Genomic DNA, 45,447 nt, shown 5'->3' on the forward strand with positions numbered 1-45,447 from the left:
AGCTTTCAACGGGTAGAGCGACGGGGACTCCCGCATTAATTAATAGACAATGCTTATCCCAGTCACACTGATTTATCTCAATCACATTATTGAGATAGTGACTGAGATATACAAGTTCTCCGCATCCATATATGGGATCTCAAAAACTTAGTTTTTACTGGAACTAAGCCATTTTCACTAGGACAGTTTTCTTATTCAACGCGGAATTATTTCACTCGCTATCTCAGTCATTTTGACTGAGATAGGCATGCAAATATCAAGATTGCGCCGATAACGCCCGTTATGTCGGTTTCTGCTCCAGCGTTCTGTATTGGGCAAAATCTCATTCATCAATGCAGGCTCCTCCGAATTCACGCCATTCAGAGAGGGCATTGTGATGAGGGATTTTGATTCGTTGAAGATTGCCGTTGCTGGTACCGGTTATGTGGGTTTGAGCTTAGCTACGCTTTTGGCTCAGCATCATCAGGTTACCGCGGTGGATATTGTTCCTGCAAAGGTCGACATGATCAATGCCCGTAAGTCCCCGATTCAAGATGACTACATCGAGAAGTACTTCGCGGAGAAGAAGTTGGACCTCACTGCCACGCTCGATGGCGAGAAGGCCTACGCGGATGCCGATTTCGTGATTATCGCCGCGCCGACCAACTACGACAGCACGAAAAACTTCTTCGACACCTCCGCAGTGGAAGCCGTCATCAAGCTGGTGATGAAGGTCAACCCGGACGCGATCATGGTCATCAAGTCCACCATCCCGGTCGGCTACACCAAGTCCATCCGTAAGAAGACCGGTTCCAAGAACATCATCTTCAGCCCTGAGTTCCTGCGCGAATCCAAGGCTCTGTACGACAACCTGTACCCGAGCCGCATTGTGGTCGGCACCGACCCGCAGGACGAGCACCTCGTGGAGGCCGCCCACACCTTCGCCAAGCTGCTGCAGCAGGGTGCCATCGAGGAGAACATTCACACGCTGTTCATGGGCTTCACCGAGGCCGAAGCCGTCAAGCTGTTCGCCAACACGTATCTGGCATTGCGCGTCTCCTACTTCAACGAGCTCGACACCTACGCCGAGTCCAAGGGCCTGAATACCCGCGAGATCATCGACGGCGTGTGCCTCGACCCTCGCATCGGCACCCATTACAACAACCCGAGCTTTGGCTACGGCGGCTACTGCCTGCCGAAGGACACCAAGCAGCTGCTCGCCAACTACCAGGATGTGCCGGAAAACCTTATTCACGCCATCGTGGAATCCAACGTGACCCGCAAGGACTTCATTGCAGACAGCGTACTGAAGAAGGCCGGTTATTACGGTTACAGCGGCAACAACGAGTTTGATGCTTCCGATGAGAAGCCAGTGACCGTGGGCGTATACCGCCTCACCATGAAGTCCAACTCGGATAACTTCCGTCAGTCCGCCATCCAAGGCGTTATGAAGCGCATTAAGGCTAAGGGCGCAACCGTAATCGTCTATGAGCCCACGCTGGAGAACGGCACTACATTCTTCGGTTCCGAAGTGGTCAACGATCTTGACGAATTCAAGAAGCGTAGCGACGCGATTCTCGCCAACCGCTACAACTCCTGCCTCGACGACGTTGAAGACAAGGTATATACGCGCGATCTGTTCCGCAGGGACTAAACGAACTGAGTGGTAAGAATTATGACTAAACCATTAGTAAGCGTCATTATCCCTACCTATAAAAGGGCTGATCGTATTAATCATGCGGTGGATTCCGTTGTCGCTCAGACTTACGGAATCGAAAATATCGAAGTCATCGTGGTAAGCGATAATAAAAAGGAATTCCCGGAGTATGCGGATACCGATCGCAAACTGGAGGAGTATCAGCAGTTGCCGCATTTCCAGCTAATCCACACTGCCGGTGGCACCGGCGGTGGTGCGGCGAGAAATTACGCATGCAAATATGCGACGGGTGAATATCTAGCATTTCTGGATGACGATGACGAGTTTTTACCGGACAAGATAGAAACTCAGGTCCAGTTCATGCAATCTAATCACTTGGATATGTCGTATCAGGATGTGTCTTGGTACGACTTCAATTCCAAGAAGCTGGTGGAACATCGCCGTCTTAACCATGTAACAGATTTCAGCAAAAAAGGTCTGCTGCAAGCTCATATGGTTACGCCCATTGCTCCGACTGCGATTTATATGCTTACCAAGCAGTTGTTTGATCAGACTGATGGCTTTGGAGAAGTACCCGTTGGGCAGGACTGGTTCTTGATGCTTCGTTGCATCGAGGCAGGAGCCAAGATTGGCTATATGCCAGAGGTGCATGTGCATCAGTATTTATATGATGGCGAGAGACTTTCTCTAGGCACCAACAAGATTAATGGTGAGAACAACCTGTATAAGGTTCGCCAATCGTATTTCCCTATACTGACTCCAGCCCAACGGAAATATGTGAAATTCCGCCATTATGCAGTACTTGCGTTTGCCTGCAAACGAAGTAAACGATGGGCAGAGGCTATTAAATACGCGTTGTGCGCGGTTGTTTCCTCTCCTATGTACTGCCTGAAAGAAGCTCCTAAGTATTTCGGTAAGGCAAAGAAGGCGTAGTATGTCTACTTTGCTGTTGCTTACTAAGCATTTCCCCTACAATCAAGGGGAAACTGCTGCGGAATCTTATCTGGAAACAGAAATAACATATCTGGCAAAATCCTTCGATAAGGTTTTTGTGGCAGCTACTGAAGCTCCTGTAGACCGGGATTTGACATGCGCGCTACCAGCCAATGTGGAGTCTGTCTCATTGGGATGTGTTCAAAGTAAATCTCAGAAAATTAGGGCAGCGGTACAAGGCCTGTGCATTCCTGTTGCTGGAACAACTAGTGAGAAGGAGGCTGCTCGTTCTGAACACGGATTGAGCACGTCTCGTAAATTGTTCCAGTTATATTTCATTGCAAAAGCGCAGCAAAAATATAAGCGACTGCAACGAATACTGGCTGATAGAGGAGTGAATCCCACTCATCTGTATAGCTTTTGGTTCTTTGACACCGCATTGGTTGAGGCTTGGATGCTGCAGCAGTTTCCAAATGCAATAGCAGTGAGCAGGACTCATCGCTACGAACTCTATGCAGAACGCAACAAGCTGAACTATTTACCGTTGCGTGAATATCTGCTGAATGCCATGAACGCGGTGTTGCCCTGCTCGCAAGATGGTACATCGTATCTTCAGAAGCGATATCCGAAATATTCCGAGAAATTGCATACATGCTATCTCGGTACACGTGAACTTCCTGATAAGAGCGCCGAGATAGAAGGACAGGTTTTTCAAGTAGTCAGCTGTTCTCGTGTCGTACCGGTTAAACGGGTGTCTTTACTTGCGCAGGCAATGAAAATCCTCGATCAGCAGGAAAACATTCATGTGCGGTGGACGCATTATGGTGATGGCTCAGAACTGGATGCAGTGAAGTCGATTGCTTCGTCGTATAGACATGTGCAGGCTGTTTTTCCAGGTAATCTCGCAAATTCTGCACTCTTGAATGAGTACGGGGATAAACATATTGACCTATTCGTCAATGTGTCTTCTTCTGAAGGTTTGCCAATATCCATTATGGAAGCCAGCGGCTGTGGAGTTCCAGTATTGGCTACTGATGTGGGTGGTACTCACGAAATTGTCCAAAGCGGATATAACGGAGAACTGCTCGATGAACATGTTGATGCGCGGACAGTTGCCGCAAAAATCTATGCATACATAAGCCTGCCAAGAAGCCGAAAAGAACAGTATCGAACAGCAGCCAGAGAGATGTGGAAGGAACATTTCCGGACTGCAAGCAATGTGCAGACACTGCTGCAGAAAATGCATCAGTGAACGGCTTTATAGAAGACAGCAAAGGAATTTGATACCATGGGCAATCAACTATTGCAGAAGCTCACACTCTTGAAACGTTGGAGCAAAATCCTATCTGGGAAAACAGCAGTGGCTGTTGAACAAGGAATCGGCAAAGCGTTTTCAACTGAGAAAATAGCAGGTTATTATAACGATTTAACTGGTAAAGTTTCCGATACAACGTTACTCGATGATCAAGGTGTTCCTGTAACGGTTATTGCAGGTGGCGATCACCGGCATTTCCCTATTGCTATTTTTCAATACGCATTAGGTAGCTATGACAAATTCTTGTTGACAAAAGATCAGAAATATTTGACTTCATTTAAGTCTTGTATTGACTGGGCGATAGCACATCAACGTGAGGATGGATCTTGGGATGCGTTTTCGCCAATCGGTAGTGTGAAATATACCGTTTCTTCGATGGCACAAGGTGAAGGCGCATCGGTTTTGCTACGAGGATATGTGCAATATGGAGATGCAAAGTATTTGGACAGTGCTCGCAAAGCTATTGATTACATGCTGGTTCCTCTTGACAAAGGCGGAGTATCCATCCACGAGAACGGACGTCTCTATCTGGAAGAATACCCACAAAGTCCACGACGTAGTGTTTTAAATGGATGGATATTCTCGTTATTTGGTCTTTTTGATTTATCTCTCATTGATAAAAGTTATACCAACTATTTCCAGCAATCAGTAAAAACTCTTGCTGAAGAGTTGGATCAATATGATACCGGTTATTGGAGCTACTACGATCTTGAACATCGTATTGCATCTCCTGCGTATCATAAGCTGCATATTGCCTTGCTGTCGGTAATGGCTCAACTCAGCGATTTACGCATATATGCTGAATACGCGGCGAAGTTTGAAAAATATCAGAATAGCTCTGTTAATAAATATCATGCTATTGCAAGAAAAGTAATTCAAAAACTGTCTGAAAAGTCAGATGCGGTGATTGTACAATGAAAATTGTTGAGGTAATGCCTGAATTTGGCCTAGCTGGTGCTCAGCGAATGGCAGAAAGTTTGATACTTGGATTGTCTGAGGCTGGACATCAAGTGTATGCGATCAGCTTGTTTTCGGAAGAAACAAGTATTACGGAGAATTTGCATAAGCATTCCGTTCCTGTATATTTTCTCGGGAAGAAAGCAGGATTGGATTTAAGTATTTTTATCAAAGTATTTAAAGTACTGAAAACAATACAACCTGATGTAGTGCATACTCATAGATATTGTATGCAATATGTAATTCCTGCTGCACAATTATTGCATATTAAAGTTAAAGTGCATACAGTTCATAATATTGCTGAAAAAGAGGTACCCGAAAAACAGCAAAAGTTGAATAATTGGTTCTATCATCATTGCGATGTTGTGCCTGTGGCAATCAGCCCAGTTGTTCAAAAGAGCATTGTAAATAGGTATCATTTGCAAAACAATGATGTTCCGTTGATCTATAACGGTGTGACTAGAAATTATGTACATGTTGCCAATGATTGTGACATCTTTAATTTCTTAAATATAGCTAGATTTGAACCACAGAAGAATCATCGAATGTTGATTGAATCCTTTAAAAAGGTTCATGATGTTCATCCTAAGACGCGATTAACATTAGTTGGTGATTATTCGCTTGGTGGATCTAATGCAGAATATAATGCTGTTATAGCGCTTATCAAGCAATATAAGCTTGAAGATAGCGTCGAATTAGTGGGCGCAGTTGATGATGTCGCTCCATATGTGGAGCGAGCTGATGCATTCGTTCTTCCTTCGCGGTATGAAGGTTTCCCTATTACGCTTATTGAAGCGTTCTGTGCCGGTTTGCCTGTGGTGTGCACTGCGGTAGGCGGAGTACCAGATATTGTGTCGAATGAGGAGAACGGTCTACTGACCAGTGTTGATGCTGGTGAATTTGCTCATGCAATGATTAGGTTGGTCGAAGATGATAATTTGCGCATGACACTATCTGAGCATGCTCAGCGTGATAGTCGTAAATATTCGCAAGACTCAATGACCGATGCTTATCAGGTTTTGTTCGAAAAGCTTATTGCCCGATAACGAGTGGTGCCATGACTGTTGCAAATCAAGTTCGTGATACGCAAATTCCGATTGCTGTTAGAAAGTCTGTATTTTTAGATAATTTCACCACTATAGTATTAATTATTAGTGTAATCTGTATTTTTACTTTTAATAATGATACGACTGGTATCGGTAAAACAGCAACAAATTTGCTGATGATCGCGTTTATGGGTTGTGAGCTGCTTTGTGTTGCTGTTCGTAGGTGTGTTGTTGTTCATCCCGTAAATCTTCTATTTGCTCTATTCCTCTTCATATGTATGATGTCGCTGTTGTGGACGGCAGATGTTGATCTTACGATGACTCGTACAACGAGCTTGGCAATCATGGCATTGTTCATGCTATGTATTTTCAACTACATTTTTTTAGATGTTCGAAAGATTGATTTTCGCATTAATGTATTGATACGCACCATTGTCATAGCCTCGGCTTTTGCTTCGATTTATCTCCTATTGAATTCTGATTGGAGTGCAGGCGGTAGAACGAATGATGTAATTGGTGATGCGAATCAGGCGAGTGCTTATCTTTCGTATGCGTTGCCGCTGTCAATGTACGCAATGTCAAAGAAGCTACTGCCTAAATTGGTCTGTGTCCTTCAGATGGTTGTAGTGTTCGCATCTGTTATTGTTAGTGCATCTCGAACCGGGTTGATGGTTTGCATTGCAGGTGTAGCTCTTTATGTTTTTATCCGTTCATACCAGCGAGGGCTTCTTTCGCCGCGAAGTATTGCGCTCATAGTAGGTGTAGCCGTAGGTTGTGTAGCTCTGTTCCAATATGTGATGACCAATCCACAGGCCTATGAAGTGATTGGACGTAGGCTTCAGTCAATTGTAGACATTATGAATGGTCGCGATTCGCAAATGAATGAGGGATCATATTTCGAAAGAAAACGTCTCCTTGAGTTGGCTATCGCTTTGTGGCAAAGCCATCCGATGTTTGGTGTGGGTGCCGATGCATACGCGCATTTTGCAGCTGTTGGAATTCGAAATACATTCAGTCATAACGACTATATGCAAATATTGTCTGGTGTGGGAATTGTTGGATTTATTCCTTACTATGCGCAGCATGTGTATATATTGAAAAACGGGGTTCGTCTGCGTGGCTCATTGCAAGTAATGGTACTTGTCATGATGGCGCAATTATTATTCTTTCATTTCTTTGTAGTTTTCTACTACCAAAAACTAGAGATTATTTATATCGTTTTGCTTATTGCTATGTCTACTAATATGAAATCAAAAAATAGCTGGTATTTGAATTTTAGTTGATTAATGAGGCTTCCGTGAATAAGTATTTAAATCTATTAACGAATATTGGTGTTTTTGCTCTCAATGCTTTTGCAACACGACTAATTACCTTTTTATTGGTCCCTTTATATACATATTATCTTACGACAGCTGAATATGGTATAACTGATTTATCGATTGTAGTATTGAGCGCTTTTTTCCCAATCGCTACACTATGTTCAGCTGATGCGGTATTGCGTTTTGTTGTAGATAAAACCGATTCAACTGAAAAAACCATTTCATTTGGTTTATTCATGATTGTATTGAGTACGCTGGTCGTTGCTTGCTGTTTACCGCTTCTTGATTTAAGTTTTTTTGGTGGGCTTGGAAACTATAAATTATATTTCTTGTTGTATTATTTCTTTAATTCGTTGCAATGGCTGGGTGGATCAGTCGCTCGAGGCCTGAATCAAATAAAACTTACCACAGTTTCCGCTGTCGTATCATCGTTGACTACAGCTATTGGTGTTGTAATTCTTATAATGTTCCAAGGCCTAGGCGTCGATGGTTATTTCATTTCAGTGATACTTGCAAATCTATTTGGATCACTGATTTTTATTATTGGTGGTAGGCATTATCAGTACTATGCTCCTATTCATTGGAGCAAGGATAGAGCACTCATAAAACGTATGCTTGCATACTCGATTCCACTAGTCCCTAACTCTCTGTTTTGGTGGGCTAACACTAGTCTCAATCGATTCTTTATAACAGGCATGATTGGCATTGGTGCTTCTGGTCTTTTTGCGGCTGCTAGCAAAATTCCAAATTTTTTGAATCTATTTAGTAACATATTCCAACAAGCATGGCAGCTGTCTGCATTTCAGGAGTTTAAGAAACAAGGAGTTGAACGTTTCTACTCGTTGATTCTGCGTGTGTTTCATTCAGGTATGAGTATTATTGCAGCTATATTGATTCTTTTGGCGCAACCTCTTGCTCTAATACTTTTACAAAAAGACTTTTATTCTGCTTGGGTTTATGTACCATTCCTGCTTGTTTCGTTTTTCTTCTCGGCATTAAACTCATTCATGAGTGCATTTTATAGTGCGAGTATGAAAACGAAATCGCTATTTGTTGATACTGTTATTGGTTTGGTTATTTGTGTGGTACTTACCTGGTTGCTTATTCCTCCCTTAGGTTTGTATGGCGCTTCTATCGCGATGATTGCAAGTAATCTGTTTGTATATTGCGCTCGTGTCTTTGGTGTGCGCAAGTTTATTGATATCAAAGTCAATTGGCTTTTGATTTTTGCAATTGACTGTTTGCTGCTTACGCAGTCTATTGTTGCCACATTTAATTTCTCTAATTACTTGATTATTGAAATCATAATTTTTGTGTTGCTCGGTGTTTGTGTTCTTTTGGATCTGGCACCTGTTGCTAGTCGTGTCTTCCTGAAATCTTCAGGGAAGTATTCTTCTTCAAAATAGAGGAGGGAAATTGATTCCTAAGAATATCTTTTTGGTTTTAAACAAGTTGCATGTTTCGTCTCTTATTTATCAATTGTCGAATCTGTTTTCCTTAAAGTCCCGTAAGGATGAGCTACCTTTGCGCCCTAAGCAGGTACTAGCTGATCTTGATTCTCCAGTTATCTCCTCGCCTAACGGCAATATGTGTGATGAGTTACATCCCGGTCTTTCTGTTGTTGTTCCTGCGTATAATGTTGAGAATTATATAATTGATTGTCTTCAATCTATTACTTCTCAATCCATTGATGTTCCTATTGAAATAATTGTCGTTGATGATGGTTCTACAGATAAGACTGGTGAACTCATTGATGATTTTGCTGTAAAGCATTCATGCATTTCAGTTATTCATCAGAAGAATCGAGGTTTATCTGGAGCTCGAAACGCTGGATTAGCTGTTGCGCAGCGTGAATACGTGGCATTCGTTGATTCTGACGATGTTCTTCCACGTAATGCGCTGCAGTCATTGCTCGATGCTTTTGATCCGGATCAATATGACTATATTTCAGGGTTGTGGTCGTCCATGTCGGGGAATGGGGCGAATATAAAACTCGCCGAAACGACGCGTACCCACGGTGCTCCTTGGGGGCGTATCTACAAGCGCCAGATTTGGGATGATATTTCTTTCCCTGAAGGGCTTTGGTTCGAGGATTCTGTTCAAGAGTACTGTGTTGCTACTCGCTATCGTGAGCAATTACTTGCTCGATCCGTTTACAACAGGCGTCAACGTAGTACTTCCATAACGCATATCGCAACGAAAAACTATAAATCTCTGGATTCATATTGGATCGTAGAAGAGATGTTGCAATGGTGTAAGCAGCTTCATATACCGTTTAATCAACACTTATATGAACTCACGGTTCGTCAATTTGGACCGTTGCTATATTGGAGGACGCTCCTTCTGAATGATGATCAACGTAGAGCTTTATTCGCCTGCTGTTGTGATTTGCTGGCTTCGTATAAAGAGTTTGATGAATATGCGGTCCAAGGGAGTGATGCGTTTATGGCGCTTGAACATTCTCTGCGATCAAGAAACTATCAACTTTGGGAACGTGTTTGCTTGCTGCGTAAGAATGCAGACTACTCATTATCGATATAGTAAAACAGTGCATATAAGAAAAGGATAATAATGCGTACCCCCCCCCCTATCGCGCCATGAAAAAAATAGGAACTCAAGTATAGAGTTATTAAGAATCATAGCAATGTTTATGATTCTTGAGAGTCATTTCGTAATTCATAATGATTATGATTTCTCGCAAATTCCTATAGGCTTCGAGAGGTTTTTCCTTGTTGTATTTATGGCTGATGCTGGCAAGATAGGGGTAGTTGTTTTCTTTACAATCTCTGCTTGGTTTCTTATTGATAAAGAAGTTGCACTTTATTCTTCATTAAAGAGACTTTGGATTTTAGAAAGAGAAGTTCTATTTTATAGTATAATTTTAGGGGTAGTTTATTATTGTACTGATTTAATTGGAACAAAGGTACTTGCAAAGAGCTTTCTGCCCCTATTGACTAATACTTGGTGGTATGTGTCCGCATATGCACTGTTCCTTGTTTTTCTCCCATTTGTTTTATCTGGTCTTCGTCTTCTGGGTAAAGAAAAGCATTTGTCGTTAGCTGTTATTTCGCTAATTCTATTGGGAGTATTGCGGTATATTCCAGGTTTTCCTGCTGCGGATGACTCGTATGCCACATTTATATTGTTGTTTATAGTTATTTCAGCTTATAAATGGTATTTTAAACCCTTGAATATTGTTAAGTCCGTTTTATGTATAATAATCGGTATTTGTTTTATGATTCTAAGGTTTAGCGTTTTCGATGCCGCTTATATGTTTTCTGGTTTTAACAAGCCCGATGCCTTTGGCCAGGTTTACGTGTTTCCTGTATTAATGGTCGGCTTTGGCTTATTCAGCTTGTTTAATCAAATGACTTTCCATAGCAAAGTCGTTAATCGGATTGCTAAATCTGCTTTTGCTGTCTATCTTATTACCGACTATCCGGCATCAGAACAACTTCTCTGGGGACGTCTATTTGATTTAGAGCATTTATATCAGTATTCTTTTGCAATTATAAAGATGTTGATAATATTGTTTTGTATTTATTTAATATGCACTGTTGTGGATTTCATGAGGCAATTTATTTTCGCTTTTTCAATTGACAGAAATCCTGGGCATTTATTTGATATATTCACTAATTCTATAGTGTCTTGTCGGCCTTATATGAGATTGCGTAGATTCATACTTTCTGCTATGCGAGATAGTATGGAACGGACGAACCGGAGTCTTTAAAACTCAGCCTGAATAAAGCATTCCGTATGGGTTATCGAGTATCTGTTATTAAAGAAGAGCTGCCGATTAAGGCAGCTCTTCATGCTCTGTTGCGTTAGACAGTGTGATTTCAGGCGGTCTTCTTACGGCCGCGGCGCTTCATTGTGCCAGCGGTAGCGGCAGCGGCATCGAAGATGACGGTCTTGTTCTCCGGATATGCGGCTCCATTTACAGAAGCATAGGATACCTCGCCTTCTGGAGCTTCAGGCAACGTGAAGAAGGCTTTCACGGCTTCCACCAGAGTGGCTTCCTTGATGCTTACGGATCCTGCCTTACCGTCCACCTTGCTGAACTTCACAGCATTATCAGCCTTTGCGGTGGTTGGAGTTACGGCAACCTGCTTGGTCTTCTCGTTGATGAGTACCTTCACATAGGCAGGGGTGCCTATCACTTCGGCAGTAGCCTTGTTGAAACGAATGGCGGAATCGGTGACGGTAAGCACGGTCTTACCTACCGGCTTAACCAGTTGAACCTCTTCAAAACCCTGGAGCAGAGAAGCCATAATTAATCCTCCTGAATTTACAGTTACTATTCAAGAAATAATTGTAATGGCATAATCAGAAAAATAGTTTCAGAGGTTTGTTTTTACTGCCTCTCAGTCAGTTTTGCTGATTGTCCGTCCGCAATTAAGGTCGGACTTCGTCCGTATTTTATCGGCTCGACTATCGTCTCGCACATTGCCTACAAACAGCTCTGCTGTTTGCTTAGCTGCAATGTCCTGGTGAGGGACGCCAGAGAATTTGCCGAGTCAGGGCCCAAACCATTAATGGGATAGCGGCGAACGCATAACCCTCAAATTGAATGTACAAATATGCCAACAGAATCAGCCAGCACATAGTCAGTTTATTCCATGTATGGAATCGGCTGATAAATCTCAACGTAATAATAAGAAACGCAACAAACCCAATAATACCGAATTCGGTAATGAAATTCACATACGAGCACATGGTCCAAACGGTGTCTGGCGTAATGGAGTCATACCAATGAGTGGCGTTGGTCGCATCGGTATGCATCATGCTAAGAACATGTGCTGCCATATTTGCGCCTTCATGAGTAGCTGAAGCGATATTTCCAGCGCCAAAGCCGGTAAGTAATGTCCACGGGTGGATAATCATTCCGCACAGTGGAGCCAGTGGCTGCCAAATACGCATGAAGAATGAGCCATCGCCTTCCATTCCGTTATGCATGATGGAATCTAGACGAGAATTAATCATGAAACTTGCGATGGCAATAACGCCGAAGCAGATAAATTGTGTGATTCCTCTGCGCCTTTGCTGTTGATTGTGCCAATGTGTTTCGATTACGATGACAGCAATTAACGCCACCAAGGAATCTAGCACAATACGGGTGCCTGAACCCATCAGCACGCTGCCTGCGGCAAATACCGCAATAAGATGCTTTAATCGTTGCGCAAAAATACGATCGCGAATGCACATAAACCAAAATAGTGGAAGCAAAATGCCAAACAGGTGCATGCCGATATAGCTAGGCTCCGCAAATAAAAATTGTGGTCTACCGCCTACTCCGCCCCATCGTGCGTTCATATATGAGCGGTACATCAGATGAGTAAAGAACCCTTGCACGCTGCCCAATTGCAATCGAATTGCCAGCCACTGCACTACACCCACAGCAAATGCAAACCAATAAGTGGCCAGCACAATGCGTACCGATTCCTGCCAGTTCAACTGCTTATGCACAAAAGCAATATCCAGCGCAGCAAGCGTGGCTGGTACAGCAATCACGCCGGTCAACGACATAACAACCGCATTATTATGCAATCCAAAAACAACCCAGCTTGGCATAGAAAGCAAAACAAGCACTACCGGCAGCAGCATGAATGGCGCATAGCGATGCGCTGCCAAGCGAAGCAGACGAGGATTCGCCGCACAGTAGGCAACAAGCAGCCACGGACTTATCGGAGTCCAGAACGGCTGGAAGAAACCAAGCACCGTGCCATCAATGGGCAAGGTCACCAATGCTAGGAAAAACAGGTAATCAGAATAGTCGCGTGGAGTAAAGAATCGGGGGAGCTGCATCGGGGGAGTAAGCGCTGCCATACCACGCGAAATTGATGCCGTATTATGCGTGGACGAATTCGCGAACATCGTGGAAGATGCAACAGGCTCTGGTGTCTGAACAGCTTGCTGAACGGGATATTTAGCAGTGTTTACGCTGTTTTTAGGCATGCTTGAATCGTTCACTCATTCCCCTCCTTGTGTGCTCTTGCGTACTCTAGCAACACAATGTGCCGGCAATGTGCAAAAACCGTGGTGATATCGGCTGAGATGTGTCATAACCACGTTTTTCCTTAAAAGGGGGTACACGATGACTGCTAGGATTCATGGTGTTTGCAACCCATCAGGATGTGTAGAGGGAGAAGCGGTTGGTTTCCGCAGAGAATAACGAACAACAAAATCAAAGCGTTGCGGACTCCGCCGCGGCGCAGGCCGAAAATGGCATCACCATCATGGATTTGCTGCGAATCATTCGCAAGCATGTTATTTCCGTTATTGTAACGTTCGTAGTGGTGTTCGCCGCAGTGTGCGCATACACGCTGCTCACTCCGCCGAAGTACACGGCCACCTCGCAGGTGTTTGCTACGTTCAGCGCGTCAGACTCCACTAGTTCGCAGGGTAACTTTAACGACATCAACAACGCTGGCTCCTATATTTCGAACCAGATTAAGTCGTACCCGACTCTGGCCACTACCGAGTCCGTGCTGCAGCCGGTAATCGATCAGCTGGGATTGAGCAGCACGGTCAGCCAGCTCGCGGGGCAGCTCACCGTCACCAACCCCACCGATACCGCTTTCGTGAACATTTCGGTGGAAGATACGAATCCTAAGGAAGCCGCGGACATTGCCAACGCGGTGGCCAAGTCCATGAAGACCGTGGTGGAGGATTCCCTATACTCCTCCGGCAACAAGTCTCCGGTCACGCTTTCCGTGGTGCAGCAGGCTCAGGAGCCGTCTGGTCCGAGCAGCCCGAAGATCACACTGAACATGGCCATTGGCATTGTGGGCGGTCTGATTCTCGGTATTATCGTGGCTCTGCTCAAGGATCTCTTCTCCACTCGTATTGAGGAAGCGTTCGAACTGCAGGAATACATTGACGCCCCGATCATGGGCCGCATTCCCGAAGACGACCTGCTCAAGGGCGAGGTTCCGGTGATTATCGCCAAGCCGAGCAGCCCGATTGCTGAAGAGTATCGTCGTGTTCGCACCAACTTGTCCTTCACCGCTCCGGTTGAGGGCATGTCTTCTCGTCTGATTGTTATGTCTTCCACCGGCCCCTCCGAAGGCAAGACCACGAGTGCGGTGAATACCGCTGTGGCTCTGGCGGAAAACGGTGCCAAGGTGCTGCTCGTAGATGCCGATCTGCGCCACCCGTCTGTGGCCAATCGTTTGGGTCTTGAAGGCAACGCGGGCCTGACCCATGTGCTCTCCGGCCAGGCTTCCGTGAAGGATGTGGTTCAGCGCTACTGGAAGCCGAACCTGCATATTATGCCGGCAGGCCCGAAGCCGCCGAACGCTTCCGCTCTGCTGAACTCTCCAGTTATGAAGGAACTGCTCAAGCAGGCGCTTGCACAGTACGATTACGTGCTCGTGGACACCTCGCCGCTGGTGGTGGCCAACGATGCCTACGTGTTCGGTGCTATGGGCAATGGCATTGTGATTGTGTCTGGTCGTGACGTGACCGATAAGCGCGATTTGCGCGATATTGCCGCTCAGTTGGATACGCTGAACATTTCGGTGAACGGTTTCATCTTCAACTATGCGAAGGATTCCAAGAAGGATTACTCGAGCAAGTACAACAACTACTATTACTACGATGATGATTCCAACTCGGGCAACAAGAATAGTAGGAATAAGAAGCGTCCGAAGCGCAGTGCACCTCGCCGTGCTGCTGTGAAACGGTAGGTTCTTCGAGCTCGATAGGAAAAGCGGCCGAAGGCCGCGGGGAAATTGGAATCGACGTAAGTCGATACAATTTATTTCCCGCGGCCTTCGGCCGCTTTTCTACTACCCCTCAGTCAGCTTCGCTGACAAGGGGAGCCGAGCGTAGGAAGGGAGCCAAGGCGTGGGAGCCAGAGTGTGAGGAACAGGGGAAGCTGGTGACTACGCAGTGGCTTTGGCGATGATGGTCAGAGCCTGGCAGATTTGATCGTAGGCCTTCTGGAACACCGAAAAATCACGATGATGCGGATCTTCGATATTCAGTGGTACAGGCAGCATTGGGCGAATCATGGAAGCGTTGTCAATAACTGATTCCAGTTTTTCCTCACGCGTGCCGCCTTCGATATAACCTTCTTTGGCGCAATAAGCGCACATGTTGGCAAAATCAGCCAATAGGAAGGTCTTGCGAGCCGCCAGCGGTGCGATGGTAGCAATCTCCTGACGCTGATGAGTTTCAAAGCACAGAATCAAATCGGATTCATTAGCCAGTTGCGGAGTGATGCGCTTGGATCGAAAGGCGCTGGAATCAATGCCGGCCTGCGTCATAAGTTTTGCGCTGGAAGGGTCGATTGGATGATCGATGAGACCGCGGGTGCCGGCGCTGTCAGCGGTGATAGTGGAATCGCTCAAGTAGTGGGGGAGCAGCAGTTCGCCCATAGGGGAGCGGCAAATATTGCCGGTGCAGACGAAAAGAATCTTCATAATCCCGATATACCTCGATTACTTTGTTAAACGGTGACTCGGAAACGTAGCTAAGCATAGAAAAGACCCTGAGGAAACCTCAGGGTCTTGTACGTTAAATCAGCTCAGCGCCGAAAGATTCAGCGAACGCTGGTCTTGCGGACGGCGAACAGAGCAACGCCAGCGGCAGCCAGCAGCACGACGGCCACAGCGTACGGAGCCACGGAAGCACCGGTGTCAGCAGTGGTAGTCTCACCGTTGCCGGTAGCCGGAACGGTAGCGGTAGCGGTGGTCAGCACCTTGCCGCTAGCGTCAGACAGCGTAGCGTTAACCTGAGTGCCAGCAGCAACACCGGCCTTCAGGATGAACTTAACCTTCAGGGTGCCGTTGGCGTCGGACTTGAAGGTGCGGGAAATGACCTGCTGAATATCCTGAACAACGGCGTCATCAGCGGAAACGGTGTAATCGGTGTTTGCAGCCAGACCGGTGAAGGTGAACACGACAGTGTTGCCCTGAACGTCGCCGGTAGCGCCGTAGTGGGTGTCAACGGCCAGAGCGGTGTTGGCAGCGAAGCCGAAGCCCAGAACAGCAGCGATGGTGGCCAGAACAGCCATAATCTTCTTCTTCATATCAATAACCTCCTTATAAGGGTGGAATACACCCTTGAAGTACATCTCGCAGTAGGCTTTGTAAGCCTTATCTCCCTGCGCTTCCCCTACAATACCCACCCCAATGACGTAAAACGGGGGTATTGAACATCGAGCAGACAAACTATGTGACATCGTTGTCACGCCGTGTGAGGGCGTTGTCTCTTGACATAATGTCATTATTTGACTTTGACGATGAGAAAACGTTGCAATACTGCGGTTTTTGAGCATTAAAGCTCGAGTTTGCCGCGAATTTACCTGTGTGAACGGCTTTCGGGCGTGTCGTCGGTCTCGTCGTCAAAGCTAAAAAGCTCCTCAACCGTAGTGTCGAACACCTTGGCAATATCCATAGCAAGCCTGAGCGAAGGGCAATACTGCCCCTGTTCCAAACGTCCGATGGTTTCTCGGCGAACATTGATGAGATCAGCCAACTCGGATTGCTTCATGCCTCGAGCAAGACGGTGAATTTTCACGCTAGTCTTCATCGTCATCCCCATTCGAGCCGTCATGCTCCAGCCAGAGATAATAACCATCAGACAAAGCCAAAGCGCACATAGCCAGCGTGGGCAACGCCATAGGAGGAATCACATAAGGGGTAAACAGTATGCGCATGTTCAGCACGGTGTAGATGAACCCTAGCGCCACCAGCACGGCAACCAGCACCCACATGGCGAATTGCGTGGCCTTGCTCTGATGCTGATCCGAAAGCTCATCTCGCCGAGGGCGCTGCTTGTTGAGCACCTGAACCACCCAGATTTCACCGCAAGCCCAAATAAGCGCCACTAGAGCCGTGATAATAACTCCGATGAAATTGTGCCCAATCATCATCATGAGCACGCATGCCAGTGCGCCCACGATTTCCACCACCGCGCGCATCGCAATGTATCGGTTAAAAGTCATAGTTCCCCCGCTCTCTTATTCGCTTGGTTCATTATAGGGTGGATACATCGGGGGTGTGGCGCATGTCAGGTATGCGACGGGCGCATATTGCTCAGTGCAAGCAAGTACGCCGATAACAAGAAAGCCCTGCGCTCAGGCAGGGCTTTTCTCGCAATGCGAAGCTGTTATTGCAAATCAGTAGCTCTTGTACTGCAACCAGTGGCTGTAAGCGGCGGAGATAGAGCCATAACGACCGTTGCAGTAGCTGACGAACCACTTGAACTGGGTCTGGTAGTTGGTTGCCCAGTCAGCGCCAGCGGAAGCCATCTTGCTACCCGGCAGAGCCTGCGGCAGACCATAGGCGCCGGACGGGTTGACAGCAGTGGGGCTCCAGCCGGACTCGTGATTGATGATGTAATTGGCTGCGGTGAAATCGTCTTCCGTGTAGCCATTGGCAATCAGATAATCGTGAGCCCAAGTCTGCATTTCACCGACCGGCACAGTGGTGCCCAAGCTCGTGGATGATGAGCTGGAAGACGAAGAAGAGCTGGACGTGGAACCGGTGCCAACCAAAATCACCTTATCCACAGGAGCCTTCTTGACCCAGGAAGTGAACACATTGGAGGATACGACCTTATCGCCGGCGCGAGTCACCAAAGAGGTGGTCTCCATAACGCCGTTCTCACCCTCGGTTTCCACCTTTTCGGTACCCTTAGGCAAATCGGACGTTTCCTTACGCACTTCGTTGAACGGAATATCCGTATCGCTGGTCTCCACATCTGCGCCAGCACGTTCAATAGTGATGACCGTGGCCTCGGTGACCTTGCTCTTCAGCGAAGGAGATACGGTGTCAGCTGGATCAAGCGTGATGTTGCCGGCGTCCAGCACATCCTTGACGGTTTTCATGGCGCTTTTCTCACCAAGCACCACGCGGGAATCACCATTGATTTTTACGGTGACATACGTGGTGTTCTTATCCGCGCCGTTCAACTCGCCACGGGCGGCGGAACGGGAAGCTGCGGAATCAGTGGCGGAAAACGCGGTGATATGAGTGCCAACCGTGCTGGTATCCGACTGATAGAAGTTGCGGGATACAAACCCAGCACCAGCGATGAGACCTCCGGCGGCAATCACTGCGCCAATCTTTGCCCACTGACGCTTGCTTAAGCTCAGGGACTTCAGAGGGGAGGTTTTCCTACCGTGTCTCGTCATTACGCTCCTTGGATTGATTGCAACTCGATTGGATTATAGGAACCACATGAACGTGCAGGTTGCGCGAACCGAGCTGCACACTGCCCACCATCATAGATGGTGCACTGGATGAAATACAGCAATGCCGTCTCCACGAACAAGCATGGAGGCGGCATATATAGTGGTTGCTGATGCTTAGTAGCGCTATATATCGGGGAATCGGGTGGATTTTGGACCCAAGTCACGCAGCGTTCTGATGTGCTCAGTTCTGGGCGGCGGCCTCAGCCTTGGCTGCGGCAAGATCAAGAGCCTTGGCCTGGCTGATCAGATCATCCAAATCAGCGGCCTGCAGAGCACCAGCCTGCTGGAAGATCACCTCGCCCTGCTTGGCAATCATCAGCGTAGGCACAGCCTGAATGCCAGCAGCCTGAGCCAAATCCTGATTGGCATCAATATCTACCTTCACAAAGGCGATGTCCTTATTCTCCGGCTTATCGGAAGCAGCTTCGAAAATCGGGCCGAACGCGCGGCACGGGCCGCACCATGTAGCCCAAAAGTCCACGAACACGATTTCGTTATCAGTAATAGTCTGCTCAAAATCAGCCGAGGTAATCGCCTTGGTTGCCATGTGAGTCTCCTTTATCAACTTATATGCAGGTTCACGTTTACATCTGCGCACCAGCTTGTCAGCACCACCCAACAAATAGGCGCCCATCGCGCTGGTTTTGCGCCGCAAGCCAAAACATGTTTGCTCATATTTCGCTGGAAGGTGAAGGAATCGCCGCATATTCGCGCGATAATGGGAGGCATGCCAGTCATGAATGATGAAGTGCCCGGCGAGGGCGATTTTGACGTCAACCGCAAGCGTGGCGAATTCGACAACATAACCCCCGAGGACTTCATTCACGGAGGTGGCTCGGGCCACGGCAATCCTCCGGGGTGGCTGGAGCCTGCAGACATTAACCGCGCTCGTCATCAAATGCCCATCGCATATGTGGAAATCGTGCCCGTGCGCACCGATGAGATGGGGCGCATTGCACAAGTGGGCTCACTGCTGCGCGTCTCGGACGATGGTTCAATCGAGCGTACGGTGATTACCGGTCGTGTGCTTTTCCATGAAACGTTGCGTGAGGCCATCGCCCGCAATGTGGCCAAGGATTTGGGCGATATTGCGTTACCGCTGCTGCCAGCCTCCCTGCAACCGTTCACCGTGGCCGAATTCTTCCCGACTCCAGGCCTGAGCGAGTACTACGATCCGCGCCAGCATGCGATTGCATTGTGCTATGTGGTTGCCATCGCCGGCGATTGCAAGCCGCAGGACGAAACGCTCGACGTGGAATGGGTTGATCCGAAGAGCGACATGATGGATAAGTTCGTGGAACAGATGGTCAATGGTCATGGCCGCATCGTGCGGCAGGCGCTGGCATGGGCCGGCGTGTGAGCGTGCAACAGTATTGCAACATTCTGATTCGTTGAGTTTGAATTCAAGGAAGTACATATGGCAATCGAATTAGTGAATCACGTTTACCGTGAAGGCGAAGGCGTGCCGGTGGTGCTGATGAATGCCTACCCGGTGGACCACCGCATGTGGGATGTTTGCGCTAAGGCGCTCGTGGATTTCTCAGATTTGGACGACGTGCCGCCGTTCCCCATCTGGGCTCCTGATATGGCCGGTTCCGGCGCCTCTCCCGTGCCGAGTGCTGAGGATTCCGGCCCGCAGCTGCCCAATGGTTCATATCCTGAAGCACTGGACCGTCTGGCAGACGCATACGTGAATCTGATCAAGGCCGCCGGCTACAGCCAAGCCATCTGGGTCGGGCTTTCGATGGGCGGCTATGTGGCGATGGATATTCAACGCCGCCACCCGGAGACCGTGGCCGGACTTGCCTTGTGCGACACGATGGCCGCCTCGGATGGTGTGGGCGGCGAAGGTCGCCTAGCGATGGCCGATGCCGCTGAACAAACCAATTCCGTGGAGCCGGTGATGCATTTCGCCAAACCATCCGAAGGGGATTCAACCGTGAAGAAAACCCCGGAATTCGTGGAAACCATGACCCGCTGGATTGAAGAACAGAATCCAGCCGGCTTGGCATGGCGCCAACGCATGACCTACGGCCGCCCGGATATGAGCGCCGTGCCGGAAACAATCAGCGCACCTACTCTGGTGATTTCCGGCGAGCTGGACCCCACCAGCAATCCAAGCGTGATGCGTCCGCTCTCCGCGCGCATTCGCGGCGCCGAATTCATCGACATACCAGACTGCGGCCACTTCAGCGCTGTAGAGCATCCAGACGTGGTGGCACGCGCACTGCTTTCCCTGGTCCGCCGTGTGCAGGCTGCCTGATTCAGCACATAGCCGCATAGTGAATTCGCATAGTGAAGTAAGGATCGCGAATGACCGCAGACATTCATTTCTCGCCGCTTGCACTCACCCAAGCGCTGCCATTCCTGCCGCTGGCACAAGGCGACATCGACTATCAAGTAGATCGACGCAGCGAACCGGGACTGATTGACGAACTCCTGCAAGACGCCAATACCAAGGTGATTTTGACCCGTGGCGGGCACATCGCCGTACCGCGTGGCCAAGGCGATCTCGTCGACTATGAAAACGTCAAAATGAGGCTCGCCACCTTGCCCGGCGGCTATGTTTCCGCCGAACTCAAGCGTTACCCGCAAGCCGTGGCCATGTTCCTCGGCTCCTACGGTGGCGCTCGCGGAGAATCAGTAATCGCAGTAGATATTTCACGAGTTCCAGAACCCGGCAGCACGGCCAGTAATACTGCAGCCCAGGCATCATCAGAAAGTTCCGCAGGCTGCGACATGCCGGCTGCACAATCAGCGGGCGGCCAGGCCGGCGCTATCACCGGCGTGCTCGGCACCCAAGATTACGGCACTGTTGACGGAGCACTCAGCGTACCGGATTCCGCAGGCCAAGGCGCAGACGATGCATTTGACGAATCAGTCGACCTGCAGGACAGCAAGAAGCCTGCGCCCAAGCCAACATTGCTGCAACAAGCAGTCACACGATTCGATTGGGTCGATTTGCGCGGCTTCGCACCTCACGCAAACGCGCGCGAAGCAGGGCAAGCCACCAGTGCCATCACATTAAGCATCTGGCATTCCCGTCAACGATTCTGCCCAACATGCGGCGCGCCGGTCGAAACCGCGCTCGCAGGCTGGGCGCAGCGTTGCTCCAACGCAGCAGACCGTAACCGCATTCTGTTCCCGCGCGTGGAGCCCGCGGTAATTACCGCCATCGTGGATGGGCAGGATCGTCTGCTGCTGCAGCATAACGCGGCATGGAAAGACGAGCGACTGTATTCAGTTTCTGCAGGATTCGTGGAAGCGGGGGAGAACCTCGAACATGCATGCCGGCGCGAAGCCATGGAAGAAACCGGTATCAAACTTGGCGAGGTGCGTTATCTCGGTTCGCAGCCGTGGCCATTCCCAGCCTCATTGATGATGGCATTCAAGGCACATGCCATCACCACCGACGTGCACGTGGATGGCGAGGAAACCATGACCGCACGCTGGGTGACGCGCGACGAATACACTGCCGAGTTGATTTCCGGGCGAATGGCTGCTCCAGGGCGAGCCACCATCGCGCGGTACATGATTGAGGAGTGGCTCGGGCGCGAACTGTAAGAGTGTGGAAGGCTGGGAAAACAGTGGTGGAATAGCCGGCAGCAATGCGTTAGTCTGGTGCCTATGAGTGATGAAATCGAACAGCCGCTGAACCTGGATATTCCCGAACACCTTGAGTACTCCGATGAGCACGTATGGGTGGACCGTTCGGGCGATCTCGCCATTCTTGGCATCACCGAATATGCCGCCGACCAGCTCGGCGAACTGGTATTCGTGGACCTTCCCGAGCCGGGCTCCCGCGTGGAAGCCGGCGATGAAATCGTGGAACTCGAGTCTTCCAAGGCCGTGCAGCCGATGATCAGCCCGGTGGCTGGCACGGTGAAATACGTGAACCGTGACGTTTCGGACGATCCGTCCGTAATCAACGGTGACCCATACGGCGAAGGTTGGATTCTCAAGGTTGAACTTGACGATGACGAGCCGGAGCTGCTCACCGCAGACGAATACGCAAAAATCATTCGCTAAAGGCTCTGCGTGCATGCTATGAGTCCGCTCTTAGCTGGCTCATAGCATGCATGGCCTATAGTGGTTGGCATGAGAAGCCCACGCGAGGATTTTGAAGCCGCAAGCAAGCGCCTGGAAACGTTGCACATACTGCGCCACGCGGGCGAGTCTGCGCTCGAAACCGCTGATTCTTCGACCTCAGCTTCCAGCACTGCTGCAGCAGACGACATGCCAACTGTGCCCATTCCTGCTCGTAAAGCCGTTACTACATTCGATGCGGCTTCCAAACGTGAACGCATCGAAGTCAAACCACCGCTGATCCGTTTCACGCGCCGTGCCATCACCCACACATTCGGCGTGTGGTCTCATATTTCCGCAGCTGTTGCGCATCAATTGGGCTGGTATCCGCGTGTGGAGCCATATGTTGGCTACGGTACCGGCGATTATTCGCGCCTGATTTGCCGCACGGTATACGCGCCTGAACATGGGCAGTCGGGTGAGCTGATTCGCGGTATTCGCGGCATGCTCACCATTCCTGCACCTCACACGCATGTGCAAGCCAGCATCGACGATACGCCACTGAACACCGTGCAAATAGGTGCTTCCGAAGTTTACGACAAAGTGGATCGTACGCGCGATCTCAGCGGCGAATACGCTATTTCCGATTCGGCCGGCTATCTTGATTTGGTAGCGGAGCATCGTCTCACGCCTGGTATTCACCGTGTTTCGTACACAGTGAACGACCGTAAACCGGTGAGTGCCAACCTGTACACGATTCCATCCAGCGCCAAGGTCGGCATCATCTCCGATGTGGACGACACCATCATGATTACCCAAGCGCCGGTGATTTGGAAAGCCGCCTACAATCTGCTGTTTTTGAATCCCAAGAAAAAAGCTTCCGTGCCGGGCATGAGCGTGCTGTTTGCCCGCATTTCGGACCTGTTCCCGGATGCTCCCTTCTTCTACCTCTCCACCTCGCCGTGGAATGTGGAAAGTTCGATCCGTCACTTCATTACCGATCACGGATTCCCTGAAGGCCCGCTGCTGTTACGCGATCTTGATCCTCGCCCGAAAACCTTTGTGCCTTCCGGCCCGCAGCACAAGCTGGAATTCGCCGAACAATTAATGGCGGATTTTCCGGATATGAAGTTCATTCTGGTGGGCGATGACGGGCAGAAAGACCCCACAACCTACGCCACCATCGTCAAACGATATCCGGGGCGCGTTCTGGCTATTGCGATTCGCCAGCTGAGCCCTAAGGAGACGCCCGGTTTGGCATCCGTGGCCGGCCTGACCTCCACGCAGCCCATACCGGTTACCGAAGTACCTGTGTTCACCGGCACCACTGGCGCGAATCTGCTGAAAACCATGATTCCATACCTGCGCGAGCACGCGAACGAACAGTAAGTCCCTTACTGGCGCGTACAATCGCGTGATATGACTGACATGACCGAACAGAATGCAGCAATGAAGCCGCCCGTGGCCAAGCGTGAGCCTCAGCGCCGTGAATTCCACGGCGACATATTTGAAGACGATTACGAATGGATGCGTAATAAGGAATCCGCTGAAGTTCAGGATTATGTAGCGTCGCAGAACACGTATTGCGAAGCGCGGATGAGCCATTTGGCAGGTTTGCGGCACACCCTGTTCGAAGAACTCAAAGCGCATGTGGAAGAAACGGACATGTCCGTGCCCACGCGCATCAACGGTTACTGGTATTTCACACGCACCCAGCAGGGCAAGCAATACGGTGTGCAATGCCGTATGCCTGTGCGCGGTGCGGATGATTGGGATCCTCCGGTTGTGGACCCGCAGGGCGCGCCCGGCTCCATGCCAGGCGAGCAGGTGGTGTTCGACGCCAACGTGGAATCCGAAGGCCATGATTTCTTCCGTCTGGGTGGCATGGATTTGAGCCATGACGGGCGCTGGGTGCTGTATGGCGTGGATGTGAGCGGCGACGAACGCTATGATTTCCGCATTCGAGACCTCGATGCCACGCTCGAGCAGGGGCGGCCGGTGGAATTGCCGGAGTTGTTCAAAGGCATTGGCGGAGCGTGTTTCACACCGGACGGCAAATGGGTGTTTTGGACTGAGGTCGATGACTCTTGGCGTCCGTGCGCGATTTGGCGCCATCAGGTAGGCACACCAGTGGAATCCGATGTGTGCGTATACCGTGAGACGGATGAACGATTCTGGGTGGGAGCGGGCATCAGCTTCGATGAGCGCAGCATCGTGATCGGGACCGGTTCAAAAACCAGTACCGAAGTGCTTATGCTGCCGGTAGCCACGCCGGAAGGCGAGTTCCAGGCATTTATTCCACGCAAGGAAGACGTGGAATATGATGTGAGTTTCGCATGCTTTGAAGGCGCCGGCGAAAACGGTGAAGACGTGCCGTTGGCCGTGGTCTATCACAACGCCAATAATCCAAACTTCGAAATCGATGTTATTGACATGCGCGCGCATAAGCCGCCATATCGTTTAGGCGAAGGCGTATGCGTGGCGGCCGGTTCGCCATACGGCTGCGAACGCGGCGACATGGGCCGGCCGATTACCGAAGCATACTTCAACCCGCTGAATCCTGCGATTTTGCAAGGTGCGCATGGCCTAGGCATTGAAGGCATTGCATTGCATCGGTACTTCGTCACATTGAGCTACCGGTCCGATGGACAGCCGCACGTCGCATACACCACCAAGCAGGCTGCTGCCGCTGACTTTTTGGCCGGCCGACCGTGGCGGTTCACCGAATTGTTGCCGCCACCGCTTGAAAACGATTGGGATATGGTGGCCGCCGACCGTTCGGATAGCACCGGTGACCACGGTGAGCGATTGTGGACGGACGATACGGCTGCGGATGCTGTTGCTGATGCTAGTGTTGCTGTTCCACAGGACCACACATCATCATTTGATGGTGCGAGCGACGACCATCTGCCGGGAGAAACCCGCCGTCTATACAACATCGGTACCGGTGGCAATCCTTCATATGATGCGCCGCGCATGCGATACTCCTTCGCCAGTTATACGCGGCCGGGTGAGCTGCATGAGATCGACCCGGCAACCGGTCGTGACACATTGCTCAAGCGTGCCACTGTGCTGGGTGACTTCGATCCGCGTGACTACATGGAGCGCCGCGTGTGGATTACCGCGCGCGATGGTGAGCGGATTCCAGTTTCACTGGTGTGGCGCCGCGATTTCCCCGCGCAGGATTCGCCAATGTTCATCACCGGTTATGGCGCGTATGAGATTTCCTCCGATCCGGGCTTCTCGGTGGCTCGACTCAGCATGCTCGATCGCGGTGTGCTGTATGCCGTGCCTCATATTCGCGGCGGTGGTGAACTGGGCCGCGCATGGTATGAGCAGGGTCGCCGACTCAACAAGAAGCACACGTTTGAGGATTTCGTGGATGCCACTCGCGCATTGCAGACCGCCCATTTGGCCGATTCGCGGCGCACAGTGGCCAACGGTGGTTCCGCTGGCGGCCTGCTGATGGGTGCCGTGGCCAATATGGCGCCGGAGTGCTTTGCCGGTATTGAAGCGGATGTGCCATTCGTTGATGCGTTGACTTCGATTCTGAATCCTGACCTGCCGCTGACCGTGACCGAATGGGATGAGTGGGGAGACCCGCTGCACGATTCGCGCGTGTACGAGTACATGAAGTCGTATACGCCGTATGAGAATGTGCCGGTACCGGTTGTGGAGTCGGCGGCTGATGCGGCTGAGATCGAGGATGCAGCTGGGGCTACAGCTGTTGCCGAGGCTGTTTCTGCATCCAAGAATGCCGTCGATTTCCCGCGTATTTTCATCACTACATCGATGAACGACACCCGCGTGCTGTACGTCGAACCATTGAAATGGCTGGCTCGTCTGCAGTCTGCTGGCGTGGACGCCGTAGCGAAAATCGAAGTGGAAGCCGGCCACGGCGGACTTTCTGGGCGATACAAGCAGTGGGAAGAAGTCTCCTATGAGAACGCCTGGTGCTTGGCGGTGATGCACATCACGCGCTGAGTCCACGCATGTGTCCACTTGCTGAGCGGAAGTAACCCGGCAAGTGGGCGCACGAGTAGGCTCCGATTGCATGGCAAAGACATACAAGATTGCCGTCATCCCCGGAGACGGTATTGGCAAGGAAGTCACCCCGTGGGCACAGAAGGCTTTGGAAAAGGCCGCTGAAGGCGTAGCTGACTTCGAATACGAACAGTTCGACCTCGGTGCCGAGCGTTACCTGCGCGATGGCACCATTCTTCCCGAAGAGGAAGAGGAGCGCATCAAGGCTAACGACGCCATCCTGCTTGGTGCAGTTGGCGATCCGCGCATCAAGGCCGGCATTCTGGAGCGTGGCCTGCTGCTGAAGCTGCGTTTCGACCTCGATCAGTACGTGAACCTGCGCCCCTCCAAGCTGTACAAGGGCGTCACTTCGCCTCTGGCCAACCCGGGCGACATTGACTTCGTGGTGGTGCGCGAAGGCACTGAAGGCCTGTACTGCGGTGCAGGCGGCGCGGTGCGTCGTGGCACTCCGAACGAGGTGGCCACCGAAGTCTCCATCAACACCGCCTATGGTGTGGAACGTGTGGTACGTTACGCCTTCAAGCTCGCCATGAAGCGCAAGAAGCATGTGACCCTTGTGCACAAGAAGAACGTGCTCGTCAACGCCGGCGACATGTGGCAGCGCATTGTGGACAAGGTTGCCGAGGAATACCCTGAGGTTTCCCACGATTACCTGCACATCGATGCCACGACCATCTTCCTAGTCTCCGATCCGTCTCGCTTCGACGTGATCCTGACCGACAACCTCTTCGGCGACATCATCACCGATGAGGCCGGTGCCGTGGTTGGCGGCGTGGGCTACTCCGCTTCCGGCTGCATCAACGCTTCCGACGAATACCCGTCCATGTTCGAGCCGATTCACGGTTCCGCACCGGATATCGCCGGTCAGAACAAGGCCAACCCGACTGCCGCTATCCTCTCCGCAGCCATGCTGCTTGAGCATCTCGGCTTCGACGATGCGGCCAAGAAGATTCACAAGGCCGTCGAAGCGGATATCGAGGAGCTCGGCTCCACCGTCCGCTCCACCGACCAGGTCGGTGAGGACATTCTCAACCGCATGTGAGGATATTCGTCCCACATATGAGGATATGTGACCTACCTGTGGGGTATTCGCCCCACAGGTGGAACGCATGCGGCTTGCACATAGGATATTCGTCCCACAGGTAAGTGGCATGCGGCTTGCAAGCAAGGCACGGTTACCAATCACGGTGATGTAGCCACACCTCGACTGTCGGTTTTTGGACATTGACTGTAGGACATCCAACATCGACTGTAGGTTTTTGAACACTGACTGTAGGGTTTCTAACGTTTTTCGTTAGAAACCCTACAGTCTTTGTGTAATTCCCTACAGTCAGTGTTGGATGTCCTACAGTCAACGTTCAGAATCCTACAGTCAAAGCTGGTACACGCACGCGCATAGACGCGTTTGCTATGGTGGGGGCGTGAGCGGAACGAAAATCAGTCGTGGGGAATGCAAGACACCAGGCGGCAAATTAGTGGCGGTAACCGTATCGTTTGACTCGGACGGCACTGTGCAATCCTGCCAGCTTGATGGTGATTTCTTCGTGGACACACCGGATGATGCGGCTTCCGAGCAGTATTTACAAGCCCTGACCAAGGCTTTAATCACTGGTCAATCATTGCAGTCGATAATTGATGAATATCCGAATTGCCAACTGATTGGTACTGATGCTGCGGCGATAGCAACCGCTTTTGCCCGTGCAGTCAGTGGAACTGATATATATAAGGTATCGACTACGAATTCCAATATTGCTGATACCAAGCAACTCCATACGACTATCAGTGCTGCGCAAGATGCCGCAGCGCACGACTATGCCGAGCGATGGGAGTCGCTCAAGCGGAATTTGATTGTCCTCCATGACCATCCGCGTACTCCTGCTGAACAAATGAAGATCGACGAAACCTGGGCGCGAGAAGTGGCAATGGGCAAGCGCTCGCCGACATTGCGCATATGGGAATGGGCTGAGCCGGCAGTGGTGATTGGACGATTCCAATCAGCACCGGATGAAGTGAATCTGGATGTTGCCGAACGTCTGGGATTCGATGTAGTACGCCGATGCACAGGCGGCGGTGCCATGTTCATCGAACCTGGCAATACGATTACGTATTCGCTTTATGTACCTCTGGAATTCGTGCAGAACATGAGCATTGAGGAATCGTACCGGCTTTGTGATTGGTGGCTCGTGGAAGCCTTACACGAGTTGGGCTTAGATGTGCGATTTTCCGGGCTGAATGACATTGCTTCGCAGTACGGCAAGATTGGGGGAGCGGCGCAGCGTCGTTTCCCGGTGACTCGCGCAGGCGCTGTACTGCATCATGTGACGATGGCATACGACATCGATGCCGCCAAGATGGGGCAAGTACTGAACACCAGCCGCGAAAAGCTTTCCGATAAAGCGGTGAAATCCGCGAAAAAACGCGTGGACCCTTTGAAAAGCCAGACTGGATTGAGTCGAGAGCAAATCATTGACCATTTGCTGCATTGGTTTGCATAAGTGGTTGATGCGGAGCCGAGCATCCGGTTCACTGTGATCCGAAAAATTCCTGACGAATAGTGTGAGGCGCGTTACAATATGACGAGTGGCCGACGCCGGCTATGAGCATAAGGATGGTGCATAAGCGTGGAAACTCCCAACATGTTTTCCGATGAAGAGAACATTCTGCTGCAAACTGCGCTGTTCAAGCAGGTTTCTCCCGCTGAAGCAGAAGAGCTGATTCCGCATCTCAAACGAGCCGTATTCGATAAAGGCGAGTACATCTTCTCCGAAGGCGATACCGACCACCGCATGTATCTGCTGGAGCGCGGCCGAGTCAAGCTGATTCGCACTTCCGCAGATGATCGTGTGCACCTCCTGTCCATTCACGCTCCAGGTGAAGTACTTGGTGAAATTCCTGTATTCGATCCTCATGGCGGCCCTCGCACCGCTTCCGCTGTGGCCATGAGTCACGGCACTCGCGTGGTGTGGTTGGAGCATGATGCATTGTTCTCCTGGCTGGACGAACACCCGCGTGTGGCCATCGATATGTTGCAGGTTATGGCGAACCGTCAGCGCGCCAATAATGAACGCATTTCCGATCTGGTATTCATGGATGTGCCCGCCCGCCTTGCCAAGACTTTGCTGAATCTTGGCTCGCGCTTTGGCGAACCGGTGGAGCAAGGGCTCAAAGTACCGCATGATCTAACGCAGGAAGAGCTGGCACAGCTGGTGGGTTCTAGCCGTGAGACAGTCAATAAAGCATTGATGGACTTCTCCAATCGCGGATGGATTGCTCGCGATGGCCGCTCCATTATTATCTTCCAGCCGGGCATGCTGATTCGACGTTCACGCCGATAGCTGCGCATTCGGCCATCTTTCAGCAAACATTACGCTAGTGCGATTCTTGTGATGATTAGCTGTTGTGATGGACTTGGCACTGGATTGGTACGCCGGCCCATTTAGAATGGGGCCCATGCCCAAAAAGAAGTCCCTGACAGTTCGTCGTGTGCTTGTTCTCCTACTGGCCTACATCATGCTTGCCGTGTCTGGCGGTGTGGTGGCCAGCGTGTTGTTCGTGCCGGGTGTGATCGGCGCCAACAAGGCCGCCAAGGCGGTTATCCCCTCATTGAAGGTGGAGAACGTGGACTTCGACGTGACTAATTTGCCGCAGAAGTCGACTATGTATGCGAACGATGGCACCACCGTGATTGCCACGTTCTACAACCAGAACCGTATCGTGGTTCCGCTGAAGAAGATTTCCAAAGCCATGCAGCAGGCAGTGGTGGCACGAGAGGATCGCCGTTTCTGGAGTCATGCCGGTGTGGATGTGCAAGGCGTGATGCGTGCGTTCGTGCAGACCTATCTGGTGCATGGTTCCCAGCAAGGTGGTTCGTCCCTGACCCAGCAGTACGTCAAGAACGTGTTGCTGATGCAGGCTATCGAAGATGACGATTCCATTGCCCAATACCATGCCACTGAAGATACGGTTGCCCGTAAGATTCGAGAGATGCTCATCGCCGTGCAGATGGAGAAGAAATACTCCAAGGCCGAAATTCTGCAGGGCTACCTCAACATCGCCCAGTTCGGTACCAACTTGTACGGCGTGGAAACCGCGGCTCAGCGTTACTTCAGCGTTTCCGCATCTGAACTGACCCCGATTCAGGCCGCTACGATCGCAGCTATCACCAAGAATCCGAACAAATATGATCCGCTGATTGAGGCCAATCAGGAAGAAAGCCAGAAGCAGCGCAATATTGTGTTGGATTTGATGGCTCAGGAGAACTATATTTCCCAGGATGAAGCCAAGAAAGCCAAGGAAACTCCGCTGAAGGACACCCTGAAGGTGCAGACCGTGAACGTGGGTTGCCAGGATACCGGCGATTACGCGTTCTTCTGTGATTATGTGGTGCATCGCATCCAGAACTCCGAGGAATTCGGCAAGACTCAGGCTGATCGTTACAAGCTGCTGCAGGAAGGTGGCTTGAAGATTGTGACCACGCTTGATCTGGATGCCAACTCCCTGTTGATGGATACCGCGCGTAACACGATTCCGCCGAACGATTCCAGTGGTATGGAAATCGCTATGGCTGCAGTCAAACCTGGCACCGGTGAAGTGCTGGGCTTCGGCTTGAACCGTTACTACGATGCTACGCCCGAGGCTGCGAACGATGCCACCAAGACCAGCCAGAACTATGTGGTTGACCTTGCAGACGGTGGTGGTTCCGGTTGGACCATCGGTTCTTCTTGGAAGCCGATTAACTTGGTGGCATGGATGGAAGCAGGTCATTCCATCAACGACAACCTGCAGACTTCCACCACGTATCCAACTACCGACTTTGCCTGCGACCGATACACTGGCGGTACCGATTCCTGGAAGGTGCAGAATGCATTCGGCACCACGGTGAACCCGGAAAGCCCGTTCTTGGGTCTGGTTCGTTCTCATAACACCACCCAAGCTTCGATGGGCTCGATTATGAAGCTGTGCAAGGTTGCGGATACCGCTACTGAACTTGGCTATCATGACGCTAAAACCGGTGAAACGATTGATAAGACTTCGTCCTTCACTCCGTCCATGATGATTGGTTCCGTGAACGTTTCCCCGCTGACGATGGCCTCCATCTTTGCCGTGTACGCCTCTAACGGCGTGCAGTGCAACCCGATCGCTATTTCCAAGGTGACCGATGGTGACGGCAATGATCTGAAGGTTCCGTCTGCCAACTGCCATCAGGCGGTCGATCCGGAAATCATTCAGACTCTGGCTTATACGCTGAACCAAGGTGTGACCAGATCTGATGGTCAGGGCCATAACTTCCAGCTCAACAACGGGCGTAAGTCCTTCGGTAAAACCGGTACGAGCGAGGATTTGGCCGTGTCCAGTGGTTCATTCATTCCAAACCAGATCGCAACATTCGCTGTGGTCGGCGATGCTCAGAACCCGTATGCTCACCGTATTGCCAACATTCGCATCAACGGTGTGTACAACAGCTACTGGGATGGTTCCACGATTGCCGCACCGGCATTGCGTAACTTCCTGAACTCCTACGCGGACAAGAAGCAACTGCCGATTGACAACGACTATGGCCAGCCGTCATCGAAGTACACGGCCAGTGGCACCACGCTCGGTATCGGCGGACGTGCATACAGTGCACAGAAGTCGACCACCAGCAACTCGAATGGTTCCACGTCGTCCAATAGCGACAGCTCTACGAGCAGCCAGAATTCGGAGAGCAGCAGCCAGGACGAGCAGTGATATCGCACTGGTGGAACACATCACTGCAGTGACCATTCACTGAACATGGTGACTACATAGTTAGCGGGCGTTACCTCATCGAGGTGACGCCCGTTTTACAATTGTGCAGGATACATATACCGCAGTCGGCGGTATCCACGACTTGAAGCCGGCTATTGGAGGGGGACTGATGGACAGCGATACGCTGACACATGAGAATTTCGATTTCAGGGGATTCGACGTGCCTGAGTTGAAGGCGGTGACGTTGGCCGCCTCCGGTCCAAACACGGATGATTCAGCACCCGGCATCACGCTTGAACATAGCGACAAAGCCGGGAAAAAATCTGGTGGCAAGGCCGGCAGAGCGAAGAAAGGCAAGAACGTGTCAAAGGAAACAGGTAAGAGCAAGAAGAATCGCGTTGGACTGTTTACACCAATGGGTTTGCGCGATGTAACCGTGCGCAACCGTATTTGGCTGCCGCCAATGTGCACGTATTCCGCATTCGCCCGTGACGGCAAACCTACGCCATTTCATTATCAGCACTACGTATCTCGTGCTTTCGGTGGTTTTGGCTTGATTATTGCCGAAGCGACCGCAGTAGCTCCGGAAGGCCGTATTTCCCCCTGCGATGTGGGTCTGTGGGAGGATGGCCAGATTGATGCTTGGCGTTGGATTGTGGACGGTATTCGCAATGCGGGTGCAGTGCCTGCGATTCAGCTCAATCACGCTGGTCGCAAGGCATCCACCGGTTGCTTCGCTGTAGGGTATGAAGGCCAAAGCGTGCCCGAAGAAGCCGGTGGATGGCCCACCGTGGCTCCCTCCGCCATCGCTTTTGGTGGGCTGAACAAGCCGCGCGAATTGTCCGTGGACGAGATCCACGGCATCGTTGGAGCATTTGCTGCAGCTGCCGGTCGTGCAGTATCCGCTGGATTCCAAGCCATCGAAATTCATGCCGCTCACGGTTACCTGATTTCCGAGTTCCTGGATCCGCTGAGCAATGAACGTACGGATGAATATGGTGGCGACTTGCAAGGCCGCGCTCGCTTCCTGCTGGAGGTAGTGGATGCTGTGCGCGCCACCATTCCGGAAAGCATGCCTCTGTTGGTGCGTATTTCCGCTACCGATTGGGCTGCAGGCGGCTGGGATCTTGACCAGACCATCGTGGTTTCCAAGTTGCTCAAGGAACACGGCGTTGACCTGGTTGATGTTTCTACTGGTGGCATTATGGCAGGCGTATCCATTCCGGTTAAGCCGAACTATCAGGTGCCGTTTGCCGAACAGGTGCGTGTGAAAGCTGAAATTCCAACCACCGCCGTGGGTCTGATTACCAAGCCAAAGCAGGCTGACAAGATTGTGGCTCGCGGTGAGGCGGATGCCGTGGAAATCGGCCGCGCTGCATTGCGCGATCCGTATTGGCCGCTTCGTGCCGCCAATAAGCTTGGTATCCCGGCTACCGAGGCACCATATCAGCCGCAGTACATTCGCGGTGCATACTGATTGAGCTGCTGGTAGCGATGGGCTGGCCAGTCTGTCGGTAAATTTGCTGGCATTTGTCTATTGATATGCGATGGGGGGGTGTTCCACTATTCAATAGTGGAACACCCCCCCATCATGTTTTTTATGCTTTGCTGTGCTGCATTTCGCAGAGTAATAGGTGCGGCTTGTTATCGCGCTTGATTATTGCCCAAGCTACTGCACATCCACGCCGACAGCATCGCTGATGTGATCGAAACCATCGCGACGCAACAGGTCGGCAAGGCCGCGCTTGAGCACGGTAATCTGCTGTGGGCCGCGGTACATCAGCGAGCTGATGAACATGATGAGGCTTGCGCCGGAGCGAATACGCTCATAAGCCTGTTCGGGGGTGAAGATGCCACCGATGCCTGCAAGAGCGAATCGGTCACCATACTCCTGATATACCTTGCGCAGCAGCGCGTTGCTTGCAGTGGTGCAAGGGCCGCCGGAAAGTCCACCTTCCCAGTCGCGCGGAATCTCAAGGCCGGTGCGATCTTTCTGCAGATTGGCAAGGGAAAGACCCTGCACATTGTGCTCAGCCAACACATCAAGCAGTTCCTTGTACTGCGGCCACGGCTTGTTCAGCGGCATCTTGACCAACGTGGGCTGCGGGCGGTCGATTTTGTCCAGCGCGGTGAACAAACGGTCGAGAGCTTCGGGGGAGGAGGTGAACGGCTCGCCTACATGGGTGTTCGGGCAGGAGACGTTCACTTCAATCATGGCGGTGCGGCCTGCTGCTCGGCGCATGGAGATGCAGTAATCTTCAATGCCCTCGTCCAAATCGCCGCACAATGCATCATTGGTGCGGGCAATGGATACGGAGATTTGCATCTGGCGGGCTTGCGTCCATGCTTTTTCAGCACGTTCGATGACTTTGTCCGAGCCGATGTTGGCGAGGCCGACGTGCACCATCATCGAATCATATTCAGGCAGACGGTGGAACCACGGCTTCGGATTGCCGGGGCAGGGGCGAGCGGTGGTGGAACCCACGGTTTCAAAACCGAAGCCGGCATTGTCGAGCACTACCGGCATGTCGCAGTTCTTATCGAGTCCTGCGGAGAGGCCGAACGGATTGGAGAAGTCGACGCCCATCACATTGGTTTCCAGAATGGGATCGGTGTAATCGAGCATGGTGCGTTCGGCAAACAACAGCGGTGGGATATGACGAACCATGTGGCAGAATTCGATCATCTGATCATGAGCCTCATCCGGGCGGTGGTTGAACACGAAGTTCGGTTTGATGATGTGCTTGTATCCAAAGGTGAACAGGTCGGTGGTCGCCTTGTTGACGGCGTCATGCCAGAAGCTATCGCAAACATAAGTCATGATGCCTATTGTCTCACTGATGAATGGCTGATGGCTACCGTTTGCGATGAGGTTTTCCTGTGACTTCGAGTGCAGCGACGATGTGCGTTTGTGTTTCACAGCATGTTTCACAAGGGGCTGCATTGTTTGGGTGATATGAATGTTCGATTTTGCGCGTTTGAGAGTCTCTTTTTGAAGAAAAATGCCCATATTTAGCGTTTCGCACGTAAGCGAACGCAAACATTGGCCGAAAAACGCTCAACACGGTTTTGTTTGTGAGCTTTTGTGTGCGATAATGTTCGTATGATTTCGTCACAACGTCAGCACCTCATCTTGAGCAGGTTGCGCACCCGTGGTGCAGTGCGCATTACCGCGCTATCTAAGGAGCTGGGAGTTTCGGCGATGACTATCCGCCGTGACATTGCCGAGCTGGCCGATAAGGGTTTGCTCAAGCGTGTTCACGGTGGTGCCGTAACGACCAGTACTTTGTTGAGCGAGCCCCTGTTCTCTGTGAAGTCTCAGATGGACATTGGCTTAAAGGATGCCATTGCCCAAGAGGCGGTGAAATACGTGGCGCCTGGAGATGTGATCGCCATCGGCGGCGGTACTACGGCCTACGTATTCGCTCAGCATCTGCTGGAATCGCAGCAGTCCAGCGGTATCACCATTCTTACCAATTCGATTCCTGTGGCCGAATTGGTGCAAGCGCTTGAATCCAAGGATGTGGAAGTGATTGTCACCGGTGGTGTCATCACTCGTTCGAATTCCCTGGTTGGGCCGATTGCCGACAAAGTCGTCGCATCGCTGCGCGTGAACACCGTATTCCTCGGCACCCATTCGGTGTCGATTCCCCGAGGCTTCCTCATGCCGAACTCGCTGGAAGCCGCAACTGATATGGCAATGATGGACATTGCCGATCGAACCATAGTTTTGACCGATCACACCAAGTGGAGCTGCACGTCGCTGTCCCTGTTCGCGCGCTTCGACCAAGTGGATACGGTCATCACCGACGACGGTCTCGACCCCGACTCCGCCGCCAAAACGAAGGATTTGGTTAAGGAACTCGTGCTGGCACACCAGAGCGAGACCAATGAGGAAAGTGAGTGAAGATGGCAGAGTTTGCCAACTACGAACCGGGTGAATACGCGAAGGAGCACATCCGCATCACGCCGACCAAGCTGGCCGATGGACGCGACTTCTTCTATCTGGATGATGATCCGGCTTATGTGTCTGGCGAAAAGACCCGTGAGCTGAAGGATCCGCGTCCGCTGGACTATCGTTTTGCCCCGCATCTGGATGCAGACGGCAATGAGGTGCCTTACGCTGCTCCGCAGATGCGTCGCGATCCGCTGACCGGTGACTGGATTCCGATGGCCACCGCCCGTATGAACCGCCCGATTACCGCAGGCCCCGGTGCCACTGCCAAAGGCAACCCGCTGGCTGCCCGCAAGCCCGGCGACCCCTATCAGGATGGCGAAGTTCCGGATACCGATTACAACGTGGTGGTGTTTGAGAACCGCTTCCCGTCTATGGTGCGCGTGCCCGGTGAGGATGATTCCGTAAAGTTCGTGGATGGCAACCCGCTGTGGGAGCAGAAGCCGGCCGCTGGCCGCTGCGAAGTCATCTGCTTCGATCCGAACGAAGACGGTCTGCCGGCTGACCTGCCGGTTTCCCGCTTGCGTACGGTTGTTGAAGCTTGGGCTTTCCGCACCGCTGAAATCTCCAAGATGGAAGGCATCGAGCAGATCTTCCCGTTCGAGAACCACGGTGCTGAGATTGGTGTTTCCCTAGCTCACCCGCACGGTCAGGTCTACTGCTACCCGTTCATTGCCCCGAAGATGGAGAAGGAACTCAAGCACACCGAGGCCTACCATGAGAAGACCGGTGGTAACCTGCTGAAGGACATCATGAACGCCGAGCTTGAAGCTGGTGAACGCATCGTAATGCGCAACCACAGCTGGGTGGCCTACGTGCCGGCCGCGGCCCGCTGGCCTCTCGAGGTGCACGTTGCCCCGGTGCGCGACGTACTGACCCTCGACCAACTCAACGACCAGGAACGTTGGGATCTCGCATCCATGTACTCTCACCTGCTCAAGCGTGGCAACGCATTCTTCGACAAGGGTGATGGCAAGGGCATGGATCTGCCGTACATCTCCGCATGGCATCAGGCTCCGATTCACGATCCACGCCGTGAGAACTACCGTCTGAACCTGCAGTTCTTCTCCTTCCGCCGTGCCGCCAACAAGATCAAGTATCTGGCAGGTTCGGAATCCGGCATGGCTGCATGGATTTCCGACACCACTCCGGAACTCATCGCGAAGCGCTTCCATGAGCTCGGCGACGTGGACATCTCCGACTGAAAGAAAGAAAAACACCAATGACCGCTGTTGAATTCATTGAACCGATCTCTCATGAGGACGGTGTAGCTCAGGCCAAGGCCCTGTTCTCTAAGACGTACGGCGTTGAGCCGGAAGGCGTTTGGGCCGCTCCGGGCCGCGTGAACCTGATTGGCGAGCACACCGATTACAATGCCGGCCTGTGCCTGCCGATTGCACTGCCGCATCGCACGTTCATTGCCTTGTCTCCGCGCGAAGACACCAAGGTGCGCGTGGTTTCCGATGTAGCTCCGGACAAGGTGGCCGAAGCCGACCTTGATGGTCTCGAGGCTCGTGGCGTGGACGGCTGGTCCGCCTACCCGACTGGTGTGGCCTGGGCGCTGCGCGAAGCAGGTTTCAGCAAGGTGCAGGGCTTTGACGCCGCCTTTGTCTCTTGCGTACCGCTGGGTTCCGGCCTGAGCTCCTCCGCTGCCATGACCTGCTCCACTGCACTGGCGCTGGATGACGTGTATGGGCTCGGCTACGGCGATTCCGACGCTGGCCGCGTGACCCTGATTAACGCTGCAATCAAGTCCGAGAACGAAATGGCCGGTGCCTCCACCGGTGGTCTCGACCAGAATGCTTCCATGCGTTGCACTGCCGGCCATGCACTGCTGCTCGACTGCCGTCCTGAATTGACCCCGCTGGAGAACGTCTCCCAGCAGGAATTCGACCTCGACAAGTACGGCCTCGAACTGCTCGTGGTGGACACTCAGGCTCCTCATCAGCTCAACGATGGTCAGTACGCCCAGCGTCGCGCCACCTGCGAGGAGGCCGCCAGGATCCTCGGTGTGGCTAATCTGCGCGTTGCCGCCGATGGTATTGCCAAGCTGATGACCCGTTCCAGGCTCTTAAGGAAACACTGGACGCTCTGCCGGACGAGACCATGAAGAAGCGCGTGCGCCATGTGGTCACCGAAATCGAACGCGTGCGTTCCTTCGTGCATGCCTTCGCCAAGGGTGATATCGAGGCTGCAGGCCGCCTGTTCAACGCTTCCCATGATTCGCTGGCCGCCGATTACGAGGTCACCGTGCCTGAGCTTGATGTTGCCGTGGATGTGGCTCGCCACAATGGCGCTTACGGCGCTCGTATGACTGGCGGCGGCTTCGGTGGTTCCATCATTGCCCTGGTAGACAAGGGCCGTAGCCAGGAAGTCGCTCAAGCCATCGCCGACGAATTCGAAAAGCAAGGCTTCCATGCGCCACGCGCCCTTGCTGCTGTGGCTGCGCCGAGCGCTAGCCGCGAAGCCTGATTCGCCCCGCGACACGCGCGGCCGTACTTACGAAAAATTGAAAATCGTATTACGGTGACGTTTTGTTTGAATAATCGCATGCCATCTGGTGTATTACTTGCCGGATGGCATGCGATTTTTTGTTGCCGAATGTGGCCCGGACGTTAGGGGCTTTCGGCGCTCGCCAATGAAGTCGCATACCGTGAGCTCGCGTGATCATCGCGAGCGGTAACGGTGGGCGGCAGCATGCGTGACGCGCGCTGCGCAGCGGCAACGAGGATAGTAAGACAGAAGAGGATTCCGTTGTCCGAAAAACAGACAACCGCAAACAAGACAGCCATTCGTAATACCCAACTCAACGATTCCGCATTCGTTCCGGGCAAGCCGCAGCATTTCGATCACCCGCATAAAGTCATGCTTGGCCTGTACATCAGCGTATTTTTGGGCATGCTTTCGGAAACATCCATGAACATCACCCTGCCTGACTTGATGAATGATTTCGGCATTTCATCCGGTACTGCACAGTGGATGGTCGTCGGCTATATGCTGGCCATTGGCGTGGTGTTGCCGTGCGTGGGCTTCATGCTCAAGTGGATTAAGGCCAAGACGCTGGTGCTGTTCTCCCTGGCTTGCTTCTTGATTGGTGCCGTGATTTGCACTATTGCCCCAAGTTTCCCTGTGTTGTTGGCGGGCCGTATCATGCAGGGCGTTAGCACCGGCATCGTGTTGCCCACCATGTACGCAGCTATCATGCGTGTCTTCCCGCTGCACAAGATCGGTGCAGCCAACGGTGTGGCAGGCCTCGTCATCATGTTTGCTCCTGTTATCGGACCGACCATTGCAGGCGCACTTATCGGAGCATTCTCCTGGCGTGCGATTTTCGCGCTGTTCGCTTTCGTTGCAGTCGCGGCCATCGTGTGCACGGCGTTGTTCTTCGTTACACCTATCGAACGCACTCGTCCGAATGTTGACGTGTTGTCTATTATTGCCTCGGCTATCGGCTTTGGCTGCCTTGTCGCCGGCGTGAGCCTGATCAGCGACATGGGCTTTAGTCCGATGGTTGTTGGCCTGCTCGTTGTCGGCCTGTTGGTATTGGCGTTTTACGCTTACCGTCAGCTGCACATTGCCGCCCCGCTGTTGGATTTGCGCGCCCTCGGCGTCGCAGCGTTCCGTACGCCGGCCATTATGATTAGCTGCTCCTTCTCCTGCACTCTGGCGTTCATGTATCTGGTGCCGCAGGAACTGCAGCGCGGCATGGGCCTGAGTTCTACTGTTGCCGGTCTGCTCATGCTGCCGGGCGGTGTGATTAATGCACTGTGCACGCTTGCCGCAGGGCGCATGTTCGATCGTTACGGTGCGAAGAAGCTGGTCTGGATTGGCTCTGTGCTGACCGTGATCGGCGGCGCACTGTTCTTCGCCATTGGTGTTTCGACGCCAGTTGCTCTGTTCCTTGCTGCGCACATCATCGTGATGGTTGGCATTCCGTTTATTCAGCAGTCTTCGCAGTCCGCGGCATTGAAGTCGCTGCCCGGCCGCATGGCTGCTGACGGCAGCACGATTATGAACACCATGCAGCAGGTGTGTGGCGCCATCGCCACCGCTGTGGCCACTTGCCTGCTCGGTCTTGGCCAAACGAATTATGCGGCAGTTGGCGGCACGAACCCTGCACAAGGCTTTGTGGACGGTTCCCGCTACGGATACCTGTTCGGCATGGCGCTGGTCGTAGTGGTATTGGCCTTCTCCTTCCTGCTCAAGGAAAACAAGGAAGAGCCTCAGCTCGTGCCGGTGCATGTGGATATCGAAAAACTGGCTGCCTGAGCTGAATACTAATCTGCACTGATCTGTGCGAGAGCCCTGCATGGCGAATGTCGTGCCAGTGAGATGAATTATCAGGCGTAACGGGTGTTCCTCTATACTGGGGAACACCCGTTTTCCATATGTTCGAATATGTTCGCAAGTTCATTTCCGATCGGTTTTCAATCAGGGAGCGCCATGAACAAGGCCATTATCACCGTCGTAGGCCAGGATACTGTCGGCATCATCGCACGAGTCTGCACCTACCTTTCCAACCACAACGTCAACGTACTCGATATTTCGCAGACCATCATCGACGGCTTCTTCAACATGATGATGATTGTGGATTATTCCAAAGCAGACAAGGAATTCAGCGCAATGGTCGGCAATCTTGAGGATCTTGGCGACGACATTGGCGTGCGCATCCGCTGCCAGCGTGAGGAAATCTTCACCAAGATGCATCGCATCTGAGGTTACCCGCTCGGCAGGCAACCTCACGCGAGGAAGTGGAAAGTCCAGTGGACTTTCCAATGACGGAGCCAGCCTTATTGCATACTGAGGCGACTACGACATGAGCTTATGTAAGGAAACACCATGCTGAATATCATGGAGGTCCACGAGACCAATCAGATGATCGAGCAGGAAAAGCTCGACGTACGCACCATCACTATGGGCATCTCGCTGCTCGATTGCGCGGCGGATACCGTTGAGAAGACTTGCGAGAACATTTACCGCAAAATCACCACGTATGCCAAAGACTTGGTGTCTACTGGTCAAGCCATCGAAAGTGACTACGGCATTCCTATTGTCAACAAGCGCATCACTGTTACGCCGATTTCACTGGTCGGTGCAAGCTGCTGCAAAACCTCGGAAGATTTCGTTCAGATCGCTCATTCGCTGGACAAGGCCGCCAAGGAAGTCGGCGTCGATCTGATCGGCGGTTATTCGGCGCTGGTTTCCAAGGCTATGACTCCAGCCGAGGAACTGCTGATTCGTTCGCTTCCACAAGCGCTTTCCGAGACGGATATCGTCTGCTCGTCGGTGAACGTGGGCTCCACCAAAACCGGTATTGACATGAATGCCGTGGAACTGCTTGGCCATATTATTAAGGACATTGCCGAGCGCACTGCCGACAATGATTCCTACGGTTGCGTGAAATTCGTGGCATTCTGCAATGTTCCGGACGATAATCCGTTCATGGCGGGCGGCTTCCACGGTGTGACCGAAGGCGACGCAGTGATCAACGTGGGCGTATCCGGTCCGGGCGTGGTTTCTCGCGCACTCGATGCAGCCAAGGGCAAGGACTTCGAATTCCTATGCGAAACCATTAAACGCACGGCATTCAAGATCACGCGCGTCGGCCAGCTGGTGGCTCAAGAGGCTTCGCGCCGACTTGGCGTGCCGTTCGGCATCATCGACCTTTCGCTGGCCCCGACCCCGGCCGTGGGCGATTCCGTGGGCGAAGTGCTTGAGAAGATCGGCCTTGAGCAGGTTGGTGCACCGGGCACTACCGCAGCGCTCGCCATGTTGAACGATCAGGTCAAAAAGGGCGGCATTATGGCCTCGTCGTATGTGGGTGGCCTATCCGGTGCATTTATCCCGGTTTCCGAAGATAAGAACATGATTGATGCAGCATCCTCCGGATGCCTGACCATTGAGAAACTTGAAGCTATGACCTGCGTCTGCTCGGTGGGACTCGACATGATCGCCATCCCAGGTGACACAACGGCCGCCACGATTTCTGGTTTGATTGCCGATGAAGCTGCCATCGGCATGGTGAACCAGAAGACCACCGCCGTTCGCGTTATTCCTGTGGCAGGCAAGGGCGTGGGTGAAATGGCCAACTTCGGTGGTCTTATGGGCTATGCGCCGATTATGCCCGTAAACCAGACCTCATGCGAAGCCTTCGTGACCCGAGGCGGCCGTATCCCCGCCCCGATTCACAGCTTCAAGAACTGATTCAATCAGCGCCCGCCAGCAAAATTCAGCTGACGCCAAGCCTCATAAATAGCAATCGACGCGCAATTGGTGAGGTTCAAGGAGCGAAGGGACGGGCGCATAGGCAAGCGAACCTGTTCGGCCACATGTGGGCCAGCCATGATATCCATCGGATCGGGAATATCTCCTGGCTCCGGGCCGAACAGCAGAATATCAGTCGGACGATATTCAATATCCGTATATAGCTTGGTGGCATGCGCGGTGAACGCAATAATGCGTGAATTCGGCATCGACTCCACGAGATTGTCGAAGTTCGGGTGCAGCACCACATGCGCCATGTCGTGATAGTCCAAGCCGGCGCGGCGCAGCTTGGTGTCTCGCAGGTTGAAGCCCAGCGGCTCTACCAAATGCAGAATCGTGCCGGTCACCGCACACAGGCGGATAGCTGAACCGGTATTGCCGGGAATGCGAGGGGAGTAGTAGCACAGGTGAGGCGTCATAGTCTCGGTTTCCGCGGCCTTTTCAGCGGAGAGCATGGCGTCCACCACAGAGATTGGATTGCCGTGTGCATCAGTCACCAGTTCGTCCGGGCCATAGTTCGACTTGCGATAGCCATATTCGAACATTTTCTCGACTTTGGCCTCGGGATTGCTGGTGTTTTCGGAGTTCTGCGGGTTCATTTCTGCCTCGTTCGTCATAAATGCTAAGAATAAGAACGATGAACGACAGTGATATTGCTTTGCGCCTTGCCGCATGGTGGGAAGCGAATGCGCGCGATTTGCCGTGGCGATTCGGCAGAACCACACCGTGGGGTGTCCTGGTTAGCGAAGTCATGAGCCAGCAGACCCAGATGAGCCGCGTAGTGCCTTACTGGCAGGCATGGATGGAACGTTGGCCGGATGCGCGTGCGCTCGCAACCGCGCCAAAATCCGAAGTAATTACCGCATGGGGAAGGCTCGGCTATCCGCGTCGCGCACTGCGACTGCAGGAATGTGCGCGGGTGGTGTCCGAAAAGTATGACGATGAATTACCTCGCACCTATGAGGCGTTGCTCGAACTGCCAGGCATTGGCGATTACACGGCATCCGCAGTGCTGAGTTTTGCATTTGGTCAGCGGATTGCCGTTATCGATACGAATATTCGCCGTGTACTGAGCCGCGTGTTTTTGGGCACCGAATCGCGTGGTGGATCAGCTAGTGCCGCTGAACGTGCGCTCGCCAATCGGGTACTTCCCGAGGCCGTGAAGCGTTCGGTGACGTGGAATCAGTCGGTGATGGAACTTGGTGCGGTAATTTGCACCGCGAAATCACCGCTATGCGAAGCTTGCCCGATTGCTGAGTCCTGTACCTTTCTGAAAGCCGGCAGACCGGGATTGGGGGAGAAGAGAACTCGGCCGCGCCAGCGATTTCAAGGCACTGATCGACAAGTGCGTGGGCTGGTGCTGGCAGCATTGCGTGAACTACCTGCGGGGTCTTCGCTTACCCGCACTGATGCGGAAAAACTATGGAAAGATTCCGTGCAGTTGGGTGCTTGCATTGCAAGTTTGGATGATGATGGACTGATTGAAATAATGCAGGATGGTGCATTGCGTTTGCCGCAAGGCTGATGTTCTGGTGAAAAATGACTGGTTCCGTCGTGTGTGGAACAGTGCAACCGTAGACTGGAAGCGTTATGGCATTGCAGAGGAATAATTCGGGTGTAAATGGCGCGCGATCCGGCAGAGGAACCGGTGCTGGGCGGTCAGCTGAACCTTATGCACCGAAGAAGCGCAAGCGCAAGATCAGCAAGAAGAAGCAGGCGATTTATCGTCGCCGTCGTATCGTGGCTGGCATTGTGTTGGCAGTGGTACTGGCATTGATTATCTTCTGCATATACAGCATCGGGCGTGGGGTCGGTGCCATTAACACGTTGATTCATCATGATGAGGTGTATGCCATCTCTAGGCAGGCCACGCCTACGCCAAAGAGCACTTCCAAGGTGAAAAAGTGCTCTGCCAATGATTTGACATTGGAATTGAGCTCGAAATCGCAATCGGTGCCGGTAGGCGGCACTCTGGAGTTCACCGCATCGATTGTGCACGACGGTTCGAATAGCTGCTTGGTGGATGGGTCAGATTCAGGGCGAGTGCTCACTATTACTTCTGGATCGGAAACCATTTACAAATCTGATTTATGCGCGCCCGACTCCCGTTGGCTTCTTATGGCTAAGGGAGATAAGGACGTACAGCAGCTTAAGTGGAATACTGACTACAACGCCACGCTGACCGAATGCACTGATGAAGCCGATTGGTCCAAGGTAAAGGCTGGAACGTATACGGCTCAGATTGCGCTGAAAGACGAGCCCAAGGTAAAAAGCGATCCAGTGACGTTTACGGTGGAGTAGCTGAACTCCTTTCCCTTAAAAATGGCGCAGTGAGCCTTCTGGATTACAAGATTGTGCCGTGTAGTAGTTTTGGTGCTAAGGGGTGAATTGTTGCGACACGCTGGTGATTGGCCGGTTTTGTTGCTTTATGACGATGAAAAGAAGACTATTCTGGCGTTAGACGTGCTCGAGATTGCTATTTTCGACACGCCGGGCGGAGCCTGTCTTTTCAACGGTTTTAGCCTGTCTTGAAATATGCGATTTGCGCGGGTGGGCAGGTTCGTGTAAGTTATTCATTCGCTGCCGCTGAGCGGTTCGGGCTTCTCCCCGTGAGGAAATAAAGAGTCCGGATTGGTTTGTGTGTGGTGGTGGTTTGAGAACTCAAGAGCGTGTTTGTACTACTTCTTTATAGTCAATGATTGCCAGCTTGTCTCGTGCCTGACTGTTTTTGTCGGTTGGGTCCTTGGTTGGTTGAAACGGGATGAGGTTTTTGTGAGTGTGTCCTTTTCCTTAAAAGGATTGCTCGTCAATTTTTTGTTTTGAGAGTCATCTATTCGATGTCTTTCCGCATTGTTTTTTTTGTGGAGGGTTCGATTCTGGCTCAGGATGAACGCTGGCGGCGTGCTTAACACATGCAAGTCGAACGGGATCCATCAGCTTGCTGGTGGTGAGAGTGGCGAACGGGTGAGTAATGCGTGACCGACCTGCCCCATGCTCCGGAATAGCTCCTGGAAACGGGTGG

At 52.0% G+C, this 45,447-nt stretch carries 38 protein-coding genes, 1 rRNA gene and 1 pseudogene; 30 read left to right on the forward strand and 10 right to left on the reverse strand.

All coding sequences use genetic code 11. The annotated features are described in order from the left end of the window. Positions 1 to 394: 394 nt before the first annotated feature. The 9 genes from BISA_RS07910 (at position 395) to BISA_RS07945 (ending at position 10,936) form a co-directional block, all read left to right on the forward strand. On the forward strand, positions 395 to 1,633 hold the full coding sequence (locus tag BISA_RS07910) for a nucleotide sugar dehydrogenase (protein ID WP_162832221.1): 1,239 nt from the start codon (positions 395 to 397) through the stop codon (positions 1,631 to 1,633). Between the two features lie 21 nt (positions 1,634 to 1,654). Beyond that, on the forward strand, positions 1,655 to 2,569 hold the full coding sequence (locus BISA_RS07915) for a glycosyltransferase family 2 protein (protein WP_033891278.1): 915 nt from the start codon (positions 1,655 to 1,657) through the stop codon (positions 2,567 to 2,569). 1 nt (position 2,570) lies between these two features. Continuing rightward, positions 2,571 to 3,821: a glycosyltransferase gene (locus BISA_RS07920; RefSeq protein ID WP_033891279.1), complete on the forward strand. Its 1,251-nt coding sequence runs from the start codon at positions 2,571 to 2,573 to the stop codon at positions 3,819 to 3,821. A gap of 36 nt (positions 3,822 to 3,857) precedes the next feature. Next, the gene (locus BISA_RS07925) at positions 3,858 to 4,802 is read left to right on the forward strand and encodes a D-glucuronyl C5-epimerase family protein (RefSeq protein ID WP_051917417.1); all 945 of its coding nucleotides are present in this window, start codon (positions 3,858 to 3,860) and stop codon (positions 4,800 to 4,802) included. Beyond that, positions 4,799 to 5,887, forward strand: coding sequence for a glycosyltransferase (locus BISA_RS07930; RefSeq protein WP_034535216.1), 1,089 nt, complete (start codon positions 4,799 to 4,801; stop codon positions 5,885 to 5,887). The genes BISA_RS07925 and BISA_RS07930 overlap by 4 nt, the downstream gene beginning before the upstream one ends. An 11-nt stretch (positions 5,888 to 5,898) precedes the next feature. Further along, a complete protein-coding gene (locus tag BISA_RS07935) occupies positions 5,899 to 7,170 on the forward strand; it encodes an O-antigen ligase family protein (protein WP_033891281.1) in 1,272 nt (423 codons plus the stop codon). A gap of 14 nt (positions 7,171 to 7,184) precedes the next feature. Beyond that, the gene (locus tag BISA_RS07940) at positions 7,185 to 8,612 is read left to right on the forward strand and encodes an oligosaccharide flippase family protein (protein WP_033891283.1); all 1,428 of its coding nucleotides are present in this window, start codon (positions 7,185 to 7,187) and stop codon (positions 8,610 to 8,612) included. Positions 8,613 to 8,622: 10 nt separating this feature from the next. After that, positions 8,623 to 9,747 (forward strand): glycosyltransferase family 2 protein, encoded by a 1,125-nt coding sequence (locus BISA_RS12585; RefSeq protein WP_081890067.1) that lies wholly within the window; start codon positions 8,623 to 8,625, stop codon positions 9,745 to 9,747. Positions 9,748 to 9,826: 79 nt separating this feature from the next. Continuing rightward, the gene (locus BISA_RS07945; RefSeq protein WP_272945248.1) at positions 9,827 to 10,936 is read left to right on the forward strand and encodes an acyltransferase family protein; all 1,110 of its coding nucleotides are present in this window, start codon (positions 9,827 to 9,829) and stop codon (positions 10,934 to 10,936) included. A 109-nt stretch (positions 10,937 to 11,045) separates the two neighbouring features. On the opposite strand, the gene BISA_RS07950 is transcribed toward BISA_RS07945, so the two are convergent. Both BISA_RS07950 and BISA_RS07955 read right to left on the reverse strand, forming a co-directional pair. Continuing rightward, entirely contained in the window at positions 11,046 to 11,477 is a 432-nt protein-coding gene (locus tag BISA_RS07950) for a hypothetical protein (RefSeq protein ID WP_033891285.1), read from the reverse strand. A gap of 202 nt (positions 11,478 to 11,679) precedes the next feature. Continuing rightward, entirely contained in the window at positions 11,680 to 13,176 is a 1,497-nt protein-coding gene (locus BISA_RS07955; RefSeq protein ID WP_152597286.1) for a hypothetical protein, read from the reverse strand. A gap of 182 nt (positions 13,177 to 13,358) precedes the next feature. Between BISA_RS07955 and BISA_RS07960 the strand changes: the two genes are divergently transcribed. Continuing rightward, positions 13,359 to 14,894, forward strand: coding sequence for a tyrosine-protein kinase domain-containing protein (locus BISA_RS07960; RefSeq protein WP_033891287.1), 1,536 nt, complete (start codon positions 13,359 to 13,361; stop codon positions 14,892 to 14,894). 198 nt (positions 14,895 to 15,092) lie between these two features. Here BISA_RS07960 and BISA_RS07965 read toward each other — a convergent pair whose 3' ends face one another. The 6 genes from BISA_RS07965 to trxA all read right to left on the reverse strand — a co-directional run bounded on the left by BISA_RS07965 (position 15,093) and on the right by trxA (position 18,956). Further along, the gene (locus BISA_RS07965) at positions 15,093 to 15,632 is read right to left on the reverse strand and encodes an arsenate reductase/protein-tyrosine-phosphatase family protein (protein WP_033891288.1); all 540 of its coding nucleotides are present in this window, start codon (positions 15,630 to 15,632) and stop codon (positions 15,093 to 15,095) included. A gap of 119 nt (positions 15,633 to 15,751) precedes the next feature. Further along, the gene (locus BISA_RS07970) at positions 15,752 to 16,240 is read right to left on the reverse strand and encodes a hypothetical protein (RefSeq protein ID WP_033891289.1); all 489 of its coding nucleotides are present in this window, start codon (positions 16,238 to 16,240) and stop codon (positions 15,752 to 15,754) included. 272 nt (positions 16,241 to 16,512) lie between these two features. Further along, positions 16,513 to 16,743 carry a helix-turn-helix transcriptional regulator gene (locus BISA_RS07975; protein WP_033891290.1) on the reverse strand — a complete coding sequence of 77 codons (231 nt, stop codon included), beginning with the start codon at positions 16,741 to 16,743 and terminating at the stop codon, positions 16,513 to 16,515. Beyond that, positions 16,733 to 17,158 (reverse strand): hypothetical protein, encoded by a 426-nt coding sequence (locus BISA_RS07980; protein WP_033891291.1) that lies wholly within the window; start codon positions 17,156 to 17,158, stop codon positions 16,733 to 16,735. Before BISA_RS07980 ends, BISA_RS07975 begins: the two co-directional genes overlap by 11 nt. 174 nt (positions 17,159 to 17,332) lie before the next feature. Beyond that, positions 17,333 to 18,349 (reverse strand): G5 domain-containing protein, encoded by a 1,017-nt coding sequence (locus tag BISA_RS07985; RefSeq protein WP_033891292.1) that lies wholly within the window; start codon positions 18,347 to 18,349, stop codon positions 17,333 to 17,335. A gap of 241 nt (positions 18,350 to 18,590) precedes the next feature. Continuing rightward, positions 18,591 to 18,956 (reverse strand): thioredoxin, encoded by a 366-nt coding sequence (gene trxA / locus BISA_RS07990; protein ID WP_033891293.1) that lies wholly within the window; start codon positions 18,954 to 18,956, stop codon positions 18,591 to 18,593. 180 nt (positions 18,957 to 19,136) lie between these two features. Here trxA and BISA_RS07995 point away from each other — a divergent pair, with 180 nt between their 5' ends. The 11 genes from BISA_RS07995 (at position 19,137) to BISA_RS08045 (ending at position 33,683) form a co-directional block, all read left to right on the forward strand. After that, entirely contained in the window at positions 19,137 to 19,769 is a 633-nt protein-coding gene (locus BISA_RS07995) for an NUDIX hydrolase family protein (RefSeq protein WP_033891318.1), read from the forward strand. Positions 19,770 to 19,826: 57 nt separating this feature from the next. Then, entirely contained in the window at positions 19,827 to 20,672 is an 846-nt protein-coding gene (locus BISA_RS08000) for an alpha/beta fold hydrolase (RefSeq protein WP_033891295.1), read from the forward strand. Positions 20,673 to 20,782: 110 nt separating this feature from the next. After that, positions 20,783 to 21,973 carry an NAD(+) diphosphatase gene (gene nudC / locus BISA_RS08005; RefSeq protein ID WP_420308661.1) on the forward strand — a complete coding sequence of 397 codons (1,191 nt, stop codon included), beginning with the start codon at positions 20,783 to 20,785 and terminating at the stop codon, positions 21,971 to 21,973. A 63-nt stretch (positions 21,974 to 22,036) separates the two neighbouring features. Continuing rightward, positions 22,037 to 22,438 (forward strand): glycine cleavage system protein GcvH, encoded by a 402-nt coding sequence (gene gcvH, locus BISA_RS08010; RefSeq protein WP_033891298.1) that lies wholly within the window; start codon positions 22,037 to 22,039, stop codon positions 22,436 to 22,438. 69 nt (positions 22,439 to 22,507) lie between these two features. Further along, on the forward strand, positions 22,508 to 23,824 hold the full coding sequence (locus BISA_RS08015; protein WP_033891299.1) for an App1 family protein: 1,317 nt from the start codon (positions 22,508 to 22,510) through the stop codon (positions 23,822 to 23,824). A gap of 30 nt (positions 23,825 to 23,854) precedes the next feature. After that, positions 23,855 to 26,419, forward strand: a complete 2,565-nt coding sequence (locus BISA_RS08020; protein ID WP_033891300.1) for a S9 family peptidase — start codon at positions 23,855 to 23,857, stop codon at positions 26,417 to 26,419. A gap of 70 nt (positions 26,420 to 26,489) precedes the next feature. Beyond that, a complete protein-coding gene (locus BISA_RS08025; protein WP_033891302.1) occupies positions 26,490 to 27,521 on the forward strand; it encodes a 3-isopropylmalate dehydrogenase in 1,032 nt (343 codons plus the stop codon). Positions 27,522 to 27,900: 379 nt separating this feature from the next. Then, positions 27,901 to 28,974 (forward strand): lipoate--protein ligase family protein, encoded by a 1,074-nt coding sequence (locus BISA_RS08030; protein ID WP_237746120.1) that lies wholly within the window; start codon positions 27,901 to 27,903, stop codon positions 28,972 to 28,974. A gap of 120 nt (positions 28,975 to 29,094) precedes the next feature. Then, positions 29,095 to 29,814, forward strand: a complete 720-nt coding sequence (locus BISA_RS08035) for a Crp/Fnr family transcriptional regulator (protein ID WP_152597284.1) — start codon at positions 29,095 to 29,097, stop codon at positions 29,812 to 29,814. A gap of 106 nt (positions 29,815 to 29,920) precedes the next feature. Then, a complete protein-coding gene (locus BISA_RS08040) occupies positions 29,921 to 32,206 on the forward strand; it encodes a transglycosylase domain-containing protein (protein ID WP_033891305.1) in 2,286 nt (761 codons plus the stop codon). Between the two features lie 169 nt (positions 32,207 to 32,375). Continuing rightward, on the forward strand, positions 32,376 to 33,683 hold the full coding sequence (locus BISA_RS08045; protein ID WP_033891306.1) for an NADH:flavin oxidoreductase/NADH oxidase: 1,308 nt from the start codon (positions 32,376 to 32,378) through the stop codon (positions 33,681 to 33,683). Between the two features lie 192 nt (positions 33,684 to 33,875). On the opposite strand, the gene BISA_RS08050 is transcribed toward BISA_RS08045, so the two are convergent. After that, complete coding sequence (locus BISA_RS08050) at positions 33,876 to 35,027, reverse strand: quinone-dependent dihydroorotate dehydrogenase (RefSeq protein ID WP_033891321.1); 1,152 nt, start codon at positions 35,025 to 35,027, stop codon at positions 33,876 to 33,878. 282 nt (positions 35,028 to 35,309) lie between these two features. On the opposite strand from BISA_RS08050, the gene BISA_RS08055 reads away from it, so the two are divergent. The 6 genes and pseudogenes from BISA_RS08055 (at position 35,310) to BISA_RS08080 (ending at position 42,365) form a co-directional block, all read left to right on the forward strand. Next, positions 35,310 to 36,113, forward strand: coding sequence for a DeoR/GlpR family DNA-binding transcription regulator (locus tag BISA_RS08055; protein ID WP_033891309.1), 804 nt, complete (start codon positions 35,310 to 35,312; stop codon positions 36,111 to 36,113). Between the two features lie 2 nt (positions 36,114 to 36,115). Then, the gene (galT, locus tag BISA_RS08060; RefSeq protein WP_033891310.1) at positions 36,116 to 37,366 is read left to right on the forward strand and encodes a galactose-1-phosphate uridylyltransferase; all 1,251 of its coding nucleotides are present in this window, start codon (positions 36,116 to 36,118) and stop codon (positions 37,364 to 37,366) included. 17 nt (positions 37,367 to 37,383) lie between these two features. Continuing rightward, a pseudogene (gene galK / locus BISA_RS12010) lies at positions 37,384 to 38,633 on the forward strand (galactokinase). 318 nt (positions 38,634 to 38,951) lie between these two features. Continuing rightward, positions 38,952 to 40,430: an MFS transporter gene (locus BISA_RS08070; RefSeq protein ID WP_051917419.1), complete on the forward strand. Its 1,479-nt coding sequence runs from the start codon at positions 38,952 to 38,954 to the stop codon at positions 40,428 to 40,430. Positions 40,431 to 40,604: 174 nt separating this feature from the next. Further along, positions 40,605 to 40,877, forward strand: a complete 273-nt coding sequence (locus BISA_RS08075) for an ACT domain-containing protein (RefSeq protein WP_033891311.1) — start codon at positions 40,605 to 40,607, stop codon at positions 40,875 to 40,877. 123 nt (positions 40,878 to 41,000) lie between these two features. Then, complete coding sequence (locus BISA_RS08080; protein ID WP_033891312.1) at positions 41,001 to 42,365, forward strand: PFL family protein; 1,365 nt, start codon at positions 41,001 to 41,003, stop codon at positions 42,363 to 42,365. Positions 42,366 to 42,370: 5 nt separating this feature from the next. Here BISA_RS08080 and BISA_RS08085 read toward each other — a convergent pair whose 3' ends face one another. After that, positions 42,371 to 43,042, reverse strand: a complete 672-nt coding sequence (locus tag BISA_RS08085) for a tRNA (cytidine(34)-2'-O)-methyltransferase (protein ID WP_081890070.1) — start codon at positions 43,040 to 43,042, stop codon at positions 42,371 to 42,373. A 20-nt stretch (positions 43,043 to 43,062) separates the two neighbouring features. Between BISA_RS08085 and BISA_RS08090 the strand changes: the two genes are divergently transcribed. The 3 genes from BISA_RS08090 to BISA_RS08100 all read left to right on the forward strand — a co-directional run. Then, positions 43,063 to 43,950, forward strand: coding sequence for an HhH-GPD family protein (locus BISA_RS08090; protein ID WP_033891313.1), 888 nt, complete (start codon positions 43,063 to 43,065; stop codon positions 43,948 to 43,950). 65 nt (positions 43,951 to 44,015) lie between these two features. Continuing rightward, positions 44,016 to 44,726 carry a hypothetical protein gene (locus tag BISA_RS08095; RefSeq protein ID WP_033891314.1) on the forward strand — a complete coding sequence of 237 codons (711 nt, stop codon included), beginning with the start codon at positions 44,016 to 44,018 and terminating at the stop codon, positions 44,724 to 44,726. Positions 44,727 to 45,283: 557 nt separating this feature from the next. Further along, positions 45,284 to 45,447: ribosomal RNA gene (locus BISA_RS08100) — 16S ribosomal RNA — on the forward strand; the annotation flags it as partial.

The organism is Bifidobacterium saguini DSM 23967 (assembly GCF_000741715.1).
GTDB lineage: Bacteria > Actinomycetota > Actinomycetes > Actinomycetales > Bifidobacteriaceae > Bifidobacterium > Bifidobacterium saguini.

Bases quoted from the DNA above. Each gene is read 5' to 3' on its own strand.
- BISA_RS07915 (WP_033891278.1), top strand. From the start codon at position 1,655: ATGACTAAACCATTAGTAAGCGTCATTATCCCTACCTATAAAAGGGCT.
- BISA_RS07920 (WP_033891279.1), top strand. From the start codon at position 2,571: ATGTCTACTTTGCTGTTGCTTACTAAGCATTTCCCCTACAATCAAGGG.
- BISA_RS07925 (WP_051917417.1), top strand. From the start codon at position 3,858: ATGGGCAATCAACTATTGCAGAAGCTCACACTCTTGAAACGTTGGAGC.
- BISA_RS07930 (WP_034535216.1), top strand. From the start codon at position 4,799: ATGAAAATTGTTGAGGTAATGCCTGAATTTGGCCTAGCTGGTGCTCAG.
- BISA_RS07935 (WP_033891281.1), top strand. From the start codon at position 5,899: ATGACTGTTGCAAATCAAGTTCGTGATACGCAAATTCCGATTGCTGTT.
- BISA_RS07950 (WP_033891285.1), bottom strand. From the start codon at position 11,477: ATGGCTTCTCTGCTCCAGGGTTTTGAAGAGGTTCAACTGGTTAAGCCG.
- BISA_RS07965 (WP_033891288.1), bottom strand. From the start codon at position 15,632: ATGAAGATTCTTTTCGTCTGCACCGGCAATATTTGCCGCTCCCCTATG.
- BISA_RS07970 (WP_033891289.1), bottom strand. From the start codon at position 16,240: ATGAAGAAGAAGATTATGGCTGTTCTGGCCACCATCGCTGCTGTTCTG.
- BISA_RS07975 (WP_033891290.1), bottom strand. From the start codon at position 16,743: ATGAAGACTAGCGTGAAAATTCACCGTCTTGCTCGAGGCATGAAGCAA.
- BISA_RS07980 (WP_033891291.1), bottom strand. From the start codon at position 17,158: ATGACTTTTAACCGATACATTGCGATGCGCGCGGTGGTGGAAATCGTG.
- BISA_RS07985 (WP_033891292.1), bottom strand. From the start codon at position 18,349: ATGACGAGACACGGTAGGAAAACCTCCCCTCTGAAGTCCCTGAGCTTA.
- trxA (WP_033891293.1), bottom strand. From the start codon at position 18,956: ATGGCAACCAAGGCGATTACCTCGGCTGATTTTGAGCAGACTATTACT.
- BISA_RS07995 (WP_033891318.1), top strand. From the start codon at position 19,137: ATGCCAGTCATGAATGATGAAGTGCCCGGCGAGGGCGATTTTGACGTC.
- BISA_RS08000 (WP_033891295.1), top strand. From the start codon at position 19,827: ATGGCAATCGAATTAGTGAATCACGTTTACCGTGAAGGCGAAGGCGTG.
- gcvH (WP_033891298.1), top strand. From the start codon at position 22,037: ATGAGTGATGAAATCGAACAGCCGCTGAACCTGGATATTCCCGAACAC.
- BISA_RS08015 (WP_033891299.1), top strand. From the start codon at position 22,508: ATGAGAAGCCCACGCGAGGATTTTGAAGCCGCAAGCAAGCGCCTGGAA.
- BISA_RS08020 (WP_033891300.1), top strand. From the start codon at position 23,855: ATGACTGACATGACCGAACAGAATGCAGCAATGAAGCCGCCCGTGGCC.
- BISA_RS08025 (WP_033891302.1), top strand. From the start codon at position 26,490: ATGGCAAAGACATACAAGATTGCCGTCATCCCCGGAGACGGTATTGGC.
- BISA_RS08040 (WP_033891305.1), top strand. From the start codon at position 29,921: ATGGGGCCCATGCCCAAAAAGAAGTCCCTGACAGTTCGTCGTGTGCTT.
- BISA_RS08045 (WP_033891306.1), top strand. From the start codon at position 32,376: ATGGACAGCGATACGCTGACACATGAGAATTTCGATTTCAGGGGATTC.
- BISA_RS08050 (WP_033891321.1), bottom strand. From the start codon at position 35,027: ATGACTTATGTTTGCGATAGCTTCTGGCATGACGCCGTCAACAAGGCG.
- BISA_RS08055 (WP_033891309.1), top strand. From the start codon at position 35,310: ATGATTTCGTCACAACGTCAGCACCTCATCTTGAGCAGGTTGCGCACC.
- galT (WP_033891310.1), top strand. From the start codon at position 36,116: ATGGCAGAGTTTGCCAACTACGAACCGGGTGAATACGCGAAGGAGCAC.
- BISA_RS08075 (WP_033891311.1), top strand. From the start codon at position 40,605: ATGAACAAGGCCATTATCACCGTCGTAGGCCAGGATACTGTCGGCATC.
- BISA_RS08080 (WP_033891312.1), top strand. From the start codon at position 41,001: ATGCTGAATATCATGGAGGTCCACGAGACCAATCAGATGATCGAGCAG.
- BISA_RS08085 (WP_081890070.1), bottom strand. From the start codon at position 43,042: ATGACGAACGAGGCAGAAATGAACCCGCAGAACTCCGAAAACACCAGC.
- BISA_RS08090 (WP_033891313.1), top strand. From the start codon at position 43,063: ATGAACGACAGTGATATTGCTTTGCGCCTTGCCGCATGGTGGGAAGCG.
- BISA_RS08095 (WP_033891314.1), top strand. From the start codon at position 44,016: ATGGCATTGCAGAGGAATAATTCGGGTGTAAATGGCGCGCGATCCGGC.